We start from the raw sequence: 57,671 nt of genomic DNA on the forward strand, positions 1-57,671 counted from the left end.
ATATTGCGAGTGATCAGTAATCGCCATAAACTTATATCCACGAGCACGGCACGCTTGTACCATTTCTTCAATAGAAAAAGCACCGTCACTCCAAGTTGTATGCATATGTAAATCACCTTGTATATCGGAAAACTGAATTAAGTTCGGATACTCTTTAATTAATTCAATTTCTTTTCCATCTTCACGCACTTCTGGCGGAATAAATGGCAAACCGAAATGAGCAAAGAAGTCTTCTTCAGTCTCAAATGTTTTCACTTCACCTGTTTCCAAGTTCTCTACACCGTACTCACTAATTTTCTCGCCTTTATCTTTTGCGATTTGACGCATTTTTACATTATGGTCTTTTGATCCTGTGAAATGGTGAAGAGTTGTAATAAACTCTTCTGGTTTTACTAAACGGAAATCAATTGAAATATCATATTCATATTGAAGACGGACAGAAACTTTCGTATCTCCACTTGCTATTACTTCAATCATATTATCAAATTGTAGTAAATGCTCACGTACCGCTGCTGGTTCTGTCGTTGCAATGATAAAATCTAAATCTTTCACTGTTTCACGAACACGGCGCAAACTACCAGCGCGAGAGAAACGAATTACTTCAGCAATATTCGACAATTTCTCCTCTATTTCCCCGGCAATAGGCAATACCATCGCAATTGGTAAACGCTCTGGACGAGAGCCTACTTGATCGATTGCTTCTAATATTTTCTCTTCTGTCTTCTTACCGAAACCTGCTAAAGCTTGTACTTTATTTTCCTCACAAACAGCTTTTAGCGATTCCATATCAACAACACCAAGTTCTTTATATAACTTAGCTACCTTCTTACCACCAAGTCCTGGTAGTTTTAATAACGGCAATAAGCTACTTGGTACTTCTTTTTCAAGTTCTTGTAATACTTCAGATGTTCCCGATTCTATATATTCTTGAATAACGGCTGCTGTTCCTTTTCCGATGCCTGGAATCTTTGTGAAATCTTCAATTTCAGAAAGACTACGATCATCACTTTCTAACGCTGCTGCCGCTTTACGAAATGCAGATATTTTAAATGGATTCGCGCCCTTTAATTCCATAAAAAGCCCGATTGTCTCTAATAATTTGATCACTTGTTTTTTATTTACTTTCATCATTGTCCCGCCTTTCTTTCATAGAAAAAAACTTCTCTTTCCGAAAAAAGAGAAGTTATACTCTGCTACCTGTCTGCCATAGTTCCTTCACCTTTTCAGAGAGAATCGGTGTATCGTCTACAATTATTTTGCTAATTGATGATTGTTGTAATGGTGTTTGTAATTGTTCAATCGGAAGAATGTTCCCAATGATAATTAAGACAAACAAAATAATATATACTTCTAAAAATCCGAGGATTGCCCCCGCAAACGCATTTACTTGCTTTAAAACCGGTATTTCTGCAAACATATTTAACAAATTACCAAGTAATGAAAGTGCAATTTTAGTGATAATAAACAATATGATAAACGCAAGCGCTTGATAAAATACTGTCTCAATATTATTTGCATCAATCCATTCTGGAACAGATACGTTTTTATCAAATGGATACGGAATAAATTTCGCAAGTGCTGGCGCTAAATCTTTACAGTACCAGTATGCAACAAGGTATGCGATAATAAAGCTTGTTAACTTTACAAGTTGCAGAATAAACCCTCTGCGTAAGCCGAGGAAAAATCCCATAACAAGCAGTAAAATGATAATAATATCAATCATGTTATTCCATTCCTTTTTTTGTCATACTTTCTTTCAATTTCTCATGTTCTTCTTTTAATTTTATGTAATCGTGTATGACGTTTACCGCCGTCAATACCGCTAGTCTACTCGTGTCAAGCGAAGGATTCTTGGCATTGAGTTCGCGCATTTTATCATCCACAATCGCTGCTACCATGCGGATATGACTTGTACTTTCATCGCCAACAACTGAATATTGCTGACCATAGATTTCTACATTAATTCGACTTTTCTTTCCCTTTTGTTGTGACAACTCACCGGCCTCCAATCACGTACAGAATCCTAAAGTTTATCATACCATGAACCTTCATAATATGGAAACAGAAAGAACAATCCGATATGATAAAAATAACAATATAAAAAAAGGGGCGACCATTATGTCAAATTCTATCGTAATTCAAACAAATTCTACAGTAATTGAAGACATGAAACAACAATATAAACATTCGCTTAGCTCAAAAACTCCGCAAGGCGGAATCTTCATGGCAAAGGTACCATCTTGCACGATTACAGCGTATAAATCTGGAAAAGTAATGTTCCAAGGAGGCCGCGCTGAAGCAGAAGCTTCTCGTTGGCAAACTGTCTCTCAAACAACGAAAACAGCTGTAACAAAATCTGTCGATTCCCATCGTTATGCGCCTCCTGCTTCCATCGGTACAATGTCTATTGTAGGGTCTGATGAAGTTGGTACGGGAGATTTCTTTGGACCGATGACAGTCGTTGCTGTATATGTGGATGCAAAGCAAATTCCACTACTAAAAGAACTTGGTGTAAAAGACTCTAAAAACTTAAATGACGATCAAATTACTGCCATTGCGAAACAACTTCTACACGTTGTTCCTTACAGCTCCCTTGCCCTTCATAATGAAAAGTATAACGAGCTATTTGATAAAGGAAACAACCAAGGTAAGTTAAAAGCTTTACTACACAATAAAGCTATTACAAACTTATTAGCTAAAATGGCACCTACAAAACCTGAAGGCGTCTTAATCGATCAATTCACACAACCTGATACATACTATAAATATTTAGCAAAACAAAAACAGGTACAGCGTGAAAATGTTTATTTCGCTACGAAAGGTGAAAGCGTCCATTTAGCAGTAGCCGCTGCTTCTATTTTAGCTCGCTACTCATTCGTAAAACAATTTGACGAACTAAGTAAAAAAGCTGGTATGCCACTTCCAAAAGGTGCTGGTAAACAAGTTGATATCGCCGCTGCTAAATTAATTCAAAAAGTAGGTAAAGAAAGATTACCTGAGTTTGTAAAACTGCATTTTGCTAATACAGAGAAAGCGTTTCGCTTATTGAAATAGTATCGACAAAAACAGGGGCTTACAAACTCCTGTTTTTTGTTTCACCCTACTATTGTCCTTATAGCTTTGTTATAATTATAATATACAGATTATTCTAACATAGGAGGGGATTCCCATTGCTACTTCTACAAATGATTCTAAATATTTTACTAGGTGATCCACACGAAAGACAGTTTGAAATTAGAGAAAACATTCAGCTACTAAGTGAACAACCAGCGTTCAACGATTTAATAGAGCGTTATGGCCGATCTTTCTTATTAAACTTTCGGATTCGAAGATTTATCGGAAAACACGATGCCCGCTCGTTAATACATAATCCAGCAAAACTACAACACTTCTGTGAGGAACTTGAATGTATGATTAGAAAAAGGAGGTATTTCATATGAACGCTGTAAAAGTTAAAAAGGTATTATATGTTTTCGTACACCTCGTAGGTCCACTTTCTTACTTCACTATTTCTACCATTTGGGGCGCTTTTTTCACTACTAAATCTACATTCGAAAATATCTCTGATAACCTCGGCGTGATAGCCATCTATTAAGTGTTCATGAGTTTACTGCGGTTTTTCTATTTAGATCGATTAGACAAAGACATAAATAAGATTACAAAAGAAATTAACGATAATAGGATGTAACACATAACAAAGGAGAGCCCTTAAGACTCTCCTTTGTTATGTCAACTTCGTTTCTGCTTCTTATTTGATGAAGATACTTTATGAGAACCTGTTTCATGTGTCGTCGTTCCTTGTCCTTCAACTTCTGGAGAACCTAGGCTTGATCTTGAATGATCTTTTTTCACTTTTTTACTCATTTACATTCACCCCTTCGCGTTACTTTTTGCTACGGGGTCATAAACTATGCAAACAAAAAAGCGAGAGGAAATCCTCTCGCTTTTTTCATATTTTAGAACTCAGAAGAACCTGGAGTTCTTGGGAATGGAATTACGTCACGGATGTTAGCCATACCAGTGATGTACATTAGGAAGCGCTCGAAACCTAGACCGAATCCAGCGTGTTTTGTACCGCCGTATTTTCTAAGTTCTAAGTACCACCAGTAGTCCTCTTCGTTCATACCTAATTCTTTAATTCTGTCTACTAAAACGTCCATTCTTTCTTCACGTTGACTGCCGCCGATTAATTCGCCGATGCCAGGAACTAGAAGGTCAGTAGCAGCTACTGTTTTACCGTCGTCATTTAAGCGCATGTAGAACGCTTTAATGTCTTTCGGATAGTCAGTTACGAATACAGGGCGTTTGAAGATTTCTTCTGATAAGTATCTTTCGTGCTCTGTTTGTAAGTCAATACCCCATTCTACTGGGTATTTGAAGTCAGCACCTGATTCTTGAAGTACTTTAATTGCTTCTGTATAAGTGATGCGACCGAAGTCAGAGTTGATTACGTTGTTCATACGCTCTAGAACTGTTTTATCAACGAAGCTGTTAAAGAATTCCATTTCTTCTGGTGCATGCTCTAATACGTATTTCATTGCATATTTCAGCATATCTTCTGTAAGGTTCATTACGTCACCTAGTTCAGCGAATGCAATCTCAGGCTCAACCATCCAGAACTCGGCAGCGTGGCGAGTTGTGTTTGAGTTTTCTGCACGGAATGTAGGTCCGAATGTGTATACATCACGGAATGCTAATGCATAAGCTTCAGCGTTCAGCTGTCCACTTACTGTTAAGTTTGTTTCTTTGCCGAAGAAGTCTTTTGTTTCATCAACTTGTCCGTCTTCGCCTTTTGGTACGTTGTTTAAATCTTGCGTTGTTACGCGGAACATTTCGCCTGCACCTTCTGTATCACTACCAGTGATGATTGGCGTGTGAACATGTACGAATCCACGCTCTTGGAAGAATTGGTGAATCGCAAATGCTGCGATAGAACGTACGCGGAACGTTGCAGAGAATGCATTTGTTCTTGGACGTAAGTGAGCGATTGTACGTAAGTATTCAAACGTATGACGCTTCTTTTGAAGTGGGTAATCAGAATCTGATAAGCCCTCGATATCAATTTTTTCTGCTTTAATTTCAAATGGTTGCTTCGCTCCAGGCGTTGCAATTACTTTACCTTCTACTTTAACTGAAGAGCTAAGTGGAAGTTTTGCAATTTCTTTGAAGTTATCTAATTCTGTATCGAAAACGATTTGAACGCTTTTGAAGAAGCTACCGTCGTTTAATTCGATGAAACCAAATGCTTTTGAATCACGTAAGTTACGAATCCACCCTGATACTTGTACTGTTTGACCTGCGTATTTATCTGTATCTCTATACAGACTTTTTACTAATGTGTTTTCCATAGTGAAATTCTCCTTTGCTCATATATTTAAATACAAAAAAACCTTTCATCCATAAAGGGACGAAAGGTTAAACTTCGCGGTACCACCCAATTTGTCATAAAGACCAACTTTAACTCGTATGTAATACATACTTCCCAGTTTGTAACAGGCCGGATTCCCGTCTAAGTCTACTCTTGAATACAAGATTCAATTTCGGTTAGCAACTCCAAGGTGTTCTTCACATATACCGCCTCATCAGGCTCTCACCGTCCCTGACTCGCTTTGGATTATAGTATATACTACTTTTCCTTATCATCGTCTTTCATTTTGTTAAACTAAAATTAATGTACTACATTCGAGAGAAAGATGCAAGGTGTCGGAAAATATATGAGCGATTTTTGTAATATATCGACTTACCGATAGTATCCGACAACTAACCCAATAAAAAAATTGCCGGAATGAATCCGGCAATTTTCTAATTACTTACGTAACTCCGCACCGAATTTCTCTTCTACCGTTGTTAGTACACGGTTATGTGCTTCTGTTACTTCTTCGTCTGTTAATGTACGTTCTGCATCGAAGTAAGTCATAGAGAATGCAAGTGATTTCTTGCCTTCTTCCATTTTTTCACCTTCGTATAAGTCAAATAATGTTACATCTTTCAGAAGTTCTCCGCCAGCTTCAGCAATGACTTGCTTCATTTCACCAGCTTTTGTTTCTTTTGTTACTACAACAGCCATGTCACGTGTCATAGATGGGAAACGTGGAATTGCTGCGTAGTAAGTTTCTTCAGCGTCTGCACCGAATACTTTTACAAGAGATAATTCAAATACGAATGTATTTTTCACATCTAATTGTTTTTCTGCTTCTGGGTGCAATTGACCGATGAAACCAATTACTTCGCCATCTAATACGATGTCAGCTGTACGGCCTGGGTGCATACCTTCACGTTTTGCTGGTGCATATGTGATTTGGTTTGCAACGCCAAGTACGTCGAATAGTCCTTCTAGTACACCTTTCACAACGAAGAAATCTACTACTTTCTTCTCACCTTGCCATGCATGGTGAAGAGCAAGACCTGTCATAACACCTGCAAGATGTTGTTCCTCTTTCGGAAGTTCTCCTTCTTCTGTCGGTAAGAAGATAGAACCTACTTCGTATAAAGCAACGCTGTCGTTTTTACGAGCGACATTGTATGAAACTGCTTCTAGTAATTGCGGTACTAAGCTTAAACGAAGTTGGCTACGTTCTTCACTCATTGGAAGCGCAAGACCTACAGGCGCCTTTTCGTTTGGCTCAACCATATATTGTTTCGCTTTGTCAGCGCTTGTTAATGAATACGTGATTGCTTCATATAAACCAGCACCCTCTAAGAAGCGGCGTACTTTACGACGTTTCGTTTGTGCTGATGTTAATTTACCACGAGTCATCGTTCCAGAAGGTAATGTAACTGGAATGTGGTCATAACCGTATAGACGGCCCACTTCTTCTACTAAGTCTTCTGAAATTGTAATATCAGGACGACGTGCTGGTACATTTACATGGAATGTTCCTTCTACTTCTGTGAATGGGAATTTCAAGTTTGTGAACATTGTACCCATTTCACTCGCAGAAATATTTGTACCTAATACACGGTTTACTTTTTCAGCAGTAACAGATACTGTACGCTCTTGTACTTGTAAGTTGTCAGCTTCTACTACACCTTCAAGTGCTTCACCGCCAGCATATTTCGCCATTAAAGCAGCTGCGTGTTGAATTGCTTCAAATGTACGTGTTGGGTCGATTCCTTTTTCGAAACGTGCACTTGATTCACTACGAAGACCTAAGTCTTTTGATGTACGACGTACTGTTTGACCTGCAAAGTATGCAGACTCAATTAGAACGTTTACTGTCTCATTTGTAACTTCAGAATCCGCCCCGCCCATCACACCAGCAACAGCTAAAGCTTTCGTGCCGTTTGTAATTACAAGGTGGTGGCTTTGTAATGTACGCTCTTGATCATCTAACGTTTCAATTTTTTCGCCTTCTTTTGCAAGACGAACAACGATTTCTTTTGAACCTAATTTATCGTAATCGAATGCATGTAACGGTTGACCGTATTCCATTAAAATGTAGTTTGTAATATCAACTACGTTGCTAATTGGACGAATGCCAGCTGCCATAAGACGAGTTTGCATCCACATTGGTGATGGACCAATCTTTACGTTTTTAACCATTTTTGCAATGTATAATGGGTTTTCTTCTTTCGCTTCTACACTTACAGAAATATAATCAGAAGTTTTTTCTGCTGTTTCTTGTAAGTCGATAGCTGGAAGTTTTACTTCGCGGCCATAAATAGCAGCTACTTCATATGCAACACCTAACATGTTTAAGCAATCTGCACGGTTTGGTGTTAAGCCAAGCTCAAGTACTTCATCGTGTAAGTTTAAAATTTCAAGTGCATCTGCACCAACTTCAGCGTCACTTGGGAAGATAAAGATACCATCTGCGTATTCTTTTGAAACTAACTTTCCATCAATACCAAGCTCTTGAAGAGCACAAACCATACCGTGAGAAGCTTCACCGCGTAGTTTTGCTTTTTTGATTTTGAAGTTACCAGGAAGTACAGCTCCAACTTTTGCAACTGGTACTTTTAAACCTTTTGCAATGTTAGCAGCTCCACAAATAATTTGAACTGGCTCTTCTTCACCGATATCGATTAAGCATTTGCTTAATTTATCAGCTTCTGGGTGTTTTTCACATTCTAATACGTGACCAACTACAACACCTTTTACACCTTTATTTAATACTTCAACGCCTTCTACTTCAATACCACTTTTCGTGATTTTGTCTGCTAGTTCTTGTGCTGTTACATCTTTAATATCTACATACTCTTGTAACCAACGATATGATACGAACATACTTATCCTCTCCTTCCCTTACGCTCGTTTGAATTGTTGTAAGAAACGTACATCATTTGTATAGAAATGACGAATGTCATCTACTCCGTATTTCAACATTGCGATACGCTCTGCGCCCATACCGAATGCGAAACCTTGATATTCTTTTGAATCATAACCAGCCATTTCAAGTACGTTCGGGTGAACCATACCTGCGCCTAGAATTTCAATCCAGCCAGTTCCTTTACAAGTGCCGCAACCTTTGCCATGACACATCATACAAGAAATATCCATCTCTACAGATGGCTCTGTGAATGGGAAGAAACTTGGACGAAGACGGATTTCACGATCTTCACCGAACATCTTTTTCACGAATACTTGCAGTGTACCTTTTAAGTCACTCATACGAATGTTTTTATCAATTACAAGACCTTCAATTTGCATGAACTGATGTGAATGCGTCGCATCGTCGTCATCACGGCGATACACTTTACCAGGACAAATAATTTTGATTGGGCCTTTTTCTTTATTATTTTCCATCGTACGTGCTTGCACAGAAGATGTATGTGTACGTAGTAACGTTTCTTCTGTAATGTAGAATGTATCTTGCATATCACGCGCTGGGTGATCTTTCGGTAAGTTTAGTGCTTCGAAGTTGTAGTAGTCTTTTTCTACTTCTGTTCCTTCAGCTACTTCATAACCCATACCGATGAATACATCTTCAATTTGTTCAACAACAGCTGTTAACGGATGGTGGCAACCTGTTTCAACAGGACGACCTGGCAATGTAACATCAATTGTTTCAGTAGCTAGTTTCGCTTCGATTACTGCTTTTTCTAAGTTACTAATTTTGTCTTCTAGACGCGTTTGAATCGCTTCACGTACTTCATTTACTAATGCTCCCATACGTGGACGCTCTTCTGCTGATAATTTTCCCATGCCGCGTAATACTTCTGTAATTGGGCCTTTTTTTCCTAAATACGCTACGCGTACGTCGTTTAAGCCCTTTAGCTCTTTCGCTTCTTCAATAAGCTCTAACGCTTTTTGCTTTAGCTCTTTTAAACGTGCTTCCATTTTGGAACCCTCCTAATTTTAAAAATAAAAAAACCTCGCTCCCAAAAAGGGACGAGGTAAATTCGCGGTACCACCCTAAATTGACAGAACAAGTCTGCCCACTCATTAGTTATAACGATCAATTCTGACCGGAACGCCTTTACATATACATGGTCCTGGCGTCAACTCCAGAGGTGAATTCACTTCCGTCTACCATAAGAATGCTTTCAGTCTACGGCACTCTCTCCCTATATGGCGATTTTGTAAGTTACTCTTCTCTATCAACGTTTTTCGTTATTTAACTTTTAATATAATGTACTTCAACTTATTATAAGAAGTTTTTTATTTGTTCGCAACCGGGCTTTGCAAATAATACGTTAAAATCCCTGCTGCAACCGCAACATTTAATGATTCTGCCCCGCCGTAAATCGGAATATACAAGTTTTGATCCGTTTTTGCAAGAATTTCTTGGCGTACGCCATTTCCTTCATTTCCTACAATTAATGCAAAACTGCCAGCCGGCGTTACTTCACCATACGGAACTCCATTTTCAAGAGCTGTTCCATATACAGGAACGTTATTTTCTTTTAACTTGTCTACCCATTCTTCTAAGTTCCCTTTTACAATTGGCAAGTGGAAAATAGAGCCTTGTGTAGAGCGGAGTACTTTACTATTGTAAACATCAACACAACCTTCTCCAAGCACAACGGCGTGAATACCAGCTGCATCAGCTGTACGAATAATTGTTCCTAAATTACCTGGGTCTTGCAGGCCATCTAATAAAAGGAATTTCCCATCAGTAAGAGCTACTTCTTTCTCATGCTTCTCACAAACAGCAAATACACCTTGCGTCGTTTCTGTTTCACGAAGTATTTTTACAATCGCCTCAGGTACGATGTACATTTCCACATCATTAACTGTCCAATCTTTCGGAAGGTCTGTCTGATCTGAAACGATAAGTTCTGTTACAATCCCTGTCTTCAAAGCTTCCTCGACTAAGTGGAATCCTTCTACAAAAAATAAACCTTTTTTATCGCGTTCTTTTTTCGTTTGCAGCTTTTTCCACTGCTTTACACGCGGATTTTGTACTGAATCAATGTTTTTCATAATATGTATTTCCCTCTCTTCTTGTCTTATCATTATAGCCTATTTTTCATACATATTTACATAAAAAAGAACAAAAACTAACGTCAGTTTCAATTCTGAAGAAGAGGTGAAAGCAATGAGTTTTAATTTACGCGGTGCCGTATTAGCGAATGTATCTGGAAATTCACAAGATCAATTACAAGAAACAATCGTCGATGCAATTCAAAGCGGTGAAGAAAAAATGCTTCCAGGTCTTGGCGTTTTATTTGAAGTCATTTGGAAAAACGCTGATGAAAATGAAAAGCACGAAATGTTAGAAACACTAGAGCAAGGATTAAAAAAATAAGCAATTTGAAAATCACCTTTGCATAAGCTAAGGTGATTTTTTTGCAGAAAATTTTTTTCTTCTCCTAAACATTTCTACTTTACTAACGAACTATGATGGAGTACAATGTTCAAAATACATTTAAACCGATCGATTTTTCTTCATATACACCATAAGATAAAAGGAGTGAATGTTTTATGCACCGTATTACGCTTGAACAAATTTTTAAACACCACATTACACAAAAATACGTAAACCGTTCTGGAATGGTCCACGCGATCGCTGTCGCTTACCATGCGTTTCACCTAGCCAAAAAGCATCACGCCTCAGTCGATGCTGCCACAAAAGCTGGCTTCCTTCATGATATCGGACATCATACGTGGTACACAGGCGGCGAATGGGATTATGACTTATATAAAAAGAATGATATCCATGCAATTAAAGGCGCTGAAAGAGCACATAAATTACTTATTAGATTGGGAGAACATCCAAAACTAGCAAAAGAAATTTCTATTGCAATTCTTCTTCATACAGATTCTTTCTTAGTGGAACAAGAAATTGAAAGAACATCTCTTCAAAATATTATTAAATGGGCAGACGAAGCAGATGAAGAACCGGGCGGAGCGCATCATTATCGAACAATTTCTTATGAAAAAGCACTTAAAGCAATTCAGCAATTAGATCGATTGGTAGAGCGTGAATTGCAAATAGAGCAAGCAAAATTGAATAACAAGACAGAACATAGTTATCAATGAGAAAGAGGCATCACTACAGGGTGATACCTCTTTTATTATTTTATGGAAAATACACCTTTATATGTAATATTTAAATATTACGCCTGAAAACAAAATCCATTATTCCAGCTATGTTATTTCATATTATGAATAATATGTTAGCATTCTTAGGATAAAGAGAGGTATCATGATGATACCTCTCTTTACTCTTTTTATAACAACTTCTTTATACTAATTTTAATTTCTTTAATTGTCTTATTAGCGAGGATAAGTGGATTACAAGCACAATGTAAAAGTATACACAACATAGGGGACTACTGGGGGGTATTTTCTGGGTTCTCATGTCTGCAGGTGATTCATTCTATATCTAATTGAATCCTTGTATAAGAAAACAAAAAAGCAGGGAAATTAATTCCCTGCTTTTCTATTTGGTTTATTGCCTGATTGTAAGAAGAACGATAACACCCAAGCGATACCTGCTAGTATCGTTGCGATTAAGAAGGCATCGTTAATACCGTTAATTGCAGATAGCTTTGAAATTTGTCCATATAATAGTTGTGCACTCATCGCGTCTCCTGCTTGAGCTGATCCAGCTAAGGCCGCTAAGCTTTGACCCATGCCGTGTACTTTATCAACTAAAATTGGGTTTGATGTTGTTAACATGTTGCCGTAATCTGCTACGTGAGCAGTCGTTTGTTGCGTCATAAGTGTAATTAAAATCGCTGTTCCGATTGAACCCGCTACTTGTCTTGACGTATTTTGCGTTGCTGTACCGTGAGAAATTAATTTCATCGGCAGCGCGTTCATACCAGCTGTCATAATTGGCATCATAATGAATGACATACCAATTGAACGTATAATGTAATCCGTCATAATAACGCTATACGGCGTATCCATCGATAATTTTGTAAATTCATATGTCGCATACGTCGTAATCGCCAATCCAATTATCGCTAATGGACGAATGCCATATTTATCGAATAATTTACCCGCTACTGGTCCCATGATCCCCATAATTAATGATCCTGGAAGAAGTAGTAAACCAGATTCAATTGGCGTAAAGCCACGAATGTTTTGCAGATATACTGGAAGCAATAACATACCTCCGAATAATGCCATCGTAACGATTGCGTTAATTACTAAAGTAAAAGTAAATACTGGATATTTAAATACTTGTAAATCAAGCATTTTATTGTCCGTTGTTAACTCTCTCCAAATAAATAACGCTAAACCAATTACACCGATAATAAGTGAAATAACAACTTCTGCACTAGTCCAACTATTATTTCCAGCTTCACTAAATCCGTACAATAAGCTTCCTAGTCCAATACTTGAACTAACCACACCGAATATATCTAATTTCGTTTTAGACACTGGCTGAGCTAGTGTAAAGAATTTTAAAGATAGGAACGTAATAATTAAACCGATAATAAACATCGCATAGAACATTAAGTTCCAGCTATAGTTTTCAATCACCCAACCTGTTACAGTTGGTCCGATAGCTGGTGCTAAAATCATTGCTACACCTAGTAATCCCATCGCCGCTCCGCGTTTATGAGGCGGGAATAACGTCATGAAGATATTCATACCAACCGGCATTAAAATACCCGCACCAACAGCTTGAATTACGCGACCTGTCATCATCATTGTAAAGTTTCCTGAAGTAGCACAAATGATAGATCCTACCGTGAAGAATAACATTGCTGCTACGAATAATTTACGATACGTAAATCGTGAAACTAAAAAGGCACTAATCGGTACTAAAATACCATTTACAAGCATGAAGCCTGTAATTAACCATTGTGCTGTTGAAGTTGATACATTAAATTCATTCATTAACGGAGGTAATGCAACATTAATGATTGTTTGGTTTAAAATAGAAACGAACATGCCTAGAATTAATACAGCTACAACTGCTTTTACGTTCACATTCTCTACAGGCATAGACATTTGTTTTTTCGGCACTTCTTTTTCTTGTTTTACTTCTTCTTGCTTTCCTGTTTCTAACTCAACTACATTAGAAATTTCCGATTCTTGCTTTCGTTCAATTTCTTTCTCTTCTGTTTCAACTTTACTTACTTCTATTTTACTTACGGCTGGGACTTGTTCTTCTCCCATTTTCGTTTTTTTCTTTCGTAAAAGACGATTTACAAGGAAGAAGACGATTATACAAAATAGTGCATATCCTACAATTACAATTGAGGACATCTCATCTCCCCCTTACTTATGAATACGAACTGTCACATTCATGCCAGGAACAATATTTACTGATTTGCTATGATCTAAAGAAATTTTAACTGGTACTACTTGTGTTACTTTCGTATAGTTCGCTGTTGCGTTGCTTGATGGCAACATAGAGAATGTATTCGCTGTTGTTAAGCCAACTTGTTCTACTTTTCCTGTTAACGTTGTATCTGGGTATGCATCTACATACACATCTACATCTTGACCTTTTTGAACATCATCAACATCTGTTTCTTCAATGTTTGCTGTTACCCATAAATTGTTCATATCAAATGCATAAGCAATCGGGCTACCTGCTCCAACGAAAGCATTTGTTGTCGCGTTTGATTGTACAACTGTTGCATTTTGTGGAATTGTTACATCTACTGTTTGTTCTCCATTAGCTGCCGCTACAGTAACAGTACCTAATTTATCGTTCTCATTATAATTTTTTCCTACTTCAGCTTTCCAGTCAGTTAGTTTACCTGCTACTGGTGAAGCAACCGGAATTACCTTTCCATCAATCTTTGCATTGTCTGTTTTTAAGTAATTTTCCGTTTGATTGTAATAGTAATAACCGCCAATACCGCCGCCAACTAGTACAATTAATGTGATAATGTTGATAATTACCATTCTTCGAAACTGATTCATTGCATTCCTCTCCTTATATCGCATATAATTTTTTTCTAAACTATTTATGTCCTTATTGTTTAGATTGTTTAATTGTTAATTATATTAACCTTTTAACAAAAAAATCACACCATCTGCAGCGTAAATCGAAACTTATCTACCTGCGAGCGGTGCTGATTTCTGAAGGACTATCGTTTATAATTATAAATAATTATTTTGAATCTACAACCGACAATTTACGTATGAAATGTTGCTTAAACAACAATATAATACCAATATGTTGTTTAAGTATAGAAAATTAAACGAGGAGAAGGAAAATGTCTATTAAAAATACAAATGATCCACGTGTAAAGCGAACGAGACAACTCATTCAGGATGCTTTTGTCGCTTTAGTAGGCGAAAAAGGCTTTGAAAATGTAACTGTTCAACATATCGCAGAACGCGCTCCTGTAAATCGCGCTACATTTTATAGCCATTACCATGATAAATATGACCTATTAGACAAAAGCATTGAAGAAATGTTAGAGAAGCTAGCAGAAGTAATTAAACCGAAAAATAGAAATAAAGAGGATTTTCAACTTACATTTGATTCACCTCATCCTACATTTTTGGCTTTATTCGAACATATCGCAGAAAATGTAAACTTTTATAACGTTATGCTTGGGGATAAAGCTGCCGGAAACTACTCTTATAAAATGATGAAAACAATACAAGTGCATTTAACATTAAGCTTGTCTATTTCACAACCAGATGATGAAGATCTTATGGTTCCTCGTGATATTTTGATTAGTTATGTGACAGGGGCTCACATCGGAATGATTATGTCATGGTTAAAAAAAGGAATGATATATACCCCACATTTTATGGCGATGCAATTAACTCGTTTAATTATTTTAGGTGCTCATACTGCAGCGGGATTAGAACGGCCTTTTTAAAACATAAAAAAGCGAAGGAGAAGCTCCTTCGCTTTTTCTATTAATTAAATGTAATGTTATGTACAGCCTCTTTATCAAGACGTTTAATAACTTCTACAATTAACTTCACTGCATTTTCATAATCATCACGATGTAACATTGCCGCATGAGAATGGATATAGCGCGTTGCAATTGTAATTGCCATAGAAGGAATACCATTTACAGCAATGTGAATCGCACCCGCATCCGTTCCTCCGCCTGCTACTGAATCATATTGATACGGGATTTGTAATTCATCAGCAACATCAACTACGAAATCACGTAAACCTGTATGTCCAATAACAGAAGCATCATATAAAATGATTTGTGGTCCATCGCCCATTTTACTTTGTGCTTCTTTTGACGTTACACCCGGTGTATCTCCAGCGATACCAACATCTACTGCGAACGCGATATCTGGTTTAATATAATTCGCAGATGTTTTTGCGCCACGAAGACCAACTTCTTCTTGTACAGTTCCAACGCCATATACAACGTTTGGATGCTTTTCATCTTTTAATTGTTTTAATACGTCAATTGCAATTGCACAACCGATTCGGTTATCCCATGCTTTTGCAAGTAACATTTTTTCATTCTTCATCACTTGGAATTCAAAGTAAGGTACAACTTGATCTCCTGGTCGTACGCCCCACTCCAACGCTTCTTCTTGGCTAGAAGCACCGATATCGATGAACATGTCTTTAATTTCAACTGGCTTTTTACGAGCTTCTGGAGGTAAAATGTGCGGTGGTTTTGAACCAATTACACCTGTTACATCTCCTTTACGCGTTACAATCGTCACGCGTTGCGCAAGCATAACTTGTGACCACCAGCCACCAACCGTTTGGAAGCGAAGGAAACCTTTGTCATCGATTTGTGTAATCATAAATCCAACTTCATCTAAATGACCTGCAACCATAATTTTCGGGCCGTTTTCTTCCCCTACTTTTTTCGCAACTAAACTCCCTAAATTATCAGTAGAAAGTTCGTCCGCAAACGGCTCGATATATTTCTTCATTACTTCACGTGGTTCACGCTCGTTACCAGCAATACCACGTGCATCTGTTAATTCTTTTAGCATTGTCAATGTCGCGTCTAATTTTGTCATTGCCAACACCCTCCTTTTTCTTCAGTCAATTCATTATACAATAATTAAATTGAAATATTCAAAAATTAAATTAGTATCCTTGTGTTTGACGCTGATGATTTACTTCATTTTTATCTAAATATGCTTTTTCAATCTCTTCTTGTTCAAATTCAAGTGCTTGTCCAAGTCGAAGATAGCTCGTAAATAATTCAATATAATTTGTAATAGATGGTTGATCTGTAAAACGAATTACTTTCGCATATGTGTCTAAGAAAATTTCCACTTGTGTTTTATTCGTCTGTGCACATTTATAGAATAGGAAGTTTTTATCAATACCTAAATCAATTCCGATTGATAAAATAAAATGCAAACCATCTACGTATTCTTCTAATATTACTTCACGTTCTGATGCTGGTTTGTTGCTCCAATATTTAAAACAACGTGTTTCATTTGCAAGTTCTCCAATTTCTACAAGAAGAGCTAACATTTTTTCTTTTAATAATTTTTTCGGTTGTAAGTCATGTTCTTTTGCAATACGGTCATCTAATTCTTTTTGTAATTTAAATAGTTGTAGTAAGTCCATTCTATTGTCCTCCTCCAACATCGCATTTTACGCAACAATGTTGTTTCATCTCAAAGTTCATTATTATGTTTCAGTTCTTATGAATAAGTCAGCTATCTAACTCTTTATAAAATAGCTTGTCCTTAATTTACAAATACGTTTCAGTCATCGCTCTTAAATTGTTCATCTGATGAAAGTTCCATATCATCTTTCCATTATAGCAGTGTCGTTTCAGCTAGGAAAGATACTCTTCTTTCCAAACGGGCAGAATTGAAAAAAGCCAGGAGTATTCTCCTGACTTCATATGTATATTCTTCTATACTGCTATAACTTTTATATTGATTTTGTCATATTGATAACAACATAGCCGTTAATCTTTATAATTTCTTTCACTTCTAACTTCTATTTGAATACAAATAAAAAAACCTTAGAAGAAAATTCTTCTAAGGTTTCAACTAATTAATTAGTTAATGTTGTTTTTTGCAACTGTTGCTAATTCAGCGAAAGCTTTTTCGTCATGAACAGCTAAGTCAGCAAGCATCTTGCGGTTAACTTCGATGCCAGCATTTTTAAGACCGTGCATTAAGCGGCTGTAAGAAAGACCATTCATACGAGCTGCTGCGTTGATACGTGTAATCCATAATTTACGGAAGTCACGTTTCTTTTGACGGCGGTCACGGAATGCATACATTAGAGATTTCATAACCTGTTGGTTAGCAACCTTGAATAATGTATTTTTTGAACCGTAGTAACCTTTTGCTAATTTAATTACTTTTTTACGACGTTGACGAGTAACTGTACCACCTTTTACTCTTGGCATAATATTACCTCCTAATTGTTCTATATATCAGCCGAACTTATTTTAAGTTGTCAAGCATTTGACGAATGCGTTTGAAGTCACCAGCGCTTACTACACCAGCTTTACGTAGTTTACGTTTAGCTTTTGTAGATTTGTTAGCGAATAAATGGCTTGTGTAAGCGTGAGAACGTTTCAGTTTACCTGATCCAGTCTTTTTGAAACGCTTTGCAGCGCCGCGATGAGTTTTTTGTTTAGGCATAGGTATTTCCTCCTCTATCTATTACTTATCGTTTTTCGGTGCTAAAACTAAGAACATACTGCGTCCTTCCATTTTAGGCTTAGATTCAACTGTACTAACTTCAGCACAAGCTTCTGAGAAGCGATCTAAAACACGTTGACCGATTTCTTTATGAGTAATGGCACGTCCTTTAAAGCGAATTGACGCTTTAACCTTGTCGCCTTTCTCTAAAAACTTGATAGCATTACGAAGTTTTGTGTTAAAGTCGTGTTCATCAATTGTTGGACTTAAACGAACTTCTTTCATGCTAATTACTTTTTGATTTTTGCGCTGCTCTTTTTCTTTCTTCTGTTGCTCAAAGCGGAATTTACCGTAGTCCATAATGCGGCATACTGGCGGTTTCGCATTTGGAGCAACTAATACTAAATCAAGATTAAGATTTGCAGCTAAGTCTAAAGCGTCATTACGAGACTTGATTCCAAGTTGATCGCCATTTGCGCCAACTAAACGTACTTCACGTGCACGAATTTGCTCGTTAATCATCATATCCTTGCTAATAGTAAGCCACCTCCAAGGTTTTCTCAGAACATATTTTGTAGTCATAGAACCCGAACAAAAAAAGTGCGGGCATACGACACCCACACTTGTAAAATCTTAAGTAAGAAATACATTTACCTGTTAACTGCGAATGCGTCCATCAGGTGAGAAGCGGGTGCTTCTACTTGTTCCACAAAACAATATTCTATTATCCTTGATGAGTTTATCATAGGACATGACGTCTGTCAAGAAGACGCGATGTGTTTTACTAACAACAAGAAATATTGTAACAAACAACTAACATACTTGCAATACTTTTTTATGATAAGTGTTACATGGTTATTTTTTCTAATTTTTCTCAAGTATATTACATAAAAAAGCCGCGGTATACCGCGGCTTTTTCTTATCGTTTTCCTTCTATCATGTCAACAAAAGCATCTAATGCGATTGTTTCTGATTTTTGTTCACCATATTTACGTACGTTTACGCCGTTTTCAGTTACTTCATTGTCACCTACTACAAGCATGTACGGAATTTTTTGCATTTGTGCTTCACGGATTTTGTAACCGATTTTCTCTTCACGAGTGTCTAATTCAACACGGATACCAGCACGACGCAATTCGTCTTGTACTTTCTTCGCATAGTCTAAATGTACTTGCGGAGAAACTGGAATTACTTGTACTTGAACTGGAGCTAACCATGTTGGGAATGCACCTTTGTATTCTTCAATTAAGAAGGCTACAAAACGTTCCATAGTTGATACAACACCACGGTGAATTACAACTGGACGATGTTGTTTACCGTCTTCACCAACGTATGATAATTCAAAGCGTTCTGGAAGCAAGAAGTCTAATTGTACAGTTGAAAGTGTTTCGTCTTTTCCAAGAGCAGTACGAACTTGAACGTCAAGTTTTGGACCGTAGAATGCCGCTTCACCTTCAGCTTCATAGTAATCAAGACCCATTTCATCCATAGCTTCTTTTAACATACCTTGTGCTTTTTCCCACATCTCATCATCCGCATAATACTTTTTAGTATCTGCTGGGTCGCGGTAAGATAGACGGAATGAGTAGTTCTCTAAACCGAAATCTTTGTACACTTCTAGAGTTAAGTTTACAACACGTTTTAACTCTTCTTTAATTTGATCTGGACGAACGAAAATATGCGCATCGTTTAAAGTCATTCCGCGTACACGTTGTAATCCAGATAACGCACCTGACATTTCATAACGGTGCATTGTTCCAAGTTCCGCAATACGGATTGGTAATTCACGGTAGCTGTGAATATCATTTTTATAAACCATCATATGATGAGGACAGTTCATTGGACGAAGAACTAATTCTTCGTTATCCATTTCCATTGATGGGAACATGCCATCACGGTAGTGGTTCCAGTGACCAGAAGTTTCATAAAGCTCTCTGCTTCCTAGTACTGGAGTATATACGTGATCATAGCCTAAGCTTGCTTCTTTATCAACGATATAACGCTCGATAATACGACGAATTGTTGCACCCTTTGGTAACCAAAGTGGTAAACCTTGTCCTACTTTTTGGCTATTAGTAAATAGTTTTAATTCTTTACCTAATTTACGGTGATCGCGCTCTTTCGCTTCTTCAAGCATACGTAAGTGCTCATCTAATTCCGCTTTCTTAACAAATGCAGTACCGTAAATACGTTGTAGCATTTTATTATTGCTATCGCCGCGCCAGTAAGCACCCGCAACGCTTAATAATTTAAATACTTTAATTTTCCCTGTAGATGGAAGGTGAACACCACGGCAAAGGTCGAAGAATTCGCCTTGCTCATAGATTGAAATAACTGCATCTTCTGGAAGATCGTTAATTAAATCTAATTTTAACTCATCGCCGATTTCTTCAAAGCGACGAATTGCTTCTGCACGTGGTACTTCATGACGAACGATTTCTAAGTTCTCGTTCACAATTTTTTGCATTTCTTTTTCGATTTTCTTGAAGTCTTCAACTGTAATTGCTTCTTCCATATCAATATCGTAGTAGAAGCCATTTTCAATTACTGGACCAATGCCGAGCTCAACCTTAACATCTTTATATAAACGTTTTAACGCTTGTGCTAAAAGGTGGGCTGTTGAATGGCGTAAAATATATAGGCCATCTTCAGAATCTAATGTAATGATAGAAACTGCACCATCTTCTTCGATTGGTGTAACAAGATCGATCATCTCATCGTTTAATTTTCCAGCTACAGCTTTTTTCTTTAAGCCTGGGCTAATAGAAGCTGCGATTTCTTCAGTTGTTACGCCTTTTGGAAACTCCTTCACAGCTCCATCAGGGAAAGTAATTTTAACTACATCTGCCATCACTGGTCACTCCTCTTTTTCTCAAAATAAAAAACACTCATCCCGTAAAAAGGGACGAGTGTTGAATTCGTGGTTCCACCCTTGTTCCAATTAACATAATTGTTAATTGCTCAAGTTCAACATAACGGTGTTGTCCGTTAGCAATTACTAGAAAACCGTTCACTGCTAAAGTTTAGAGGTGGTAAGTAATAATCCCGTACTAGGAAGCTCACACCCTAAGGCTTCCCTCTCTGAAAATCGTAGAAAACTACTCATGTCCTCATCATGACATTTCAATATATTTCATTTATGTAGGTAATTATATGCTCAAAAACTTAGAAAATCAAGGGCGTTACCTTTATTTTTTAAATTTTTCACATTGCGCTCAAAATCATGTAATCCATGTAATTGGACCCGTTCTTGGAACACATTTCGCAAAGTAATTATCATATTATGGTCTTGTTCTTTCGTATATAAATAAATCTTTTTGGGCGAAATAGAAAGAAGCGGCGCAATTACTTTCGTATCAATATATACATCATTTTGCTTTAATAATTCCTCATCTATATATTGGACCAACTTCTCCTGTTTTAAACGTCTACCTTTATCATCATAAAAGATAAAGCTTTCATCAAAAATAAGATGCACGCAAGACAAACGTGATTTACGGCTACTTACTTGTTGCCGAAGCGTCTCAATGAACATTTGGTATTCTTGCTCCATCTTATATTCATCAATTGCCACTTCCGCAAGTTTAGCCACCATTTCCCTATATGTACGAAGACGAAAACGGATATATGATGAAAACGAGAATGAGAGCGGATCACAAAGCCAATTATTTAAAGAAGACTTAATATATGACTCAAATGCGTTACGCGTTAAATCCTGAGCTACACCTTTTCTTTTTCCCTTTAAAATCTCATGTGCCATGTGCAATATTTGATGACACTCTTCTTGTTCTTCATAAAAAAACTTTTCTTTTAAAATCGTATAAATCCACTCATTTTGTTTCACATTCACAATGAAATACACCATTACTGGCAATAAGATCTTTTCAATATAATTCGATTCACGTACTGGTATGTGAATCACCACTTTTTGTTCCTGTAAATACACACTCGTTTCCTTATATAACACTTCCGCTCTTTTCAGCAATTGTCTATATACGTGCATAGCATCATTTTTTTCTTCGAAGCAAATTTCAATCACTTTTGTCCCCCCTTTTATCCCCGCTCTAAAGGACTGTATCTATACGTTACAAATCCTATAAGAGTCCGTTCCACGTGAAGTTCACTCTTAGTAGAATTACATTTCCTATCGTTAGAAAATCCACTCAATATGGCTTGCTAATTTTATATATATTAAGGGAGGGAGAAAAAAATGATACAAGCTACTATGAATTTTTATTGTATACTTTACTTATCAATAACAGGGGTTATCCGAATGTTTGAATATAAATTCGTAAAAGTCGAACCACATTGGGGGTTCACTCGCTCAAAACCAGCTGAAGACTACCAAGAAATTATTCAAGAACATGCTAGAAATGGCTGGAGGTTCGTACAGATTGTTGCCCCTACGATTGGCAGTTCTGGACAACCTGAATATTTCGACCTCATATTTGAAAAGAAAATATCACTATAATACAAAAGAGCAAGCTTCTCAGCTTGCTCTTTTACTTATGACGACGGTTTTTCCCACCAATCGGAATTGGTTTCGCTAAATATTTAATTCGTTCCATAATACGTGCTGCCTTCATTTCTTCAGCCTCGCCACGCTGCGTATACGTTAAATGGTGTTCCAGTTGTTTAAAATCAAAATTAGACGTAAAGAACGTCGGTAAGTTTTCTAACATACGGAATTGTAAGATTGCACCGAGTACATCGTCACGGACAAAGCTTGACATCGCTTCTGCCCCGATATCATCTAACATTAAAACTTGTACGCGTTTAACCGCATCAATCTTCTCACCAATCGAATTATCTTGAATTGAACTTTTAATTTCACGTAAAAATTCCGGGAAGTATACGAGCATCGAACTTATTTTCTTTCGAGCAAGCTCGTTCGCTATTGCTCCTAACAAATACGTTTTTCCTACACCAAATTTACCGTACAAATATAAACCTTGTGCTTTTTTACCTGGTTCATATGTACTTAAAAATTCATTCGCTGCACCAATCGCATCGATACGTGCATTTAAATCAGAAGGATCTAAGTTTTCCATAGTTGCCTGTAAAATATCCGTTGGCATATATACACTTTGAACAAGTTTTTCATATTTCTTTCTCTCGTCATACGCTACTTTTCTAACGCAGCGATCGTATTGAATATCAATCATCTTCCCTTGAATAACAAGCTTTGGCTCGTACCCTTGTAGCATATTTTTACATGAGCCTAAATCCGGACAATCCACGCAACCTACACTTTGTCCAATATATTCATATAACTTAACAAGACTGCGCTCAATCATAGAAGTCGTTACTTCACCCTTATGTTCGTCTATAAATTCTTTCACACGCGGATGCGCCATTACTTCTGCCTTTAATACTTCATATCTATTTTTAAAGTTTTCATTTTCCATTAATTTTGCAAATGAATTTTGAATATGCTCCATTTTCTCACCTCAAAGAGCGTTCATTCTCTTCTATTAATCACGCTTATATTTTTTTAACACTTCTTCTAGTCGTTTTCTTTCATCTTCTAGCGTACTTGCATCTTTTTCTACACTTACATCTTTCTTCTCTGTTTCTTTCTCTTGTTCTTTCGGCTCTTCTTCCTTAAGCCAATCTGGCACCATTTCTTTCCGCACCGTTTTCTTCGCCGTACGGCCTTTTTTCTTCGTCTCAGCCCACTCTTGATACTGACGGTTCTCTTCTTTCGCTAACGCCATCGCGTCCGCTACTGTACCGACCTTTTTACGTGCCCAATGCCCAGCAATCTTCTCGACATACGTTTTCGCAAGTTTCATATCTGAGCGTAGCATAACGTAATAAATAAGTACATTCACAACTCCTGGTGTCAATTTTTGATTAATCATGACATCTTCAACGATCTGCAAGTCCGCTTTCGTTGCCTCTGCACCACCAGAAATCTCTTTCAATAGTTGTTTTGGTGAGATTTCCTCTAGTTGCTTTATTAGCATCTCCTCTTGCGATGAAGGCTCTTTCTCTTTCATCGTACGTGCAGCATGAGGCTGTACTCTTTCACTTAATACCGGTAATGCTTGACCATTTTCAAATTGATACCAATCGCGCGCTCCTTTTCTAAGCCTCTCCATATCAATTGTTTGCATCTCTGTCACTGCACCAAGAACGATATTTTGCATCGATAACACATCTACACCATACACGTAAGCAAGTGTTATAACGCAGTCTCTCACTTGATCTGTAATCGCCTTTTTAGGAACAAGAGCGGACAATCCATCTATAAATAAAGAGAAATCAAAGAAATCATTCCAAACTTTCGGAGCGTCTCCCTTCTCGTTACTTGGCATAGTTGTCGTTTTTGGAATACGAAGGTCTTCTTGCGCATGCTCAAGCTGTCCTGGATTAAACGAACCAAACACATCATTGAAAGAACGCGTAACATTTTCATAAGAAGCAAAATCAAATTCTTCTTCTAAGAAATATTGCTTTACTTGATTATATTTTGTCCTGCTCAATCGATTGTATAAAAAGATACTTAAAACAATATCATCAAAAAACTGCTTCGGAGATAAAGGTGGTTGCAACTCATATATGAACATTCGAATATCTTTTTCTTTCTTAATATATACCTTCAAAAGCCCAATTGCCTCTAACTTTACTCGTTCCTCATATACTTCAGGAAGTTGCATTTGCATAGTCACCATAAGGGAATGATGCGTATTCTCTTTTCCAAATACACGATCTTGCTCAAGCTCTCCCCATAGTGTCATGTATAAGCTAAAAGCTCTACTACCTATTAACGGCTGATACAACATCGTTAACACTTTTCGGTCGTAATTGTGCAGTAGTCCTTTCGCACTTACTTTATAACGATCAATCGGCAATAGCTCCATCCATGACTGTTTTTCCATTCTTGCTTTTCCTTTCTCTCATCCAATCTATCCTCTACTTCATTCGTTCTATCTTCATTATATAAATTCTTAGTGAAAAAGAGCTATTAGCTTGCGCTTCTAGCTCTCTTATCCTATTACTTACGGTATGTAAAGAGAATAAAATACAACTTCTACTCTCTTTCTTTTTGCAGTATATCTTTTAATTCTTCAATAAATACATTTAAATCTTTAAATTGACGATATACAGAAGCAAAACGTACGTAAGCAACATCATCAATATCGCGAAGTTCTTCCATAACAATTTCACCAATCATATCACTTTTCACTTCTGATATACCTAAATTACGCAGTTCACGTTCCACGCTTTGTGTTACTTCTTCTAATTGTCTTAAAGATACTGGTCTTTTTTCACACGCTTTAATTAAACCGCGTAAAATCTTTTCTTTATTAAACTCTTCTCGTGTGCCTTCTTTTTTTACAACGATAAGAGGTGACTCTTCTACCCTTTCAAAGGTCGTAAAGCGACTTAAGCAGCTTTCACACTCTCTCCTTCTTCGAATAGAGCGCCCCTCGTCTACCGGACGCGAATCTAACACTCTTGTACCATTATGAGAACAGGATGGACAACGCAATTCATTCACTCCTTTACACTATACTCTTTATTTTTCTCTACTCACTTCACCTAAAATATATATACAATATTATATAACTCATTCTAACTCTCTTACCACTTTAAGTTCCAGCGCATCACTTTATCATCTCATCCTTAAAAATAAGATGGTATATAGGGCACTACCTCATTTGCAAGAGTCCAATTTATTCAACTAACGAGTACGTTATATTTTCCCTTTTTTATAAACTAAAAAAGAGGTGCATTATACACCTCTTTACATTTTAAATCAATTATGTTCTTTTTTAAAGAGCTTTTGTTTCTCTCTGCTTAATTTCGAAGCTACCAGTGCCTCGAGGAAGCTCGATGCTCTCACGCGTTTTCGCGTTTAAACCCTCTGCAATATATTCTGCAGCAACATTTGGATCAATACGATCCCCACAAGTATAAACATCAATACTTGCGTAACCGTGCTCCGGAAAGCTATGAATTGTTAAATGTGATTCTGAGATAATTACTACTCCACTTACACCTTGTGGTGCAAATTTATGGAAAGCAACCTCACGCACTTCAGCACCAGCTCTTAGTGCTGCATCCACAAATAATTGTTCAATATACGGCATGTCATTAAGCTTGTCGAAATCGCAATCCCAAAGTTCAGCGATCACGTGACGACCCATCGTATCCATAGTATCCATTCTACAGTTCCCCCTTGTAAATTTATTCTAACTGTTCGAATTGAAAACTAATTTGCAATTTGGCTTGCTCCACTACCACGGGGGAAAGTTAGTCCAGAGAGGTCCTAACCCTTTAAGTAGTGACTACGTACCTCAGCTCTTAAGTTTACGAGTGTTAGTATACTTTGTTTATTTTCATTTTGCAACAACAGTTTTTTCGATTTTCTGTCATATTTTCCTCTTTACTTTTCCCTAAAAAAAATAAACGATTCACAAATGCAGTAATCACAACGTTTCGTGGTATGTCCACTTTTTAAAATATACTTATATAATTTTTTTCCTTTTCAGAAAAAATTAAAAAAAGAGGGCAAATATTGCCTTGCCCTCTCCTCCCTTATTCACTTAAATGTGTTGCACATTTTCTTGTTTCGCTAACTCTTGAACAACTAACGTTACAAGATCTACAACACGACGAGAGTAGCCCCACTCGTTATCATACCAAGCAAGTACTTTCACTTTACGATCACCCATTACCATTGTAGATAAACCATCGATAATAGCTGAGTGTGTATTTGTATTAAAGTCGATAGATACTAAAGGCTCTTCGCTGAATTCTACAATACCTTTTAACGCACCGTTTGCAACAGTTTTGAATGCATCGTTAATAGCTTCAACTGTCACATCGCGTTTTACATCTACTACTAAATCAACAAGAGACACGTTTGGTGTTGGTACACGAAGTGCCATACCATGAAGTTTTCCGTTTAAATGTGGAAGAACTTTTGCTAGCGCTTTCGCAGCACCTGTCGTTGTCGGAATGATTGATTGTCCGCAAGCACGTGCTCTTCTTAAATCTTTATGTGGGTTATCAATATTTTTTTGGTCATTTGTATAAGCGTGAACTGTCGTCATTAAACCGTTTTCAATTCCAAACTGCTCATCTAACACCTTCACAACAGGCGCTAAACAATTTGTTGTACAAGATGCATTTGAAATAACAGTATGTTTTGTAATATCTAATTGGTCTTCGTTCACACCAACTACAATTGTTACATCTTCATTTTTACCAGGCGCTGTTAAAATAACTTTTTTCGCTCCAGCTTCAACGTGAAGAATTGCTTTTTCTTTCGAATTAAATTTACCAGTTGCTTCAATTACAACTTCAACACCTAAATCTGTCCAAGGCAATTCCTTTGGATCGCGGTTGTTTAAAAGGCGAATCATTTTTCCATCAACTAATAAGTGATCTTCAAATGCTTCTACTGTTCCGTCAAACTTGCCATGAACTGTATCATATTTAATTAAGTGTGCTAACGTTTCAGATGGATAGCTTGCATTGATTGCTACAATTTCGAATGCGCTTTCTTTTATTGCTTGACGAAATACCATTCTCCCAATACGTCCAAATCCATTAATTGCCACACGAGTCATAATATGTTATCCCCCTTGAATGCGTTATACTATTTATCTCCAATCCCAATAATAGTATAACACAAAAAGGGGATATGTCACTAAGCATTTTCATTAATTTCACAATTTTTTAGTCAATAATGTTCCACTTTTTTAAAATTACCTGCAATTGTGTTTTCGTTCCCATAATTGTGCCATCATTATTTATCACTTCATCTGCATTTTTCATTTTTTCTTCTAACGGCATTTGAGATTGAATACGAGCTGTTGCTTCTTCTTCTGAAAAGTTATTTCGTTTCATTAAACGTTCTAATTGCGTATGCGGCTTAACCGCTACAACTAAAATGCGGTCAACGAGACTTGTTAATTTGCTTTCAAATAAGAGAGGAATATCTAACACAACCGCTTGCATACCTTCTTTTATGTACATTTCCTTTTGCCTATTCATTTCCTCACGCACTGCAGGATGAACAATTTTATTTAACTGCAATCGTTTTTCTTCGTTATAGAAAACGACACTTCCTAGTTTTGGACGATCTAATTCTCCATCTTCTTGTAACACTTCCGTTCCAAATACTTCTACTATTTTGTTATATGCTGGTTTTCCTCGCTCTACAACTTCTCTTGCGATAATATCTGCATCAATAACTGGTATGCTCAGTTCACGAAACATTTCTGATACCGTACTTTTTCCGCTTGCAATGCCTCCCGTTAATCCAATTACTACTGTCATAATAATCCTCCTCATAATAAAAGGCGCGAAACTAATGTTCCACGCCCATACTTACATTTTCCAAATTCCAATAATGATGAGTAATACTCCAGGCAGGAATGTAAATTTTTGTAACCACTTCATATTTGATAAAACCGTTCCAAGTTTCATTCCAATAAATAAAAACAAAGAACTCATAACTGCAACTAATATCGCCATCATAGCGGGTGCATACCCTAATAAAGATGCACCAATTCCGGCACCAAATGAATCTACAGAAAGAGCTATACCAAGAAGTAATGCTTCTCCTGCAGAAATGGTGCCTGATTTATCAAAATCTGCAACAGTCGGTTTCCGTAAAATTTGAATCACTAGGCCTAGCGAGGCAATCTCTAATTTCCAGACCTTCTCCTCTTGCTTCGGTTCTTCTTTTTTCTCACTTCGAAAAAATTGATATAATACCCAAATCCCTATTCCAATAAGAACAAGCCCACCGATACGCGTTGCGATAACAGGTGAAAATACTTTCGCGATCATATGTCCAATTCCCATTGAAACAAGCATAACAGCCGCTGAACACATTCCGATAATTATAATTGATCTTAGTGGAATTCTTACGCTTCTTAAACCATATGTTAGCCCTACACTACAGCTATCTAAGCTTAATGTAAAAGCTAATAAAATAAGAGATAAATAAAGGTACATCGGTAAGCTCCTCCCTTATACATAGCTCTGCTGTATGTATATGACAAATGCCTATCCGATGTTATCTCTTTTCTATATTCTAGGCTGACAAATTGGGCAGTAATGCGTTCCTCGCCCGCCAACAACTGTTTTTTCTAATATCGTGCCACAAGTTACGCACGGCTCTCCCTTTTTCCCATATACATTTAGGAGTTCTTGGAACGAACCAATTTGCCCCTGTGAGTTGATATACGTCCGAATTGTACTTCCGCCACGCTTTACTGCTTCGCCTAACGTTGTAACGGTAGCCTCATAAATTCGCTCAATTTCTTCTACTGTTAAAGACGAAGCTTCTCGTTCTGGATGAATTTGAGAACGGAATAAAACTTCATCTACATATATATTTCCAAGCCCTACTAAAAGACGCTGGTCCAGTAGCACAACTTTTATTTTACGATTTGTCTTTTGTAATCTTTCTTGTAAATACTGCGGTGTCATTTCAGCATCAAATGGCTCCGGACCTAAGTCAGCAAGAGGCATTTGGTTCATTTCTTCACCTTTCTTAAAGAGATGCATCGTACCAAACTTTCTCACATCTTTATAATGTAATTCCGTTCCATCTGTAAATAAGAAACGGACGTGCGTATGTTTATCAATCGGCTCATCCTCTTGATGTAATAAAAACTTACCTTCCATACGCAAATGTGAAACAATGACATAATTCGTTACATATAAAAGCAAAAACTTTCCTCTTCGCTTTATATTTTCAATCTTCTCGCCTTTTAGCATTTCTTTAAAGATTTCTGCATCATCCGGTCGTTTCACTATTTTTGGATAAGTAACAATAACATCTTCAATCGTTTTTCCTGTTACAAGATTTTCAAGTGTCCGTCTGACGTTTTCAACCTCTGGTAATTCAGGCATTTCATCACTTCCTTATTTTGCGTCGTACCAAGTTGGACCGTAAGAATAATCAACTTTCAGCGGAACTGCAAGTTCAATCGCATGTTCCATTACTTCAGGTACAAGCTGCTCTAATTTTTCGATTTCTTCTTTTGGTGCTTCAAATATTAATTCATCGTGTACTTGCAGAAGAAGACGCGCTTGTAATCCTTCTTCTTCTAAACGATCTGCCATAATAATCATCGCTTTTTTAATAATATCTGCTGCAGTACCTTGAATTGGTGTATTCATCGCTGTACGCTCAGCGAAGCTACGCAAGTTAAAATTACGACTCGTAATTTCTGGAATATAACGGCGACGATTTAATAATGTAGCTACATATCCTTTTTGTTTCGCATTTTTTACGATGTCCTCCATGTATTCTTGTACACCAGGGAAACTTTCTAAATACTTTTCAATAAATTCCGCTGCTGCTTTTCTTGTAATTCCTAAGTTTTGTGAAAGACCATAATCACTAATACCATACACAATTCCGAAGTTAACAGCTTTCGCTTGTCGTCTCATATTTGAAGTTACTTCATCTTTTTCAACGCCAAATACATCCATAGCTGTTTTCGTATGAATATCCATGTCATGTTGGAACGCTTCAACTAGCCCTTTATCATTTGCAATATGAGCTAATACACGCAGTTCGATTTGTGAATAATCAGCCGCATACATAATCCATCCTTCTTGTGATGGAACAAATGCCTGACGAATCTTTCTTCCTTCTTCTAATCGAATCGGGATATTTTGCAAGTTCGGATCCGTTGAACTTAATCGACCTGTTTGCGTTAACACTTGATTAAAGCGAGTATGAATTTTAGATGAATCTTCATGTACAACTTTCAGTAAACCTTCAATGTAAGTTGAATTTAGCTTCCCTAATTGACGATAATGTAAAATATTTGGAATAATTTCATGGTGATTCATAAGCTTATCTAGTACATCAGCTGACGTAGAATAACCTGTTTTCGTCTTTTTAATAACCGGTAAGTTTAAGTTCTCAAACAGAATAACACCAAGCTGCTTCGGTGAATTAATATTAAATTCTGTTCCCGCAAGCTTATAAATTTCCTGTTCCATTTCCTTTAATCTACCCGCAAGTTCTTCTCCCATATTACGAAGACGCTCTGTATCAACTTTTACACCCTTTACTTCCATATCAGCTAATACACGTGCAAGCGGCAATTCTAACTCTGTAAACAGTTCATATTGCTCATTCTTCTTTAACTCTTCAACGAATGTTTGCTTTACATCATATAATACATGCACTTTACGAGCCACATGCTCCGCGACTACCTTTAACTCTGGAACAGCACGCTTCGCACCTTTTCCGTAAACTTCTTCATCTGATTTCACAGCATGCGTTTCTTTCATTTTCGCTACAGTACGGAAATCTTTATCTGTATCAGCCGGGTCAAGTAAATAAGCAGCGATTAATAGATCAAAGTCAATCCCTTGCATATCTATCCCATTCCACTTCAGTGCAACAATTGCACGCTTCGCATCAAATGTATGCTTTCTCATCTCTCCATCTGCAAGCCACTCTTTAAAAGCATCTGACTTAAGAGCAATGTCTGTCTGAATAAAGTAACATCCATTTTCATTTTGAATACCGAAACCTTGAATGTCTGCTTTATGATAGTTATCTTCTTGTACTTCAACGATAAGCGCACTATCTTGCTGAAGCATTTCTTCTGTAACTTCTTCCACAATATCAAATGTAATATCATCTAATTCAGCTGGAGCTGTTTCTTCTGGCGTAACGCCTAATTTATTTAAAAGAGATGTAAATCCTAAACTCTCGAACATTGGAATGACATCACTTGCTTCATATCCTTTATACGCCATATCATCCACATGAACTGTAATCGGCGCATCTGTAATAATAGTTGCAAGATCCTTACTCATAAGAGCTTGTTCTTTATTTTCTTCCAGTTTTTCTTTTAATTTCTTCCCACTTACTTGATCTAGATTTTCATACACTTCTTCAACCGTTCCAAACTGTGTTAACAATTTAATCGCCGTTTTTTCACCAACTCCTGGTACACCCGGAATATTATCTGATTGGTCTCCCATTAAACCTTTCATATCGATAATTTGCTTTGGTGATAAGCTGTATTTTTCAAATAAAGCTTCTTTCGTATATTCATCCACTTCTGTAATCCCTTTTCGCGGAATACATACAAGCGTGTTATCAGAAACAAGTTGAAGTAAATCTTTATCTCCTGAAATAACTTTTACACTCGCCCCTTGCTCACTCGCTTCTTTCGCTAACGTTCCCATGATGTCATCCGCTTCATAATTTTCTAATTCATAACGCGGTACATTGAACGCATCCAGCATCTCACGAATAAACGGGAACTGCTCTGATAATTCAGGTGGAGTCTTTTGACGTCCTCCTTTATACTCACTATACGTTTTATGACGGAACGTTGTTTTGCCTGCATCAAACGCCACTAACATATGAGTTGGCTTTTCTTCCTCTAATATTCTCATTAACATCATTGTAAAACCGTAAATTGCGTTCGTATGTATACCTTTGTCGTTATTTAAAAGCGGTAGTGCAAAGAAAGCACGATACGCGATATTATTACCATCTACTAATACGACCTTTTTTTCCAAAATTGAAACCTCCCCATACAAATTTGAAATGATTTTTTTCACAGAAAAAAACCGTTCCTTTCCTCTCTCTATATTAACATGACTAATAGAGAGAAGAAAAATAACGGCTATTTTCTTTCATATATAAAACAGACTTATATTGGCATAAAGGGAAGTGACGAGAACAGCTTAACTATTCTCGTCCAAAATTACTCCTTGGATGAAGGGGTTTTCATGTATTATATTAACAGAGCTTTATTAATATTTAATTAAGCCATTGTTAATATATTGTAAACATCCTTCATCCTATTTTTCAGTTGCTGATTTCGGTAAAACAACTGTAAACGTTGTCCCTTCTCCAACTTCACTATCTACTGTAATCGTACCTTGATGCGCCTCAACTAAATGCTTTACGATCGACAATCCAAGGCCGGTACCACCAGTATTTCTACTTCTTGCTTTATCCACCCGGTAGAAACGTTCAAAAATACGCGGAATTTCCTCTTTACTAATACCAATTCCAGTATCCGATACTTTTATATAAGCATTATATTTATCTTCCGCTAACTCTACTGAAACAACGCCTCCAGCCGGTGTATATACGATTGCGTTATTAATTAAATTAATAAAGATTTGTTTCAAACGACTTGGATCTCCAATAACAGAGGCACGTTTTAATACATTAACTTGTAAAGAGATTTCTTTTTCTCCTGCTTTATTATCAAGTACCATATGAATATCTTCAAGCAGCCCCTTCATATCAACGGTTCCCATATTTAATTTAAATCCTTGTTGTTCGATCTTCGACAAATCTAATAAATCTTCAATTAATCCTTGCATGCGCTCACTTTCTTTTAAAATAATGTGCAAGAAATGTTCGCAGAATTTTTTATTATCCATCGCTCCGTCTAAGAGTGTTTCTGAAAAACCTTTAATAGAAGTAATCGGTGTCTTTAATTCATGAGAAACATTCGCTAAAAAGTCTTTTCTCATTTGTTCTAATTTCTTTAACTCTGTTATGTCATGGAATACGAGAACAATCCCTTTCCATTCATGGTTTGTCCCGATAATCGGCGCTCCATATACTTCGAAATGCTTCCGTTCAATTCCAAGTGGCAATAACATTTGTTTACGCACTTTCACTTCTGTCATAAAGATTTCTTCTACAAGCTCAATAATTTCTGTATGATGAAACGATTCATAATATAAGCGATCTAAATATTCTTCATCTGTTACGTGGAAAGTTTCCTTATAAGAGCGGTTTACAAGGTTTATATATCCTCGGCTATCAATTAAAATCATTCCGCTTCCCATATTTTCAATTAACGTATGCAGACGATCTTGCTGCATTTCTTGTTCAAGTGTCATCTCTTGTAAATTTCGAGCTAAAATATTAATCGCTTTACTCAGCATCCCTGTTTCATCCGAATGACTTTCGTATGCACGTGCTTTATAATTGCCCTTTGCCAATTCAATTGCAACTTTCGTAACCGATTCAATTGGCCTAATATATTGCCCTGTAATTTTCATACCTAAAAATACAACTACGAGACAAGCAATGACAAATCCGATAATTAATAATCCCCACGTTTTTTGATGTACGTCTCTTAAAGGATCAATTATACTTTTCACCAAAATGTATCCTTGTTTTCCTTCTACATCTTGAACGAACACCGCATGATAAAATTCATTCTTTCGATCCGTTTCTTTCGTAATCACTTTACTTCGTTGTTTTGCCACTTCCGAAGAAAGTTCTTTAATCGTCTCTGGACTAAATGCCAATTCTTGTCCTTTTCTATATTGAACTTTCTTTTTTTCATCCAAAAATACGATAGAAGCTGGTATTTTTTCTTCTAACTTTTCAAATACGTATGGGTTTTTTAAGACATTATCAAAACCTTGCTCTTCTGCTAACGTCGCAACATACTCTGTCTCTTTTACCATTCTCTCTTTAGCATGATCTATATAGTAGTTTTCAAACACAGTTTCTAGTAATAAACCTAGTCCAACTAAAATAAATACAATAAGAGAAACAAATGTAAAAAGAAGCCTGGAACGAAATTTATTCATTCCCTTTTGGCTCCTCTAATTTATATCCTAAACCACGTATCGTTTTAATGTACGTCGGTTTTTTCGTATTTTGTTCAATTTTATCGCGCAAATGGCTAATATGAACATCAACAATTCGTGTATCACCAGCAAAATCGTAATTCCATACAGCACTTAGTAATTGATCACGTGTCAACACGCGACTTTTATTTTTCGCAAGATACACAAGTAGTTCAAATTCTTTTGGTGTTAATTCAAGCTTTCTTCCTTGGAAATAAGCCTCATAAAACTCCGGTAAAATTTTAAGTTCTGCAATTGTGATGCTATCTTCATCTGGCGCTTCTGCAACTTGTTCTTCTTGTTGTAATTTCGTACGGCGCAAAATCACCTTCACACGAGCAACAACTTCTCTTGGACTAAATGGCTTTGTCATATAATCATCTGCCCCAAGTTCAAGGCCTAGCACCTTATCAAACTCATCATCTTTTGCCGTTAACATTAAAATCGGCGTCATAACGCGCTGCAATCGTAATTCTTTACACACTTCCATACCATCCATTTTCGGAAGCATTAAATCTAATATAATTAAATCTGGGCGTTCTGTTGTCGCTTTTTGAAGCGCCATTTCTCCATCCATCGCTGTTATAACTTCAAACCCAGCTTGTTGTAAATTAAATTCGATTAAAGTTAAGATAAATTCCTCATCATCAACTACTAAAATACGATTGTTCATTCTTTTCCTCCAAGTTATAGACTTGAAACCTTCTTCATCCTAGTATTTTCCCCGTTATTCTCATCATACTAGAAAACAAGGTCCCTCTCAATATAATTGTCTATTCATGGAGATCGTTTGTGTAGAATTGAGAAAATAGAAGTAATTACGATTCATCTGCAACTACACAGGATTTTGCCAAACTTTATAGATTGCCCTCTCTTCTTTAAAGCTCACTTCCGTATGAACTATAAAATCTTGATTTTGTGCTAGGAAAAACGAAAGAGCATACGCTATTTTATAATCTGGTGTTTCATATCCATCAAATACTCTCCCGTACATTTCATTCGCAACCCCGTCTGCCCACACTTCAGCTTCTCTTACCGTTTCAAAGATCACGTCTTCTCTTTTCCACCTTACCTAAAAAACCACTCCTTTAATTGACTTCAATTACCGATAATTATATCATTAATCTTAATATATAAATTAATAATATACGGAGGTCTATTATGCGACTAATACTATCCATTCTATCTTTAGCAGTCACATGTATCCTTGCTTTTAACGCTCCGAGCTGGGATACGATTAAAACGGGGTGCTCAGAATTTGCTGAAGGGTTCAAAGAAGGGTTCTTCAACTAAAAATAGCGCTAGCATCCTTATGAAAGGTATGCTAGCGCTATTCATATTTTCATCTTTTTAAAAATTATCTAATGCTTTTTCCATAATAGAAACTGATTTAAAAGGTGGCGTTACTGTTAATGAACCTTTCACAACAGTTTCTCCTTTTTCATCATGAGCAGATACAAGCATATCAATTGTATGTTCCTCCTCAGAAACAGCCACAACTTCAAAGTGGATTTGTAACGTTTCATAATGGTGAACATGTTTCACGAATGTAAGGTCCTTTCTCGTAATATGACTTCCTGGACCCGGTAAATATTTCGTAACCGCCGTTGTAATCATTCCCGTTAGCATAATGCTTGGTACAATCGGCTTTTCATACGGAGTTTGGGATGCGTAATCATGCTGAATATATAATGGATTGGCATCATTCGTTAACCCTAAGTACAATAACAAATCTTTATCCTCAATTTTTTCAGTGATAGATAATTTCTCTCCTACTGTAATTTCATCCATTTTACGACCAATTTGAACTTTTTTCTTTAACATGTTACAACCCCCTCCGATTTTTTCACCTTATTATCCTACTAAAAGCGATACCTTATCCGAAATTTACTATGATGAGGGCAATGTATAGTATAAATCTACAGTTTCATTATAGGATATTACAAATGATAGCGTTTTCATATTATTTCAAAAAAACAATTCGGTAAATAGTAGAAAAAGATTCGGAATCCCGAATCTTTTTCACTACTATTCAATTATTAAACAAGAACTTTCATTACATTACGTACAGATTCTACAGAGCGATCTAACGCTTCTTTTTCATCTGCAAGAAGTTCTAATTCAATAATTTTTTCAATTCCGTTACCACCTAGAATTACTGGTACCCCTAAGTAAAGGTCACTATAACCATACTCACCTTCAAGGTACGCAATAGCTGGTAATATACGGCGTTGATCTTTTAAGATTGCTTCTGTCATTTCAACTAAAGAAGCTGCTGGTGCGTAATATGCACTACCGTTTCCTAATAAGCCTACAATCTCACCGCCACCTTTACGTGTACGTTCTACGATTGCTTCTAAACGCTCTTTCGGAATTAACGTTTCTAACGGAATACCGCCTGCATAAGAATAACGCACAAGAGGTACCATGTCGTCACCATGTCCGCCAAGAACAAATCCTGTAATGTCTTTTACAGAAAGATTTAATTCTTGTGCGATGAATGTACGGAAACGAGCTGTATCTAATACACCCGATTGGCCGATTACACGCTCTTTCGGGAATCCCGCTTCTTTAAATACAGAATATGTCATTGCATCAACTGGATTTGTTAACACAACAATAATTGCATTTGGTGAATGTTTTGCAATGTCGCGCGTAATACTTTTCATAATTTTAGAGTTTGTTGCTACTAAGTCATCACGGCTCATACCAGGCTTACGTGCAATACCTGCTGTAATAACGACAACGTCAGAATCAGCAGTATCTGCGTAATCCGATGTTCCAATAATGTTAGCATCAAAACCTTGTACTGGGCTCGCTTCTAACATATCTAACGCTTTCCCTTTTGTTGGATTTTCCAGTTGTGGAATGTCCACTAATACAACATCTGCAAGTTCTTTTTGTGCTAATAAGAATGCCGTTGTTGCTCCTGTAAATCCTGCACCGATGACTGAAACCTTCTTGCGTTTGATTGTCATAATTTACCCCCCGCTTTAATTATGCGTTTTTGATTATCGCTACATCCATGTTTTTAATAAGTTCATTAGCGAACTCAGAACATTTCACTTCTGTTGCACCTTCCATTAAGCGTGCGAAATCATAAGTTACTACTTTTGAAGCAATTGTTTTCTCAACAGAAGCAGTTACTAATTTCGCAGCTTCGTTCCATCCTAAGTGTTCTAATAATAATACACCTGAAAGAAGAACAGAAGATGGGTTTACTTTATCTAAACCTGCATATTTTGGAGCTGTACCGTGTGTAGCTTCAAAGATAGCATGTCCAGTCACATAGTTAATGTTTGCACCAGGTGCAATACCAATTCCACCTACTTGTGCAGCAAGTGCATCAGAGATATAGTCACCATTTAAGTTCATTGTTGCAACAACATCGAACTCACGTGGACGAGTTAAAATTTGTTGTAAGAAGATGTCTGCAATAGAATCTTTTACGATGATTTTTCCAGCCACTTCAGCGTCTGCCATCGCTTTATTCGCTGCATCTTTACCATCTTTTTCAACAATGCGATCATATTCAGCCCAAGTAAATACTTTGTCGCCGAATTCTTGTTCCGCTACTTCGTAACCCCAGTTTTTGAAAGCACCTTCTGTAAATTTCATAATGTTTCCTTTATGAACTAATGTAACAGAAGAACGTTTTTCGTTAATTGCATATTGAATTGCAGCACGAACAAGACGCTTTGTCCCTTCTTCTGAAATTGGCTTAATACCAATACCAGATGTTTCTGGGAAGCGGATTTTATTAACACCCATTGCTTCTTTTAAGAAAGCAAGAACTTTTTCTGCTTCTGGAGATCCTTGCGCATATTCAATTCCAGCATAAATGTCTTCTGTATTTTCACGGAAAATAACCATATCAGTATCTTCCGGACGTTTTACAGGTGAAGGAACACCTTCAAAATAACGAACTGGACGTAGACATACATATAAATCTAATTCTTGACGAAGTGCTACGTTTAGAGAACGAATACCACCGCCAACTGGAGTTGTAAGTGGACCTTTAATCGCGATTAAATATTCACGAATTAAGTTTAAAGTTTCTTCTGGTAACCACTCGCCTGTTTGGTTGAATGCTTTTTCCCCTGCAAGCACTTCTTTCCAAACGATTTTCTTCTCACCATCATAAGCTTTTTCAACTGCTGCTTCTAGTACGCGAGATGCAGCTGCCCAAATATCAGGACCAATTCCATCTCCCTCGATAAACGGAATAATCGGATTGTTTGGTACATTCATAACACCATTAGTTACAGTAATTTTTTCACCTGTCGTCAATGTGATAACCCCCATGTTTGAAATTTCATATGTATGAAACTGAGGGAATAACCCCTCAGTTCAAACCGTTAGTCAAATTAAAATATTCTAATCATTACATCTTTCCGAAAAAATCAGACTTTTGAAAGCGTATTTTCACTATCAAAATAGTGTTATTCGCTTATCGTTGTGCAATTGGAACATACACTTGATGCGTTGGTCCATTATAATCAGCACGCGGACGAATTAAACGGTTGTTTTCATATTGTTCTAGAATATGAGCTAACCAGCCTGACATACGGCTAATTGCAAAAATAGGTGTAAATAAGTCATGGTCAATTCCTAAACAATGGTATACAGAAGCTGAATAGAAATCAACATTTGGTGGAAGACCTTTTTCTTTTGTTACAATGTCTTCAATTTTGATAGACATATTATACCATTTCTCTTCTCCTAAAAGCACGCATAATCTCTTAGACATTTCACGTAAGTGTTTTGCACGTGGATCACCCTGCTCATACACACGGTGGCCAAAGCCCATGATTTTCACTTTATTTTGAAGAGCATTATGAATATATGACTCTACATTTTCTTCTTCACCAATCTCAGTTAACATCTTCATTACATTCTCATTTGCCCCACCGTGAAGAGGACCTTTTAATGCACCGATTGCTGCTGTAATACCAGAATATACATCTGAAAGTGTAGCTACGCAAACACGTGCAGTAAATGTAGAAGCGTTTAACTCATGATCTGCATGAAGTACAAGCGCCTTATCAAAAGCTTCAATTTCAACTTCATTTGGCTCGCGATCATTTAACATGTACAAGAAGTTTGCAGCTAATGATAAATCCTTTCTTGGCTCAACAATATCTAAACCTTTACGGATTCTCGCGTAAGCAGCAACTAAAGTTCCCACTTGAGCCTGTAATTTAACCGCTTTCAAATAATTGGACTTTTCATCCATAATTTCAGCGCTCTCATCGTATAATGATAGCATGGAAATTGCAGTTCGTAAAACAGACATCGGATGTGCAATTTTTAAATCTACTTGTTTCAAATATGTTAAAATCTCACCTGGAACTTTATAGTATTCAGATACAATTTCATTAAATTCCGCTAGTTCTTTTTCATTAGGAAGCTTGCGGTGCCATAATAAGTACACTACTTCTTCAAACGTAGCATTCTCAGCTAAATCATCAATATTATACCCAACATAAGTTAATGTATCATCAATAATAGAGCTCACAGATGATGTTGTTGCTACTACCCCTTCTAAACCTCGAATAACAGTCATGACATTCTCTCCTTTTCCTGAAAATTCTCCCAACCTTGCTCCTTATATCTATTTGCTCCCCTTATGAATTATGAACGCCCGTTCACTCTTTAGGCAAGCAAAATGCACGATCATGCAAATTTGTTGCGGTGTTCCCCTCTTATTGTCCATTGTTTACATGGAAAGCATGAGCGTGAATGTCTCCCCGAATCCTCACGCTCAAAACAACAAGTTAGTGAGGAAAATAAATTCCGAAGAGTTTTATGTTGTTTTTATTTTATCTGGTGTAAAGTCTCTGCTGTTATGTAACTTTTCAAAGTTTCTAATCCTATTATAAACAATTATCTGACTTTTGTGAACAGAAAGAATTCAAAAATTTTATATTACTATAAAATTCCTCATTTAAACATTTGTATAATACTCATAACCGCATAGGCAATTCCAGCCCCAATTAACGGACCAACAGCAACCCCATTAAATAACGCAACCGCTATAATTGTCCCAAAAACAAGCGCAGTTGTAATATGAGGATCCGTTGTCAACAATTGTACGCCGCCTTTCGCTAACAAAGCGACCGCTACACCTGAAGCTAAAGCAATCCACGCATAATACGATTTCGCCGCTTCTCCAAGTTGTTTAAAACCTATTTCCCCCGTCGCAATCGGTACGAGCACCGCTATTGTAATGACCGTTACACCTAGGTTAATTCCTTTCGTTTGTAAATAAGGAAAGACCTTATCTCCTAAAAACGTAAACTTCAATAGAAATAACACACCAATAGCTACAGTAAGCGATTGGTTTTTAGCAATAAGTCCTATAATAAGTAGTATGAATAAAAATAACGTTGACTGACTAATCATGTTTGCACTTCCTTTCTGAAAATAATGAACTCATTTCCAAACAAAAATACCTTTAAACCTATCGTTATACATGCTATATCGATGCCTATTCAACATGAATCACTTCATTTTTTATGTATTTTAAAATGAAAAACTGAGACTTTCACCATCAAAATTTAAGCATGTATACATTTTAAAAAACGGGCGTCTCTTCTTTCTTTTCTAATTAGAAACAGGTAAAATAAAAAGAAGAGAAAATGAAGTTTTTACCATATAGTAGAAGCATCAACACCAAGCTTTCACAGTCACTCACATACTGAAAAAGCAAGAAAAATCCATCATTCCACTATAACATAAAGTGAAACTTTAATCAGTGGGGCATTTTCCACTGATTATTAGTTGAACCAATCGGGCTTTTACGGGCAGTTTATCTCCATCTAACTCCTTTGATCCAGCCGCACTTCGGGTAGGAGATTTACTGCCCGTTAATGCGGGGTAAAGTGAAACTTTAATCAGTGGGGCACACTCGTTATAAGTTGAACGAATTAGGATAATCCAAATTGGAATGGGAGGTATACATCTTTGAACCGAAACTTACTATATATGATATTGCGACTCATATTTGTCATTGTAGCAACGGTAGCTGGGTTCTATGTATTACTATACATGTCAGGGCTTATCTATCCTTTTATTATCGCTTTTGCATTTGCTTATTTGATTAATCCTGTCGTCAATTTCCTTAATCAAAAACTACAATTTCCTCGCGCACTAGCAGTACTCGTTAGCTTAATTCTCGTATTTGGAGCTATCGTTGGACTTGTTACATATCTTGTGACTGAAGCAATATCTGCCACAACATACTTACTACAACTTGTTACAGTAAAGTTTCCAGATATCGTTACATTCGCTCAGCAATTTGCACTTAATCATATTATGCCTCTCTACGATGATTTAATCTCTAAATTTAATCATCTTGGAGAACCACAGCGCTATACAATTACACAAAACATTCAAAACTTAGGAACAGAGGCAACAACACAAATGAAAGAACTTTTAACCGCCATTATAAGCGGGTTAACGAATTTCATTAGTGCACTGCCAACAACTTTAACTGTCCTTGTATTCATTTTATTAGCCACTTTCTTCATTAGTTACGATTGGCACCGTCTTGCTCAAAAAGCAAGAAAATTACTACCAAATCGTGTACATGGCTACGGAAAAACTATTTTTGTCGACTTAAAAAAAGCTTTATTCGGTTTTGTGAAAGCACAACTTACACTCGTATCTATGACAACTGTTATTGTACTGATCGGACTTTTAATATTACGCGTACCATACGCCATTACTATCGCGATTATTACAGGAGTTGTAGATTTACTACCATATTTAGGAACAGGCGCAGTCTTTGTTCCATGGGTTATATACGTATTTTTCACTGGCGATACCGCATTCGCCATTGGTCTTCTCATTTTATACATCGTCGTGATTGTCCAAAGACAAATTATGGAGCCGAAAGTACTTTCATCTAACATCGGTCTCGATCCATTAGCAACACTCGTCGCTCTATTTGTCGGCTTTAAACTTTTTGGGTTTTTAGGATTAATCATCGGTCCAGTCACCTTAGTACTACTCAATACATTACACAAAGCTAATGTCTTCCATGACTTGTGGAAATATATTAAAGGTTCACCTTCAAAATAACAGTTTCTAATTCATACACAACAAAAAACTTACATGTAATCAGTGGGAAATTCCTACTGATTATTCCTTGTACTTATTTTTCATGCTCATTACATAAAACAAGAGAATTGCACTCAAAAAAGATAATTCTCTTGTTTTTTTGCATGAAAAACGCATATTCCGTGGTGTTTTTACATATTTATTCTATTTATTTTATAATTATCATTTACATTTATTACTTTTTATGTAAATGAATAAATATACAAAACAGCATGAAATAAGACTTCAACTAACAATCTCCGCCTTTTTATATGAATTTTTTACACCAATCGTTCCTCTATATAAGAAAGCAAAACTTTAATTTAGCAGTGTTTCCCTCCATCTTATTCATCTAAATTAATAGCACTAAAAAATCACAAGTTTAATCGAAGTACACACAAGAGTTCAAACGAAAATTATATAGCAAATATAATAAGCGAACGTTTTGTTCATCCCCACTCATCATTCGCCCCACATCAAACACTTACGAGCATCCCAGCTTTGAGATAGAAATTCCCCACCCCCAAATAACGCGGTAAAGCAAAGCTTCAATCAGAAAGTTCCTCCCCTCTTACAAGACAAAAAAATAGCACTTAGATCGTTATAATCTAAGCGCTACTTCTGAATGATAATAGTAGAGTTCTTTCTAAACTTCCATTCCATCCACTTCATAACAAGCGGCTTCAATAAAGCTCTCGTAATAGGGATCACGCAGATAAACCCTAGCACATCTGTCACATAACCAGGAAGCACTAAGAGAATACCTCCTACAAATACAAAAATACCATCTAGTACTGCCTCACCTGGCATTTCCCCTCTATTCAACTTAGATTGAATCTCTCCAAGCACTTTAAATCCTTGTCTTTTCGCCAAATACACACCTACTACACCTGTAAATACAATCATAGCGAACGTAGACCATAAACCTATTACATGACTTGATCCGATTAAGACCGTAATCTCAATCGCCGGTATTAAAATAAACAAGAATAGTAACCACTTCATAGTTCTACACCTCTCTCACAACTCACTTTTAACACCCTCACAACGCCTATATACATCATATGAAATATAATACCCTTTCATATTAAAACCCATAACAAACAGCTTTTAAAAGCAATTCTAGGCGTTTTAAGCTAATTCTATCTCGTTTTTGTGTAAAAAAAAAGAGAAGGACTCCGATCCTTCTCTCCGTATTACTTATAGCACTTCCGCATGTCCATTATAAACAATTCCGCGTGCTGCATCAACTGTTACTTCTTGGCCATTTTTTAAAGTTGCTGTTACACCGTTTACACCAACGATAACAGGAATACCGATTGATACGCCCACAACAGCAGCATGGCTTGTTAAGCCACCTTCTTCTACAACTAAAGCAGCAGCTTTTTCGATTGCAGGAATCATATCTTTATCAGTGCTTGTTGTAACAAGAATATCACCTTCGTTTACGTTCGCTACAGCTTCAGCAGCTGTTTTTGCTACAACTACTTTACCTTTTGCAGCTTTACGACCGATTCCTTGTCCTTTAGCAACTTCTTCACCAACAACGTGGATTTTCATTAAGTTTGTTGTACCAGTTTCAGCAACTGGAACACCAGCAGTAATTACTACAGTATCTCCAAGGCCGATTAGACCTGCATCCATACCTGTTTGAATTGCTGTATCTAACATTTCATCAGTTGAAGCTGCGCGCTTCTCAGCCATAAATGCTTGTACACCCCAAACAAGTGCAAGACGACGTCCTACTTGCTCGTCAGATGTTACAGCTACGATTGGAGATTTTGGACGGTATTTAGAGATCATTTTCGCAGTATGTCCACTTTCTGTTGGAGCTACGATTGCAGCTACATCAAGAGCAAGTGCTGTATGCGCAACAGATTGGCTAATTGCATCTGTAATTGTTGGAGTGAACTCTTTAATACGTTTTTTGAACATATCTTCGTATTGTAATGATTTTTCAACACGTACTGCAATGTTAGCCATCATTGTTACTGCTTCTACCGGATATTGACCAGCAGCTGTTTCACCTGAAAGCATGATTGCATCTGTACCATCGAAGATTGCGTTAGCTACGTCACTTGCTTCCGCACGAGTTGGACGTGGGTTACGTTGCATAGAGTCTAACATTTGTGTCGCAGTAATAACTGGTTTACCTAACACGTTACATTTTTTGATTAGACGTTTTTGTACTAATGGTACTTCTTCTGGTGGAATTTCTACACCCATATCACCACGAGCTACCATTAAACCGTCAGAAACTTCTAAGATTGAATCGATGTTGTCGATACCTTCTTGGTTTTCGATTTTCGGTACGATTTGGATGTATTGAGCGCCATGCTCTTCTAATAATTCACGGATTTCTAATACGTCAGACGCTTTACGTACGAATGAAGCTGCGATGAAATCAACTTTTTGCTCGATACCGAAGATGATATCTTTTACGTCTTTTTCAGTGATACCAGGAAGCTTAATGCTTACGTTTGGTACGTTAACACCTTTTTTATTTTTTACAGTTCCACTGTTAAGAACTTTTGTACGGATGTTTCCATCAGCTTTTTCGATTACTTCTAGTTCGATAAGACCGTCATCGATTAGAATGCGAGAACCTGGGTCTACATCGTCATAAAGACCAGCATAAGATACAGAGAACTTCTCTGCAGTACCTAATACTTGCTCAGTAGAAAGAACTACTTCTGCACCTGTTACAAGCTCAGCTTGTCCGTCTACGAAGTCGTGAGTACGGATTTCTGGACCTTTTGTATCAAGTAAGATACCAACTGTTTTACCAGTTTTCTTTGAAGCTTCACGAATGTTTTTAATACGAGCTCCGTGCTCTTCATGGCTACCATGAGAGAAGTTTAAACGAGCAACGTTCATACCTGCTTCAATTAATTGCTCTAATTTTTCAATACTTTCACTAGCAGGACCTATTGTACATACAATTTTAGTTTTACGCATATTGCACCTCCGAAAATTATGAAACCGTTCCCAAATATCCGACATTACGCCGATTAGATGGATAATTCTTTAGATAATTGATACATATCTTTATCGATTGTATGCTTTTGAGCTAACGCTTCGATAATATCATGATCAACAAGTTTGTTATCTTGAATACCTACACAACGTCCACCTCTACCAGCAATTAATAATTCAACTGCTCTTGCGCCAAGACGACTTGCTAATACACGGTCTTGTGCACTTGGTGATCCGCCACGTTGTACGTGACCTAATACAGTTACACGAGTATCAAAGTTTGTTGCTTCTTCAATGTGCTTACCGATGTCAATTGCACTTCCAACACCTTCAGCTATAACGATAATACTGTGTTTTTTACCACGTTCACTACCGCGCTTCAGACGAGCGATAACATCATCCATGTCATACTCTTCTTCTGGAATTAAGATTGTTTCTGCACCATCAGCTAAACCAGCCCATAATGCGATATCACCAGCGTGACGTCCCATTACTTCGATAACATATGTACGTTCATGAGATGTAGCTGTGTCACGGATTTTATCAATTGCATCAATAACAGTGTTTAAAGCTGTATCGAAACCAATTGTGAAGTCTGTTCCAGGGATATCATTGTCGATTGTACCTGGTACACCAACACATGGGAATCCTTGTTCAGTTAATTTTTTAGCGCCTTGGTAAGAACCATCTCCACCAATAACAACAAGTCCTTCGATACCATGTTTCTTTAATTGCTCGATACCTTTTAGTCGTACTTCCGGGTCTTTAAACTCAGGACATCTTGCTGTATATAATTTCGTACCACCGCGGTGGATAATATCGCCAACAGAACCAAGTTCTAATTTTTCAATGTGACCAGAAATTAATCCAGCGTATCCATGGTAAATACCATATACTTCAATATCATGGAAAATCGCTTTACGAACAACTGCACGAATGGCAGCATTCATACCAGGTGAATCTCCACCACTTGTTAATACACCAATACGTTTCATTTGTACTCACCTCATAAAGATTATTTGCCTTATAATAAAATAACACGAAAAAATATAAAAACACAATGGAGAAGATGTGTCTTTTCATAATAAAAACGTGCATTCGCGAAGAGGAACGCACGCTTTTCTTATTTTATCCCAATGGAAGCGTTTGAAAACGAAACTTGCCCAATTTTCATATATTTTTCATAACGTTTTTCGATTAATTCATCTTTCGAAATTCCGTTTAATTGTTCAAAAGTTTTTCTAATCATTAAGTCTATATTTTCTGACTGTTTTAAAAGATTACGGTGAGCTCCACCTTTTGCCTCTGGAATAATTTCATCAATTACACCTAATTCTTTCAAATCTGCTGCTGTAATTTTCATTGCTTCTGCAGCTTCCTTTGCTTTTCCTGCATCTTTCCAAAGAATTGCCGCTGCACCCTCTGGTGTAATAACAGAATAAGTGGAATTTTCTAGCATATGAATGTAATCTCCTACTCCAAGACCTAGCGCACCACCACTACCGCCTTCACCGATAACGATACAAATAACTGGTACCGTTAAACCTGCCATCTCAAATAGGTTGCGGGCAATAGCTTCACTTTGTCCACGTTCTTCAGCTGCTTTACCAGGATAAGCTCCCTTCGTATCGATGAAACAAATAATAGGACGATTAAACTTTTCCGCTTGTTTCATGAGACGCAGTGCTTTTCGATATCCTTCTGGATGAGGCATTCCAAAGTTACGGCGAATATTTTCTTTCGTATCTTTTCCGCGCTGATGCCCAATTACAGTTACAGGCATCCCTTTATATTTCGCAATGCCGCCGACAATCGCTGCATCATCGCCAAATAGACGGTCTCCATGACATTCGAAAAAATCAGTAAATAAGTGCTCAATATAATCGAGCGTTGTCGGTCGTTCTGCATGACGAGCAATTTGAACACGGTCCCATACTTTCAGATTGCCGTATATATCTTCCTCTAAATTTTCTAGCTTTTCTTCCAAAATACGAATCTCCTCACTGAAGTCCATCTGGCTGTTTTTCGTATAGTCTTTCAGTTCACGAATCTTATTTCTTAGCTCAACAACTGGTTTTTCAAATTCTAGCTCTGCCATACAGCCATTTCCCCTCCTTGATGAACTTCTAAAATCTTGCGAAGCGATTCTCTCATATCATCACGATGCACCACCGCATCTAATTGACCATGATCTAGTAAGAATTCTGCCGTTTGGAAATCTTCTGGTAGTTTCTCACGCACCGTTTGTTCAATTACACGTCTACCAGCAAATCCGATAAGTGCACCTGGTTCTGCAAGATTATAATCACCAAGTGAAGCGAAACTCGCTGAAACCCCGCCCGTCGTTGGGTGAGTCATAACAGAAATAAATAATCCTCCTGCATTACTATGCTTTTTCAAAGCTACGCTTGTTTTTGCCATTTGCATTAAACTTAATATACCTTCTTGCATACGGGCACCACCCGAAGCAGTAAAGATAATAAATGGAACTTGTAAGTCGTACGCCTTTTCAACCGCACGGGCGATTTTTTCTCCTACTACAGAGCCCATGCTCCCCATTCGAAAACGAGAATCCATTACTGCAACAACAACAAGCATGTCATCAATTGTTCCTTCACCAGTTACAACCGCTTCGTTCAATTCAGTCTTCTTACGATCGCTCTCTAGTTTCTCTTCATAACCTGGAAACTCGAGTGGATTTAACGAAACCATTTCTTTGTCATACTCACGGAATGACCCTTCGTCCAATATACTATCAAGACGTTCCCATGCATTCATAGGATGATGATATCCACAATTCACACATACTTTTAAATTTTTTAGAAGTTCTTTCGTATACATGATTTTTTTACATTCCGGACATTTTGTCATAACGCCATCTGGTACATCTTTTCGTACTTGTTCTGAAGGTATTGCAGCGTACTTTTTCTTTTTCACGAATAAATCTCTTAGCACAATTTGACCCCCTTCGTTGAGAGCTAAGGTTAGCGTAAGAAGAAAATGGGGCTAACACCAAAGTTTGATGTTAGCCTTATCTTCTCAATCTGTCTAATAACCTCACTCTTTACGTTTAACTTTAACCGCTACGCGGTAGAATGTTTGTCATAACGTGTCATGGTCATTTCGACAAATTTTATACATTACGAGTGAAACTGTATATTCTCTACTAATTCATCGTAAATTTTTAGTGCATCATTTTCTTGTTTTTCTTCCAAAGTAGCATAAAGCTTTCTATACATATCGATAGAATCTCTTGAAACTTTACAAGAAAGAGTTGCTACGTAATCATTTACGATCATCCAAATGCGATATAGTAAATAATTATCGACTTGTTCAATAAGTGTTTTAAAGAACGTTTGATGAAGCGTTGGGACTGAGCTTTCATTTCCTTCAAGTACTTGGTGTAATCTACTTAGTACTTTAGAAAACGTTTCTTTCGGTAAATTACATACAATTCGAATCATATCTTTCTCAAGTAATCGTTTCGTTTGTAATAAATCACGAATTGTTTTCTCATCTTGCAATAAGAACGGAGCAATTAATTGTACAAGACCGTTATCATAAAAGTTTCGAATAAACGTCCCTTCACCACGTCTCGTTTCAATCAATCCTACCAGTTCTAAAGCACGCAATGCTTCTCTTACAGAGGAACGTCCTACGTTTAAGCGTGAACTTAACTCACGCTCAGACGGCAAACGATCCCCCGCCACCAAACCATCCTCTTCCATAATGGAACGGATTTTTTTTACAATTTCGAGATATACTTTTGTATTTGATGATGTCAATGGAAATTCCTCGCTTATTCTTTACCAATCAGCGCTAATTGTTTTGTTTTTTCAGCGATCTCATTTGGATCTACTTGACGGCGAGCTACTCCTGTCTCCATTGCTGCTTTTGCAACGTAAGCCGCTACTTGAGGCGCTACACGCGCGTCAAATGGTGCCGGAATGATATAGTCTGCATTTAACTCATCTTCTGCTACAAGCTCAGCAATAGCCTGTACAGCTGCCATCTTCATTTCTTCGTTAATTTGTGTCGCATGTACGTCAAGTGCACCGCGGAAAATACCAGGGAACGCCAGTACATTATTTACTTGGTTCGGGAAGTCAGAACGACCTGTTCCAACAACAGCTGCGCCCGCTGCTGTTGCCAATTCTGGCATAATTTCTGGAACTGGATTCGCCATTGCAAAAATAATCGCATCGTCATTCATTGTACGAACCATCTCTTCTGTTAATGCACCTTCTGCAGATACACCAATGAATACGTCCGCACCTTGTACAACATCAGCTAAAGAACCTTCTATACGATTCTTATTTGTATATTTTGCAACTTCATCCTTCACCGGATTCATACCTGTAGGACGACCATCATAGATTGCGCCTTTACGGTCACACATAATAATGTCGCGTACACCATAGCGATATAAAAGTTTAATAATTGCAATACCTGCTGCACCTGCGCCATTTGCGACAACTTTAATGTCAGACATTTTCTTTCCAACTAATTTCAGTGCATTTACAAGACCTGCTACTGTTACAATAGCTGTTCCGTGTTGATCATCATGGAAGATAGGAATATTTGTTTCTTTTTTCAAACGCTCTTCAATAATGAAGCAGTTTGGTGCTGCGATATCTTCTAAGTTAACGCCGCCAAAAGTTGGCTCCATTAATTTTACAGTTTCAACAATTTTATCTACATCGTTTGTATTTAAGGCAATTGGGAATGCATCTACACCAGCAAAGCTCTTGAATAATACAGCTTTACCTTCCATTACTGGAAGAGATGCTTCAGGTCCAATGTTACCAAGACCAAGTACAGCTGTTCCATCTGTCACAACTGCTACCATATTTCCCTTCATCGTATATTCATATACCTTACTTTTATCGTCATAAATTTCTTTACAAGGTTCTGCAACCCCTGGAGAATATGCAAGACTTAAATCTTTTGCATTTTCTACTTTTACTTTTGATACAGTTTCTAATTTTCCTTGATGCACTTTATGCATGTGAAGTGCTTCTTCACGAAGTGTTGACAAACTATCCACTCTCCTCAAATTATTCTTGCTGATATCAATTTCTCCAAGTGGTCTGACCACGAACACTACTACTATAATAATCGAAGTGTAGGGAAATTGTCCATTATATTTTCACAACTACATTTTCTTCCCCGACAATTTCACGAAGTGCTCCTAAACATTCTTCACTTGGATGAATCGATAAACTCCGAGATAATTGTACCATTTTATGTTCCTTTTCATAATAAATTAGTACTTTCGCAAAACCTGAATAGTCGAACAATATTTTCGTAACCTGATTTAAAAGCTTTTTCTCATACTGAGACGGCAATTTCACGTAAACAGATGCGTCTTTCTTTTCTTCATAAACATCCATTTCCTCTAGCGGATATAGTCCATTTACAATCCATTGCAGCTTATGATTTCTTAGCTCAATCGTACCGTCAACTAAAACAATTGCTCCTTCTTGCAACTTATCCGAGAAATGTATATACGTTTCCGGGAAGAGGACTGCTTCCATTTCATCATTTTGATCACAGAATGTAATAAATGCCATCTTTTGAAACTTTTTCGTACGAATCACTCTCACACTTGTTATATACACAATAGCTCTTTGTACTTTTTTCTTGTGTCGCATCGCCTGAGCGAGAGATGGAATTTCTAATTCTTTTGCTAACTTCACATATTGCGCTGTCGGATAACTTGATAAATAAAAGCCAAGCGCTTCCTTCTCTTTATTTAGTTGTTCAATAAAAGATAACTCTTCTCCTTGTACATATTTTGATTTTGGAACAGCATCTCCTAAATCACGTGCGAGATTCGCGTACTCTAACGCCCCTTTAATACTTTTCCATAAATTCGTTCTCGAAACACCAAAATCGTCAAAACATCCCGACCAGACGAAAGCTTCTAAATTACGCTCCGTTACGAACTTTGACGGCATACGAAGACAAAATTCAAATAAATCTTCGAACATTTTTTTCTCTCGTTCTTCTAATAATGCCGTCACTGTAGCCATTCCAATATTTCGGATCGAAAGTAAACTGTAACGTATCGCATTCCCTTCTATTTGGAAGTTGTAGCCACTCCTCTGAAGAGACGGTGGCAAAACGTGAAAACCTTTCCGCTTCGTTTCTCGTATATACTGTACAATCTTATCTTCATTTCCAATTGCGCTTGATAATAATGCCGTCATAAATTCCAGCGTATAATTCGCTTTCAAATAGGCAAGCTGATATCCGATCATACTGTAAGCTACAGCGTGACTTCGGTTAAAACCGTAATTCGCAAATCTTACAATTAAATCATAAATTTTCTCTGCGGATGTCTCATCATAACCATTTCGCAAACATCCTTGGACGAAATGCTTACGTTCCTGATCTAAAATATCACGATTTTTTTTACTCACCGCACGGCGCAGTAAATCTGCTTCTCCGAGCGAAAAACCAGCTAACTTCGATGCAATTTGCATAATTTGTTCTTGGTATACAATGACGCCGTATGTTCTTTCTAAAATTGGCTTTAAATCCGGATGTAAATATTCAATTTTTCTTTTTCCATGTTTCGATTCAATAAAAGTCGGTATCTGTTCCATCGGTCCTGGTCTGTATAACGAGTTAACAGCTACGATATCTTCAAACTCATTCGGTTTTAACCCGCGAAGTACATTTCGCATACCACCCGACTCAAGCTGGAATACACCTGTTGTATCCCCTCTCCCTAATAATTGGAACGTCTTTTCATCTTGAAGAGGTAAGTTTCTTATATCGATTTCTTTCCCTGTTTTGTTCGCGATAAATTTTATAATATTTTCAAGTAACGTTAAATTACGTAATCCTAAAAAGTCCATCTTAAGCAAACCAAGTTCTTCTAGCGCATCGGCTGGATATTGCGTAACATAAACATCGTTATGTCCTTCTTGAATTGCTACACTTCCTGTTAGCGGTTCTTGACTCATAATAACACCAGCCGCATGAATAGACGTATGACGTGGTAAACCTTCTACACGTTTTGCGATTTCAAATACACGCTCATGCAGAAGATTCCCTTGTATAAACTCACGAAGTGATTGTGATTCTTCATATGCATCTTTTAACGTTATACCAAGCTTTGATGGGATAAGTTTTGAAAATATATCAATATCTCGCGGCGGAAGCCCCATTACGCGGGCAATGTCTCTAATTGCCGCTTTTGCTGCAAGCGTACCAAACGTTACAATTTGCGCAACACGGAGCTGACCGTATTTATCTTTCACATAGCGAATCATCTCATCACGTCTTACGTCTGGAAAATCAATATCAATATCGGGAAGCGTCACACGTTCAGGATTTAAAAACCTTTCAAATAATAGATCGTATTCAATTGGATCAATATCTGTAATTTCTAATACGTATGAAACGAGTGAACCAGCTGCCGATCCACGACCTGGTCCTGTTAGAATATGATTTTCATGTGCATACTTCATAAAATCCCATACGATGAGGAAATAATTACTAAATCCCATACGAGAAATAACATTTAATTCATGATCCAAACGCTTTATATGCACTTCTTTCGGTTCACCATATCGTTTCCGCAAACCTTCTTCACAAACACGACGCAAATATATATCACTCGTTTCATTAGACGGAACAGGAAATTTCGGAAGTTGATTTACATGGAACGGTATTTCTACTTGGCAACGCTCTGCAATTTTTATTGTATTTTGGATTGCTTCCGGCGCGTGGGAAAATAGTGCTTCCATTTCATCCGATGACTTTAAATAATACTGATCTGTTTTCAGCCTCGGCCTATCTGGATCAGTCATTTTCGTTCCACTTTCAACAGATAGTAAACATTCGTGAACAAGCGCGTCACTTTGATTGATATAGCGCACATCGTTTGTTGCAACGACCGGAATATTAACCCTACTAATAAATTCAGGTAGTTTCTCTTGTAAAAGCAACTCATCTTGAATCGCATGATGCTGCAAACTCATATAAAAATGGCCAAACATATTTTGATACGTGCGAGCTACTTCTTCAGCCTGACTCTCATTGTCTTCTAGTAATAATTGCTCAATTTCGCCATCTTTACCTGGTGAAATTGCAATTAATCCTTTCGCATAATGCGCAAGCCACTTCTTAGGAATACCTTCTTTGGACTTTGTCATAATACTGCTAGAAATCTTTAATAAATTTTGGTAGCCTATTTCATTCTCAGCAAGTAATACAAGCGGATAAGACCTTTCTTCTTCTTCACTAAAAATAGAAGCGGTTAATCCAATAACAGGCTGTATACCATGTTTCTTACATGCTTTATAAAACGGAATAACGCCATACATAACATTTTCATCCGTAATAGCCAGCGATGAAAAACCGAGTTCTTTCGCCCTGACTACAAGCTCATCAATTTTACAAGCACTTTTTAATAAACTAAAAACGGTTTGACATTGTAAATGCACAAACTTCACTGTTGTACCCTCTCTTTACCTATTTGACTACTTTTATTATAGGTGATGAGGAAAGCGGAAATCAAAACATACTTCTTATACTTTGTCCATATATATGAAGAAGAAAGGGGAATGACGATGGATGTAAGAGAACATACTTTTTTCTCTCTGCTTATTATTAGTTATTTTATTGCCTTTGGGGTTATACTTGGCGGTTCATTAATTGGTGGATTTGGTGCGTTTCTTATCGGAAAACCAGCTCTAACTTACATTAATCAATTCGCCCAAAATTTAAGAATTTGGGCACTCGTTGCAGCAATCGGCGGAACATTCGATACCTTTTATAGCTTTGAAAGAAGTTTCTTTGGCGGAGATATGAAAGATATCGTAAAGCAAATTCTCCTTATTTTTTTCGCAACTGGTGGTATGCAAACAGGTCTCATTATTATTAAATGGCTAACGCAGGAACATGTATGAGAGTACCAAGTGCCAATACAGCAAAAAGATGGTACTTAGTATTAGCTGGGGCTGCTGTTGGAGGCGTGTTGAGCTGGTTTATTTTTTTGTACATATACGGTGTTTTTCAAGAAGAACAAGCTAGTAAAATAGCAGAACAAAGAGAAATTATAGAAAAACAAGAAGCAAAGCTCCACGTCCTTCTCGAAGATCAAGAAAAATTGAACACTGAAAATAAACGGCTCTTAACCATTCAAGAGATTAAAATAAAACTTATCAATCGAGAAAAATACGATTTAGACAATCTCACACTCGAAAATATGACTACATCTATCCATAATGACCTCCAACATCTTTTAACGAAAAACATTCAAAGTATCGCAAAAAATAAAGACCTACTTAAAAAGGTAATCGAAAATAAAACGTACAAACATTACGATCGGCTATACCGTTTTAAAGTCGATACAATATCTTTTGATACAGTGCTTGAAATTAGCATTACTATAGAGAAAGAAAAATAAAGAAGGAGGGCTTTAGCGCCGCTCCTTCTTTTCGTTCTAACATATAGTCTCTTATTTACAAATCTCACGTAAATCAGCAAAAAGACGATCCGCTTCTTCCCAAGAAGATGCCTTCGCACCAGAAGCCATCGGATGCCCCCCGCCGTTATATTGCATTGCTAATTTGTTTATAACTGGTCCTTTTGAACGAAGACGAACACGAATTACGTCGTCTTCCTCTAAAAATAGAACCCACGCCTTTAATCCATCAATATTGCCAAGCGCTCCAACAACACCAGATGCTTCAGAAGGAAGTACATCAAACTCTTCTAATACTTCTTTCGTTAATTTAATGTAAGCTGCTCCTTCTTCTACCATCGTAAAGTTTTGTAAAATATAACCGTTTAAACGAGCAATTTTTTCTTTTGTCTTATACATCTCATTGTATAAATCTGTGAATTTCACACCCATGTCAACAAGCTCACTTACGTAACGAAGTGTTTTTGCTGTCGTATTCGGGAATAAGAAACGACCTGTATCTCCAACAATTCCTGCTAAAATAAGGCGGGCTGCTTCTTTTGTTATTTTTAATCCTTTATCTTTTCCATAGTTATAAAACTCATAAATCATTTCACTTGTAGAACTCGCTGTCGTATCTACCCACGTAATATCTCCATATGGATCTTCATTTGGATGATGATCAATTTTAATTAACATCTTCCCTTTTGTATAGCGTTGATCGTCAACACGTTCTTGATTCGCAGTATCACAAACAATAACAAGCGCATTTTCGTATACACTATCTTCAATATCATCCATTACTCGTAAGTATGCTAGTGACGGTTCATTGTACCCAACCGTATAAATATTTTTCTCTGGAAACGATTCTTGTAGAATTGTACCAAGACCACCCTGTGAACCTAACGCATCTGGATCCGGACGCACGTGGCGATGAATAATAATTGTATCAAACTCTTTAATTGCTCCTAAAATTTGCTCATGCATATGTATAATCTCCTTTTTAATCAACTTCTTCACTTTATCCTCCATTATAACGGAAAGTATTTCATACATGCGAACAATTGCTTTATAATAAAAGTTAGAAAGTTTAGATATTTCTTTTTCTTTTCTATTATTTTTCACAAAGCGATGGGAGTGTTCATTATGCCAGTATTAGTCTTCTGTATTATCATCTCATTTATGTTGTACCTCTTTTACAAAACAAAATACTTTCGTACAAACCGCCCAATGGAGAAAGGTTGGCTCTCAGGAAAATCCGCAATGGCACTCGGTTCATTCGTTTTATTTTTCGGGATAAACCAATTCTTTTTAGAACTTTCAACCGCTCGTATTATCGTTGGTGTTTTATTCGTTCTATTTGGTAGTGCAAGTGTATTTAACGGGTTTCGCCAATACAAACATTTCTTGCCATTAGCAGTTAAAGAAGCTGAAGTCTATGAAGCAACGTAAAAAAGCATCAATATTGTGATGCTTTTTTACGTCCCTTAACTTTCAAAATCATATACGCAACAAACGCAGATGGTATATTAAATGGGTTCCCTTGTACGTGAAAATGTAATTGTTCTTCTCCAAAAGACATTTTTTCATATAGCTCTCGCTGAGATAATCCTGTCTTTTCCTTTTTTTCATGTAAACCTTGTAAATATAAATATTGAATCGGTATCATTACAAGAAAGTAAAATAGTGCGATACTACCAAAAAAGAGTACGGCTGACGACATAATGCATACCACCTCTCACGATTCCATTTTCTTACAATATAATCATAACACAATATACAACTGAATTGAATTATTATTCCGTCTTTTCTCACATTACTTTTCCACTCCATCCCATACATATTTCACTAAAACTCCCATCTAAAATCATGCCTTTCAAATTTAAAACAACAAAAAAAGATGGAACAAATCAAAACGATTTGTTCCATCTTTTTATTTATCGATTAACTGAACCATAAGTAATGCTTTTCCAACAACATTACCTTCATGATGCACCTCTACATCGACCTTACCAAATTTACGTCCAATTTCTAATACTTTCGGATGAACAGATACAACATTATCAATTTGAACCGGCTTTACGAAATAAATCGTTAAGTTTTCAACAATTAAATCGCTTTTCTTTTGCGCACGAATGACGCGATTTGTCGCTTCTGTCACAATTGTTGCAAATACACCGTACGATAACGTCCCGATTGAGTTCGTCATTTGCGGCGTCACCGAAAATTGATATAGATGCTCATTCTTCGCTTCTTTTGGTGTCATAAATTGATTCGTTACAATATCATCAATGGTTTCTCCAACTTGTGGCTGACGTTGAATCATTTGCAGTGCCTGAAGTACATCTTGACGGCTAATAATACCTTGCAGTTTGTTTCCTTCCTCAACGACAGGAAGTAATTCAATTCCTTCCCACACCATCATACGTGCCGCAGCTGCGACAGACATTTTACCGTTCACTGTAATTGGGTGTTTTGTCATTACTTTATCAATTGGTGTTTCTTTCGCTACTCCGATCATATCTTTTGAAGTTACGATTCCTAGTACTTTGTTACTTTCATCGACAATTGGATATCTTCCGTGCATTGTCTCTTCGTTATATGCATGCCATTGCTGTACTGTATCACTCGGCTTTA

The 57,671-nt window shown here is 37.0% G+C and carries 56 protein-coding genes, 3 pseudogenes and 4 other annotated features (2 of these 63 running past the window's edge); of the genes and pseudogenes, 14 read left to right on the forward strand and 45 right to left on the reverse strand.

From position 1 onward, the window contains the following. The 3 genes in view from polX to zapA are tightly spaced (at most 55 nt apart) and all read right to left on the reverse strand, a layout consistent with a single transcriptional unit that may run on beyond the window. Nucleotides 1-1,128, reverse strand: the 5' portion of a protein-coding gene (polX, locus tag V6946_RS24320; RefSeq protein ID WP_000867532.1) for a DNA polymerase/3'-5' exonuclease PolX. It extends 591 nt beyond the left edge of the window; 1,128 of the gene's 1,719 nt are visible here — the first part of the coding sequence; its start codon is at nt 1,126-1,128; the stop codon falls past the left edge of the window. Nucleotides 1,129-1,183: 55 nt separating this feature from the next. Continuing rightward, the gene (locus tag V6946_RS24325; protein ID WP_000565408.1) at nt 1,184-1,723 is read right to left on the reverse strand and encodes a CvpA family protein; all 540 of its coding nucleotides are present in this window, start codon (nt 1,721-1,723) and stop codon (nt 1,184-1,186) included. A gap of 1 nt (nt 1,724) precedes the next feature. After that, nucleotides 1,725-1,994, reverse strand: a complete 270-nt coding sequence (zapA, locus tag V6946_RS24330) for a cell division protein ZapA (protein WP_000082701.1) — start codon at nt 1,992-1,994, stop codon at nt 1,725-1,727. 124 nt (nt 1,995-2,118) lie between these two features. Between zapA and rnhC the strand changes: the two genes are divergently transcribed. The 3 genes and pseudogenes from rnhC (at nt 2,119) to V6946_RS24345 (ending at nt 3,688) form a co-directional block, all read left to right on the forward strand. Then, nucleotides 2,119-3,054: a ribonuclease HIII gene (gene rnhC, locus V6946_RS24335; RefSeq protein ID WP_033692771.1), complete on the forward strand. Its 936-nt coding sequence runs from the start codon at nt 2,119-2,121 to the stop codon at nt 3,052-3,054. A 116-nt stretch (nt 3,055-3,170) separates the two neighbouring features. Next, nucleotides 3,171-3,440, forward strand: coding sequence for a hypothetical protein (locus V6946_RS24340; protein ID WP_006926497.1), 270 nt, complete (start codon nt 3,171-3,173; stop codon nt 3,438-3,440). After that, nucleotides 3,437-3,688, forward strand: a pseudogene (locus V6946_RS24345) (hypothetical protein). Before V6946_RS24340 ends, V6946_RS24345 begins: the two are co-directional and overlap by 4 nt. A 41-nt stretch (nt 3,689-3,729) precedes the next feature. Here the strand turns inward: V6946_RS24345 and V6946_RS24350 are convergent. From V6946_RS24350 to V6946_RS24370, 5 genes are all read right to left on the reverse strand, one after another. Next, nucleotides 3,730-3,864, reverse strand: coding sequence for a YuzL family protein (locus V6946_RS24350; RefSeq protein WP_000039594.1), 135 nt, complete (start codon nt 3,862-3,864; stop codon nt 3,730-3,732). 92 nt (nt 3,865-3,956) lie between these two features. Next, entirely contained in the window at nt 3,957-5,348 is a 1,392-nt protein-coding gene (gene asnS, locus V6946_RS24355; protein ID WP_000432165.1) for an asparagine--tRNA ligase, read from the reverse strand. A gap of 52 nt (nt 5,349-5,400) precedes the next feature. Beyond that, nucleotides 5,401-5,652, reverse strand: a binding site (T-box leader). Between the two features lie 154 nt (nt 5,653-5,806). Beyond that, nucleotides 5,807-8,227: a phenylalanine--tRNA ligase subunit beta gene (gene pheT / locus V6946_RS24360; protein ID WP_000498186.1), complete on the reverse strand. Its 2,421-nt coding sequence runs from the start codon at nt 8,225-8,227 to the stop codon at nt 5,807-5,809. Between the two features lie 18 nt (nt 8,228-8,245). Next, nucleotides 8,246-9,280, reverse strand: coding sequence for a phenylalanine--tRNA ligase subunit alpha (pheS, locus tag V6946_RS24365; RefSeq protein WP_000388222.1), 1,035 nt, complete (start codon nt 9,278-9,280; stop codon nt 8,246-8,248). Between the two features lie 44 nt (nt 9,281-9,324). Next, nucleotides 9,325-9,553, reverse strand: a binding site (T-box leader). Nucleotides 9,554-9,601: 48 nt separating this feature from the next. Further along, on the reverse strand, nt 9,602-10,399 hold the full coding sequence (locus V6946_RS24370) for an RNA methyltransferase (RefSeq protein ID WP_002026395.1): 798 nt from the start codon (nt 10,397-10,399) through the stop codon (nt 9,602-9,604). An 82-nt stretch (nt 10,400-10,481) separates the two neighbouring features. Here V6946_RS24370 and sspI point away from each other — a divergent pair, with 82 nt between their 5' ends. The 4 genes and pseudogenes from sspI to V6946_RS24390 form a co-directional block, all read left to right on the forward strand. After that, on the forward strand, nt 10,482-10,691 hold the full coding sequence (gene sspI / locus V6946_RS24375; protein WP_000009509.1) for a small acid-soluble spore protein SspI: 210 nt from the start codon (nt 10,482-10,484) through the stop codon (nt 10,689-10,691). A gap of 176 nt (nt 10,692-10,867) precedes the next feature. Next, nucleotides 10,868-11,425: an HD domain-containing protein gene (locus V6946_RS24380; protein WP_000554786.1), complete on the forward strand. Its 558-nt coding sequence runs from the start codon at nt 10,868-10,870 to the stop codon at nt 11,423-11,425. Between the two features lie 74 nt (nt 11,426-11,499). Beyond that, nucleotides 11,500-11,580: pseudogene (locus tag V6946_RS24385) on the forward strand (CPBP family intramembrane glutamate endopeptidase); the annotation flags it as partial. 58 nt (nt 11,581-11,638) lie between these two features. Beyond that, nucleotides 11,639-11,775: pseudogene (locus V6946_RS24390) on the forward strand (DNA-binding protein); the annotation flags it as partial. Nucleotides 11,776-11,812: 37 nt separating this feature from the next. Here V6946_RS24390 and V6946_RS24395 read toward each other — a convergent pair. Together V6946_RS24395 and V6946_RS24400 are read right to left on the reverse strand one after the other, a co-directional pair. After that, the gene (locus V6946_RS24395) at nt 11,813-13,612 is read right to left on the reverse strand and encodes a DHA2 family efflux MFS transporter permease subunit (protein ID WP_366981544.1); all 1,800 of its coding nucleotides are present in this window, start codon (nt 13,610-13,612) and stop codon (nt 11,813-11,815) included. Nucleotides 13,613-13,624: 12 nt separating this feature from the next. Continuing rightward, nucleotides 13,625-14,278, reverse strand: coding sequence for an HlyD family secretion protein (locus V6946_RS24400; RefSeq protein ID WP_001071419.1), 654 nt, complete (start codon nt 14,276-14,278; stop codon nt 13,625-13,627). A 296-nt stretch (nt 14,279-14,574) separates the two neighbouring features. Between V6946_RS24400 and V6946_RS24405 the strand changes: the two genes are divergently transcribed. Continuing rightward, the gene (locus V6946_RS24405) at nt 14,575-15,192 is read left to right on the forward strand and encodes a TetR/AcrR family transcriptional regulator (protein WP_000023660.1); all 618 of its coding nucleotides are present in this window, start codon (nt 14,575-14,577) and stop codon (nt 15,190-15,192) included. Nucleotides 15,193-15,232: 40 nt separating this feature from the next. On the opposite strand, the gene V6946_RS24410 is transcribed toward V6946_RS24405, so the two are convergent. The 7 genes from V6946_RS24410 to ytxC form a co-directional block, all read right to left on the reverse strand. Further along, nucleotides 15,233-16,318 carry a M42 family metallopeptidase gene (locus tag V6946_RS24410; RefSeq protein WP_406622133.1) on the reverse strand — a complete coding sequence of 362 codons (1,086 nt, stop codon included), beginning with the start codon at nt 16,316-16,318 and terminating at the stop codon, nt 15,233-15,235. 70 nt (nt 16,319-16,388) lie between these two features. Further along, the gene (locus V6946_RS24415; protein WP_000365050.1) at nt 16,389-16,880 is read right to left on the reverse strand and encodes a dUTP diphosphatase; all 492 of its coding nucleotides are present in this window, start codon (nt 16,878-16,880) and stop codon (nt 16,389-16,391) included. Between the two features lie 442 nt (nt 16,881-17,322). Then, on the reverse strand, nt 17,323-17,679 hold the full coding sequence (rplT, locus tag V6946_RS24420; RefSeq protein ID WP_001138362.1) for a 50S ribosomal protein L20: 357 nt from the start codon (nt 17,677-17,679) through the stop codon (nt 17,323-17,325). Nucleotides 17,680-17,716: 37 nt separating this feature from the next. After that, nucleotides 17,717-17,917 carry a 50S ribosomal protein L35 gene (rpmI, locus tag V6946_RS24425; RefSeq protein WP_001125945.1) on the reverse strand — a complete coding sequence of 67 codons (201 nt, stop codon included), beginning with the start codon at nt 17,915-17,917 and terminating at the stop codon, nt 17,717-17,719. Between the two features lie 21 nt (nt 17,918-17,938). Beyond that, entirely contained in the window at nt 17,939-18,442 is a 504-nt protein-coding gene (gene infC, locus V6946_RS24430; RefSeq protein WP_000973215.1) for a translation initiation factor IF-3, read from the reverse strand. Nucleotides 18,443-18,505: 63 nt separating this feature from the next. Further along, nucleotides 18,506-18,626: a sequence feature (ribosomal protein L20 leader region), on the reverse strand. 210 nt (nt 18,627-18,836) lie between these two features. After that, complete coding sequence (gene thrS, locus V6946_RS24435; protein WP_406622134.1) at nt 18,837-20,768, reverse strand: threonine--tRNA ligase; 1,932 nt, start codon at nt 20,766-20,768, stop codon at nt 18,837-18,839. Nucleotides 20,769-20,815: 47 nt separating this feature from the next. Continuing rightward, nucleotides 20,816-21,043 (reverse strand) — a binding site (T-box leader). 31 nt (nt 21,044-21,074) lie between these two features. Beyond that, a complete protein-coding gene (ytxC, locus tag V6946_RS24440) occupies nt 21,075-21,956 on the reverse strand; it encodes a putative sporulation protein YtxC (RefSeq protein ID WP_000569625.1) in 882 nt (293 codons plus the stop codon). Nucleotides 21,957-22,190: 234 nt separating this feature from the next. Here ytxC and V6946_RS24445 point away from each other — a divergent pair, with 234 nt between their 5' ends. Further along, on the forward strand, nt 22,191-22,388 hold the full coding sequence (locus tag V6946_RS24445; RefSeq protein WP_002024924.1) for a DUF4177 domain-containing protein: 198 nt from the start codon (nt 22,191-22,193) through the stop codon (nt 22,386-22,388). A gap of 31 nt (nt 22,389-22,419) precedes the next feature. Here the strand turns inward: V6946_RS24445 and dnaI are convergent, their stop codons facing one another. The 12 genes from dnaI to V6946_RS24505 form a co-directional block, all read right to left on the reverse strand. Beyond that, on the reverse strand, nt 22,420-23,358 hold the full coding sequence (dnaI, locus tag V6946_RS24450; RefSeq protein WP_000400106.1) for a primosomal protein DnaI: 939 nt from the start codon (nt 23,356-23,358) through the stop codon (nt 22,420-22,422). A gap of 33 nt (nt 23,359-23,391) precedes the next feature. Beyond that, nucleotides 23,392-24,801: a replication initiation and membrane attachment family protein gene (locus V6946_RS24455; RefSeq protein ID WP_000415048.1), complete on the reverse strand. Its 1,410-nt coding sequence runs from the start codon at nt 24,799-24,801 to the stop codon at nt 23,392-23,394. A 152-nt stretch (nt 24,802-24,953) separates the two neighbouring features. Further along, the gene (nrdR, locus tag V6946_RS24460; protein ID WP_001203687.1) at nt 24,954-25,415 is read right to left on the reverse strand and encodes a transcriptional regulator NrdR; all 462 of its coding nucleotides are present in this window, start codon (nt 25,413-25,415) and stop codon (nt 24,954-24,956) included. A 283-nt stretch (nt 25,416-25,698) separates the two neighbouring features. Further along, on the reverse strand, nt 25,699-26,082 hold the full coding sequence (gene speD / locus V6946_RS24465) for an adenosylmethionine decarboxylase (protein WP_002003660.1): 384 nt from the start codon (nt 26,080-26,082) through the stop codon (nt 25,699-25,701). Nucleotides 26,083-26,472: 390 nt separating this feature from the next. Further along, a complete protein-coding gene (locus V6946_RS24470) occupies nt 26,473-27,501 on the reverse strand; it encodes a glyceraldehyde-3-phosphate dehydrogenase (RefSeq protein WP_000198975.1) in 1,029 nt (342 codons plus the stop codon). A gap of 109 nt (nt 27,502-27,610) precedes the next feature. Then, nucleotides 27,611-28,213 (reverse strand): dephospho-CoA kinase, encoded by a 603-nt coding sequence (gene coaE, locus V6946_RS24475; RefSeq protein ID WP_000219283.1) that lies wholly within the window; start codon nt 28,211-28,213, stop codon nt 27,611-27,613. 51 nt (nt 28,214-28,264) lie between these two features. Then, complete coding sequence (gene ytaF, locus V6946_RS24480; protein ID WP_000281744.1) at nt 28,265-28,897, reverse strand: sporulation membrane protein YtaF; 633 nt, start codon at nt 28,895-28,897, stop codon at nt 28,265-28,267. Between the two features lie 72 nt (nt 28,898-28,969). Next, nucleotides 28,970-29,800 carry a DNA-formamidopyrimidine glycosylase gene (mutM, locus tag V6946_RS24485; protein WP_001114478.1) on the reverse strand — a complete coding sequence of 277 codons (831 nt, stop codon included), beginning with the start codon at nt 29,798-29,800 and terminating at the stop codon, nt 28,970-28,972. 12 nt (nt 29,801-29,812) lie between these two features. Further along, nucleotides 29,813-32,446: a DNA polymerase I gene (gene polA / locus V6946_RS24490; protein ID WP_366981545.1), complete on the reverse strand. Its 2,634-nt coding sequence runs from the start codon at nt 32,444-32,446 to the stop codon at nt 29,813-29,815. A gap of 285 nt (nt 32,447-32,731) precedes the next feature. Continuing rightward, entirely contained in the window at nt 32,732-34,495 is a 1,764-nt protein-coding gene (gene phoR, locus V6946_RS24495; RefSeq protein WP_001032106.1) for a sensory box histidine kinase PhoR, read from the reverse strand. Continuing rightward, the gene (gene phoP, locus V6946_RS24500; protein WP_406622135.1) at nt 34,488-35,207 is read right to left on the reverse strand and encodes a two-component system response regulator PhoP; all 720 of its coding nucleotides are present in this window, start codon (nt 35,205-35,207) and stop codon (nt 34,488-34,490) included. The genes phoR and phoP overlap by 8 nt, the downstream gene beginning before the upstream one ends. 162 nt (nt 35,208-35,369) lie before the next feature. Further along, nucleotides 35,370-35,585 carry a hypothetical protein gene (locus tag V6946_RS24505; protein WP_002041874.1) on the reverse strand — a complete coding sequence of 72 codons (216 nt, stop codon included), beginning with the start codon at nt 35,583-35,585 and terminating at the stop codon, nt 35,370-35,372. Nucleotides 35,586-35,695: 110 nt separating this feature from the next. On the opposite strand from V6946_RS24505, the gene V6946_RS24510 reads away from it, so the two are divergent. Then, entirely contained in the window at nt 35,696-35,827 is a 132-nt protein-coding gene (locus V6946_RS24510; RefSeq protein ID WP_001237022.1) for a hypothetical protein, read from the forward strand. 57 nt (nt 35,828-35,884) lie between these two features. On the opposite strand, the gene V6946_RS24515 is transcribed toward V6946_RS24510, so the two are convergent. The 5 genes from V6946_RS24515 to V6946_RS24535 all read right to left on the reverse strand — a co-directional run bounded on the left by V6946_RS24515 (nt 35,885) and on the right by V6946_RS24535 (nt 40,939). Then, nucleotides 35,885-36,358: a MaoC/PaaZ C-terminal domain-containing protein gene (locus tag V6946_RS24515; protein ID WP_000914180.1), complete on the reverse strand. Its 474-nt coding sequence runs from the start codon at nt 36,356-36,358 to the stop codon at nt 35,885-35,887. 215 nt (nt 36,359-36,573) lie between these two features. After that, nucleotides 36,574-37,512: a malate dehydrogenase gene (gene mdh / locus V6946_RS24520; protein WP_000153230.1), complete on the reverse strand. Its 939-nt coding sequence runs from the start codon at nt 37,510-37,512 to the stop codon at nt 36,574-36,576. Between the two features lie 19 nt (nt 37,513-37,531). Next, nucleotides 37,532-38,824, reverse strand: a complete 1,293-nt coding sequence (gene icd / locus V6946_RS24525) for an NADP-dependent isocitrate dehydrogenase (RefSeq protein WP_000206898.1) — start codon at nt 38,822-38,824, stop codon at nt 37,532-37,534. 160 nt (nt 38,825-38,984) lie between these two features. After that, nucleotides 38,985-40,133: a citrate synthase gene (gene citZ / locus V6946_RS24530; RefSeq protein ID WP_000503652.1), complete on the reverse strand. Its 1,149-nt coding sequence runs from the start codon at nt 40,131-40,133 to the stop codon at nt 38,985-38,987. A 344-nt stretch (nt 40,134-40,477) separates the two neighbouring features. Further along, the gene (locus V6946_RS24535) at nt 40,478-40,939 is read right to left on the reverse strand and encodes a DUF441 domain-containing protein (RefSeq protein ID WP_000625507.1); all 462 of its coding nucleotides are present in this window, start codon (nt 40,937-40,939) and stop codon (nt 40,478-40,480) included. Between the two features lie 561 nt (nt 40,940-41,500). On the opposite strand from V6946_RS24535, the gene ytvI reads away from it, so the two are divergent. Further along, nucleotides 41,501-42,619, forward strand: a complete 1,119-nt coding sequence (gene ytvI / locus V6946_RS24540) for a sporulation integral membrane protein YtvI (protein ID WP_006926492.1) — start codon at nt 41,501-41,503, stop codon at nt 42,617-42,619. Between the two features lie 633 nt (nt 42,620-43,252). On the opposite strand, the gene V6946_RS24545 is transcribed toward ytvI, so the two are convergent. The 8 genes from V6946_RS24545 to dnaE form a co-directional block, all read right to left on the reverse strand. Continuing rightward, on the reverse strand, nt 43,253-43,642 hold the full coding sequence (locus V6946_RS24545; RefSeq protein ID WP_000871631.1) for an FxsA family protein: 390 nt from the start codon (nt 43,640-43,642) through the stop codon (nt 43,253-43,255). Between the two features lie 195 nt (nt 43,643-43,837). After that, a complete protein-coding gene (pyk, locus tag V6946_RS24550; RefSeq protein WP_001232667.1) occupies nt 43,838-45,595 on the reverse strand; it encodes a pyruvate kinase in 1,758 nt (585 codons plus the stop codon). A gap of 53 nt (nt 45,596-45,648) precedes the next feature. Further along, nucleotides 45,649-46,608, reverse strand: a complete 960-nt coding sequence (pfkA, locus tag V6946_RS24555; protein ID WP_366981546.1) for a 6-phosphofructokinase — start codon at nt 46,606-46,608, stop codon at nt 45,649-45,651. 128 nt (nt 46,609-46,736) lie between these two features. After that, nucleotides 46,737-47,711 carry an acetyl-CoA carboxylase carboxyl transferase subunit alpha gene (gene accA, locus V6946_RS24560; protein ID WP_000818801.1) on the reverse strand — a complete coding sequence of 325 codons (975 nt, stop codon included), beginning with the start codon at nt 47,709-47,711 and terminating at the stop codon, nt 46,737-46,739. Then, nucleotides 47,699-48,568, reverse strand: a complete 870-nt coding sequence (gene accD / locus V6946_RS24565) for an acetyl-CoA carboxylase, carboxyltransferase subunit beta (RefSeq protein ID WP_000942856.1) — start codon at nt 48,566-48,568, stop codon at nt 47,699-47,701. Before accD ends, accA begins: the two co-directional genes overlap by 13 nt. A gap of 185 nt (nt 48,569-48,753) precedes the next feature. After that, entirely contained in the window at nt 48,754-49,398 is a 645-nt protein-coding gene (locus V6946_RS24570) for a FadR/GntR family transcriptional regulator (protein ID WP_000204448.1), read from the reverse strand. Between the two features lie 14 nt (nt 49,399-49,412). Then, entirely contained in the window at nt 49,413-50,621 is a 1,209-nt protein-coding gene (locus tag V6946_RS24575) for a malic enzyme-like NAD(P)-binding protein (RefSeq protein WP_366981553.1), read from the reverse strand. A gap of 133 nt (nt 50,622-50,754) precedes the next feature. Then, entirely contained in the window at nt 50,755-54,081 is a 3,327-nt protein-coding gene (dnaE, locus tag V6946_RS24580; protein WP_212125544.1) for a DNA polymerase III subunit alpha, read from the reverse strand. A 42-nt stretch (nt 54,082-54,123) separates the two neighbouring features. Here dnaE and V6946_RS24585 point away from each other — a divergent pair, with 42 nt between their 5' ends. Beyond that, entirely contained in the window at nt 54,124-54,537 is a 414-nt protein-coding gene (locus V6946_RS24585; RefSeq protein WP_002005839.1) for a YtrH family sporulation protein, read from the forward strand. Beyond that, nucleotides 54,534-55,037, forward strand: coding sequence for a sporulation membrane protein YtrI (ytrI, locus tag V6946_RS24590; RefSeq protein WP_001265736.1), 504 nt, complete (start codon nt 54,534-54,536; stop codon nt 55,035-55,037). Before V6946_RS24585 ends, ytrI begins: the two co-directional genes overlap by 4 nt. Before the next feature lie 51 nt (nt 55,038-55,088). Here the strand turns inward: ytrI and V6946_RS24595 are convergent, their stop codons facing one another. After that, nucleotides 55,089-56,021, reverse strand: a complete 933-nt coding sequence (locus V6946_RS24595) for a bifunctional oligoribonuclease/PAP phosphatase NrnA (protein WP_000545136.1) — start codon at nt 56,019-56,021, stop codon at nt 55,089-55,091. Between the two features lie 159 nt (nt 56,022-56,180). On the opposite strand from V6946_RS24595, the gene V6946_RS24600 reads away from it, so the two are divergent. Further along, nucleotides 56,181-56,486, forward strand: coding sequence for a YtpI family protein (locus V6946_RS24600; RefSeq protein WP_001144753.1), 306 nt, complete (start codon nt 56,181-56,183; stop codon nt 56,484-56,486). Nucleotides 56,487-56,493: 7 nt separating this feature from the next. On the opposite strand, the gene V6946_RS24605 is transcribed toward V6946_RS24600, so the two are convergent. Beyond that, entirely contained in the window at nt 56,494-56,757 is a 264-nt protein-coding gene (locus tag V6946_RS24605; RefSeq protein WP_000093045.1) for a DUF3949 domain-containing protein, read from the reverse strand. 210 nt (nt 56,758-56,967) lie between these two features. Further along, nucleotides 56,968-57,671 carry the 3' portion of a CBS domain-containing protein gene (locus V6946_RS24610; RefSeq protein WP_000201572.1) on the reverse strand. Its footprint extends 610 nt past the window's final position, so only the last 704 of its 1,314 coding nucleotides appear in the window; its start codon lies off the right edge, out of view; it ends in the stop codon at nt 56,968-56,970.

This window comes from Bacillus sp. PPSBB_2 (genome assembly GCF_045291115.1).
GTDB lineage: Bacteria > Bacillota > Bacilli > Bacillales > Bacillaceae_G > Bacillus_A > Bacillus_A cereus.

What these genes read in the sequence shown, in the direction of transcription:
- V6946_RS24325 (WP_000565408.1), bottom strand. Translation starts at nt 1,723, where the DNA reads ATGATTGATATTATTATCATTTTACTGCTTGTTATGGGATTTTTCCTC.
- rnhC (WP_033692771.1), top strand. Translation starts at nt 2,119, where the DNA reads ATGTCAAATTCTATCGTAATTCAAACAAATTCTACAGTAATTGAAGAC.
- V6946_RS24350 (WP_000039594.1), bottom strand. Translation starts at nt 3,864, where the DNA reads ATGAGTAAAAAAGTGAAAAAAGATCATTCAAGATCAAGCCTAGGTTCT.
- asnS (WP_000432165.1), bottom strand. Translation starts at nt 5,348, where the DNA reads ATGGAAAACACATTAGTAAAAAGTCTGTATAGAGATACAGATAAATAC.
- pheT (WP_000498186.1), bottom strand. Translation starts at nt 8,227, where the DNA reads ATGTTCGTATCATATCGTTGGTTACAAGAGTATGTAGATATTAAAGAT.
- pheS (WP_000388222.1), bottom strand. Translation starts at nt 9,280, where the DNA reads ATGGAAGCACGTTTAAAAGAGCTAAAGCAAAAAGCGTTAGAGCTTATT.
- V6946_RS24370 (WP_002026395.1), bottom strand. Translation starts at nt 10,399, where the DNA reads ATGATAAGACAAGAAGAGAGGGAAATACATATTATGAAAAACATTGAT.
- sspI (WP_000009509.1), top strand. Translation starts at nt 10,482, where the DNA reads ATGAGTTTTAATTTACGCGGTGCCGTATTAGCGAATGTATCTGGAAAT.
- V6946_RS24380 (WP_000554786.1), top strand. Translation starts at nt 10,868, where the DNA reads ATGCACCGTATTACGCTTGAACAAATTTTTAAACACCACATTACACAA.
- V6946_RS24395 (WP_366981544.1), bottom strand. Translation starts at nt 13,612, where the DNA reads ATGTCCTCAATTGTAATTGTAGGATATGCACTATTTTGTATAATCGTC.
- V6946_RS24400 (WP_001071419.1), bottom strand. Translation starts at nt 14,278, where the DNA reads ATGAATCAGTTTCGAAGAATGGTAATTATCAACATTATCACATTAATT.
- V6946_RS24405 (WP_000023660.1), top strand. Translation starts at nt 14,575, where the DNA reads ATGTCTATTAAAAATACAAATGATCCACGTGTAAAGCGAACGAGACAA.
- V6946_RS24410 (WP_406622133.1), bottom strand. Translation starts at nt 16,318, where the DNA reads ATGACAAAATTAGACGCGACATTGACAATGCTAAAAGAATTAACAGAT.
- V6946_RS24415 (WP_000365050.1), bottom strand. Translation starts at nt 16,880, where the DNA reads ATGGACTTACTACAACTATTTAAATTACAAAAAGAATTAGATGACCGT.
- rplT (WP_001138362.1), bottom strand. Translation starts at nt 17,679, where the DNA reads ATGCCAAGAGTAAAAGGTGGTACAGTTACTCGTCAACGTCGTAAAAAA.
- rpmI (WP_001125945.1), bottom strand. Translation starts at nt 17,917, where the DNA reads ATGCCTAAACAAAAAACTCATCGCGGCGCTGCAAAGCGTTTCAAAAAG.
- infC (WP_000973215.1), bottom strand. Translation starts at nt 18,442, where the DNA reads ATGATGATTAACGAGCAAATTCGTGCACGTGAAGTACGTTTAGTTGGC.
- thrS (WP_406622134.1), bottom strand. Translation starts at nt 20,768, where the DNA reads ATGGCAGATGTAGTTAAAATTACTTTCCCTGATGGAGCTGTGAAGGAG.
- V6946_RS24445 (WP_002024924.1), top strand. Translation starts at nt 22,191, where the DNA reads ATGTTTGAATATAAATTCGTAAAAGTCGAACCACATTGGGGGTTCACT.
- dnaI (WP_000400106.1), bottom strand. Translation starts at nt 23,358, where the DNA reads ATGGAGCATATTCAAAATTCATTTGCAAAATTAATGGAAAATGAAAAC.
- V6946_RS24455 (WP_000415048.1), bottom strand. Translation starts at nt 24,801, where the DNA reads ATGGAAAAACAGTCATGGATGGAGCTATTGCCGATTGATCGTTATAAA.
- speD (WP_002003660.1), bottom strand. Translation starts at nt 26,082, where the DNA reads ATGGATACGATGGGTCGTCACGTGATCGCTGAACTTTGGGATTGCGAT.
- V6946_RS24470 (WP_000198975.1), bottom strand. Translation starts at nt 27,501, where the DNA reads ATGACTCGTGTGGCAATTAATGGATTTGGACGTATTGGGAGAATGGTA.
- coaE (WP_000219283.1), bottom strand. Translation starts at nt 28,213, where the DNA reads ATGACAGTAGTAATTGGATTAACGGGAGGCATTGCAAGCGGAAAAAGT.
- ytaF (WP_000281744.1), bottom strand. Translation starts at nt 28,897, where the DNA reads ATGTACCTTTATTTATCTCTTATTTTATTAGCTTTTACATTAAGCTTA.
- mutM (WP_001114478.1), bottom strand. Translation starts at nt 29,800, where the DNA reads ATGCCTGAATTACCAGAGGTTGAAAACGTCAGACGGACACTTGAAAAT.
- phoR (WP_001032106.1), bottom strand. Translation starts at nt 34,495, where the DNA reads ATGAATAAATTTCGTTCCAGGCTTCTTTTTACATTTGTTTCTCTTATT.
- phoP (WP_406622135.1), bottom strand. Translation starts at nt 35,207, where the DNA reads ATGAACAATCGTATTTTAGTAGTTGATGATGAGGAATTTATCTTAACT.
- V6946_RS24510 (WP_001237022.1), top strand. Translation starts at nt 35,696, where the DNA reads ATGCGACTAATACTATCCATTCTATCTTTAGCAGTCACATGTATCCTT.
- V6946_RS24515 (WP_000914180.1), bottom strand. Translation starts at nt 36,358, where the DNA reads ATGTTAAAGAAAAAAGTTCAAATTGGTCGTAAAATGGATGAAATTACA.
- mdh (WP_000153230.1), bottom strand. Translation starts at nt 37,512, where the DNA reads ATGACAATCAAACGCAAGAAGGTTTCAGTCATCGGTGCAGGATTTACA.
- V6946_RS24535 (WP_000625507.1), bottom strand. Translation starts at nt 40,939, where the DNA reads ATGATTAGTCAGTCAACGTTATTTTTATTCATACTACTTATTATAGGA.
- V6946_RS24545 (WP_000871631.1), bottom strand. Translation starts at nt 43,642, where the DNA reads ATGAAGTGGTTACTATTCTTGTTTATTTTAATACCGGCGATTGAGATT.
- pyk (WP_001232667.1), bottom strand. Translation starts at nt 45,595, where the DNA reads ATGCGTAAAACTAAAATTGTATGTACAATAGGTCCTGCTAGTGAAAGT.
- pfkA (WP_366981546.1), bottom strand. Translation starts at nt 46,608, where the DNA reads ATGAAACGTATTGGTGTATTAACAAGTGGTGGAGATTCACCTGGTATG.
- accA (WP_000818801.1), bottom strand. Translation starts at nt 47,711, where the DNA reads ATGGCAGAGCTAGAATTTGAAAAACCAGTTGTTGAGCTAAGAAATAAG.
- V6946_RS24575 (WP_366981553.1), bottom strand. Translation starts at nt 50,621, where the DNA reads ATGCATAAAGTGCATCAAGGAAAATTAGAAACTGTATCAAAAGTAAAA.
- ytrI (WP_001265736.1), top strand. Translation starts at nt 54,534, where the DNA reads ATGAGAGTACCAAGTGCCAATACAGCAAAAAGATGGTACTTAGTATTA.
- V6946_RS24595 (WP_000545136.1), bottom strand. Translation starts at nt 56,021, where the DNA reads ATGCATGAGCAAATTTTAGGAGCAATTAAAGAGTTTGATACAATTATT.
- V6946_RS24600 (WP_001144753.1), top strand. Translation starts at nt 56,181, where the DNA reads ATGCCAGTATTAGTCTTCTGTATTATCATCTCATTTATGTTGTACCTC.
- V6946_RS24605 (WP_000093045.1), bottom strand. Translation starts at nt 56,757, where the DNA reads ATGTCGTCAGCCGTACTCTTTTTTGGTAGTATCGCACTATTTTACTTT.